Origin of the sequence: Pedobacter sp. (assembly GCF_040513095.1) — a bacterium.
In the GTDB taxonomy this organism is placed as follows: domain Bacteria; phylum Bacteroidota; class Bacteroidia; order Sphingobacteriales; family Sphingobacteriaceae; genus Pedobacter.
This window is the reverse complement of the sequence record NZ_JBEVDX010000094.1, coordinates 1-57,671: the sequence shown is the minus strand read 5'-3', so window position 1 is coordinate 57,671 and position 57,671 is coordinate 1. Positions and strand designations below refer to the sequence as shown.

The 57,671-nt window shown below is 43.5% G+C and carries 48 protein-coding genes (1 of these 48 running past the window's edge); 18 read left to right on the top strand and 30 right to left on the bottom strand.

Annotated elements, in window-relative coordinates; translation table 11 throughout:
• From ABWY16_RS11440 to ABWY16_RS11420, 5 genes are all read right to left on the bottom strand, one after another.
• Window positions 1-513, bottom strand: the 5' portion of a protein-coding gene (locus ABWY16_RS11440) for an ABC transporter ATP-binding protein (protein ID WP_353904778.1). Its footprint begins 183 nt before the window's first position; the window shows 513 of its 696 coding nt (coding positions 1-513); its start codon is at window positions 511-513; its stop codon lies beyond the left edge, outside the window.
• The gene (locus ABWY16_RS11435; protein WP_353904777.1) at window positions 510-1,985 is read right to left on the bottom strand and encodes a DUF5687 family protein; all 1,476 of its coding nucleotides are present in this window, start codon (window positions 1,983-1,985) and stop codon (window positions 510-512) included. The genes ABWY16_RS11440 and ABWY16_RS11435 overlap by 4 nt, the downstream gene beginning before the upstream one ends.
• A 2-nt stretch (window positions 1,986-1,987) precedes the next feature.
• On the bottom strand, window positions 1,988-3,268 hold the full coding sequence (locus ABWY16_RS11430; protein WP_353904776.1) for a replication-associated recombination protein A: 1,281 nt from the start codon (window positions 3,266-3,268) through the stop codon (window positions 1,988-1,990).
• 51 nt (window positions 3,269-3,319) lie between these two features.
• Entirely contained in the window at window positions 3,320-4,567 is a 1,248-nt protein-coding gene (locus tag ABWY16_RS11425; protein ID WP_353904775.1) for a DEAD/DEAH box helicase, read from the bottom strand.
• A 111-nt stretch (window positions 4,568-4,678) separates the two neighbouring features.
• The gene (locus ABWY16_RS11420; RefSeq protein WP_353904774.1) at window positions 4,679-5,467 is read right to left on the bottom strand and encodes a DUF4197 domain-containing protein; all 789 of its coding nucleotides are present in this window, start codon (window positions 5,465-5,467) and stop codon (window positions 4,679-4,681) included.
• A gap of 123 nt (window positions 5,468-5,590) precedes the next feature.
• Here ABWY16_RS11420 and ABWY16_RS11415 point away from each other — a divergent pair, with 123 nt between their 5' ends.
• Both ABWY16_RS11415 and ABWY16_RS11410 read left to right on the top strand, forming a co-directional pair.
• Window positions 5,591-6,169 carry an RNA polymerase sigma factor gene (locus ABWY16_RS11415; RefSeq protein WP_353904773.1) on the top strand — a complete coding sequence of 193 codons (579 nt, stop codon included), beginning with the start codon at window positions 5,591-5,593 and terminating at the stop codon, window positions 6,167-6,169.
• The gene (locus tag ABWY16_RS11410) at window positions 6,162-7,070 is read left to right on the top strand and encodes an energy transducer TonB (RefSeq protein WP_353904772.1); all 909 of its coding nucleotides are present in this window, start codon (window positions 6,162-6,164) and stop codon (window positions 7,068-7,070) included. The genes ABWY16_RS11415 and ABWY16_RS11410 overlap by 8 nt, the downstream gene beginning before the upstream one ends.
• A 91-nt stretch (window positions 7,071-7,161) precedes the next feature.
• On the opposite strand, the gene ABWY16_RS11405 is transcribed toward ABWY16_RS11410, so the two are convergent.
• The 7 genes from ABWY16_RS11405 to ABWY16_RS11375 form a co-directional block, all read right to left on the bottom strand.
• On the bottom strand, window positions 7,162-8,175 hold the full coding sequence (locus ABWY16_RS11405) for an inorganic phosphate transporter (RefSeq protein ID WP_353904771.1): 1,014 nt from the start codon (window positions 8,173-8,175) through the stop codon (window positions 7,162-7,164).
• Between the two features lie 11 nt (window positions 8,176-8,186).
• Window positions 8,187-8,828, bottom strand: a complete 642-nt coding sequence (locus tag ABWY16_RS11400; protein WP_090555533.1) for a DUF47 domain-containing protein — start codon at window positions 8,826-8,828, stop codon at window positions 8,187-8,189.
• An 86-nt stretch (window positions 8,829-8,914) separates the two neighbouring features.
• Window positions 8,915-9,940 (bottom strand): sensor histidine kinase, encoded by a 1,026-nt coding sequence (locus tag ABWY16_RS11395; protein WP_353904770.1) that lies wholly within the window; start codon window positions 9,938-9,940, stop codon window positions 8,915-8,917.
• Window positions 9,941-10,012: 72 nt separating this feature from the next.
• Complete coding sequence (locus ABWY16_RS11390; protein WP_353904769.1) at window positions 10,013-10,777, bottom strand: TIGR03915 family putative DNA repair protein; 765 nt, start codon at window positions 10,775-10,777, stop codon at window positions 10,013-10,015.
• A 1-nt stretch (window position 10,778) separates the two neighbouring features.
• Window positions 10,779-12,035 (bottom strand): putative DNA modification/repair radical SAM protein, encoded by a 1,257-nt coding sequence (locus ABWY16_RS11385; protein ID WP_353904768.1) that lies wholly within the window; start codon window positions 12,033-12,035, stop codon window positions 10,779-10,781.
• 74 nt (window positions 12,036-12,109) lie between these two features.
• A complete protein-coding gene (locus ABWY16_RS11380; protein WP_353904767.1) occupies window positions 12,110-12,766 on the bottom strand; it encodes an HD domain-containing protein in 657 nt (218 codons plus the stop codon).
• A gap of 14 nt (window positions 12,767-12,780) precedes the next feature.
• Window positions 12,781-13,065 (bottom strand): helix-turn-helix domain-containing protein, encoded by a 285-nt coding sequence (locus tag ABWY16_RS11375; protein ID WP_353904766.1) that lies wholly within the window; start codon window positions 13,063-13,065, stop codon window positions 12,781-12,783.
• Between the two features lie 359 nt (window positions 13,066-13,424).
• Here ABWY16_RS11375 and ABWY16_RS11370 point away from each other — a divergent pair, with 359 nt between their 5' ends.
• The 3 genes from ABWY16_RS11370 to ABWY16_RS11360 all read left to right on the top strand — a co-directional run bounded on the left by ABWY16_RS11370 (window position 13,425) and on the right by ABWY16_RS11360 (window position 17,164).
• The gene (locus tag ABWY16_RS11370; protein WP_353904765.1) at window positions 13,425-13,634 is read left to right on the top strand and encodes a hypothetical protein; all 210 of its coding nucleotides are present in this window, start codon (window positions 13,425-13,427) and stop codon (window positions 13,632-13,634) included.
• Window positions 13,635-13,753: 119 nt separating this feature from the next.
• Window positions 13,754-14,944 (top strand): HlyD family secretion protein, encoded by a 1,191-nt coding sequence (locus tag ABWY16_RS11365; RefSeq protein WP_353904764.1) that lies wholly within the window; start codon window positions 13,754-13,756, stop codon window positions 14,942-14,944.
• Window positions 14,945-14,947: 3 nt separating this feature from the next.
• A complete protein-coding gene (locus ABWY16_RS11360) occupies window positions 14,948-17,164 on the top strand; it encodes a peptidase domain-containing ABC transporter (RefSeq protein WP_353904763.1) in 2,217 nt (738 codons plus the stop codon).
• Here ABWY16_RS11360 and ABWY16_RS11355 read toward each other — a convergent pair.
• On the bottom strand, window positions 17,161-18,399 hold the full coding sequence (locus ABWY16_RS11355; RefSeq protein ID WP_353904762.1) for a THUMP domain-containing class I SAM-dependent RNA methyltransferase: 1,239 nt from the start codon (window positions 18,397-18,399) through the stop codon (window positions 17,161-17,163). The two genes, ABWY16_RS11360 and ABWY16_RS11355, sit on opposite strands and share 4 nt — an antisense overlap.
• 71 nt (window positions 18,400-18,470) lie before the next feature.
• Between ABWY16_RS11355 and ABWY16_RS11350 the strand changes: the two genes are divergently transcribed.
• The 4 genes from ABWY16_RS11350 (at window position 18,471) to ABWY16_RS11335 (ending at window position 24,038) form a co-directional block, all read left to right on the top strand.
• Complete coding sequence (locus ABWY16_RS11350; RefSeq protein ID WP_353904761.1) at window positions 18,471-18,842, top strand: DUF3127 domain-containing protein; 372 nt, start codon at window positions 18,471-18,473, stop codon at window positions 18,840-18,842.
• Window positions 18,843-19,144: 302 nt separating this feature from the next.
• Entirely contained in the window at window positions 19,145-20,971 is a 1,827-nt protein-coding gene (locus ABWY16_RS11345; RefSeq protein ID WP_353904760.1) for a sensor histidine kinase, read from the top strand.
• A 1-nt stretch (window position 20,972) separates the two neighbouring features.
• On the top strand, window positions 20,973-21,668 hold the full coding sequence (locus ABWY16_RS11340; RefSeq protein ID WP_353904759.1) for a response regulator transcription factor: 696 nt from the start codon (window positions 20,973-20,975) through the stop codon (window positions 21,666-21,668).
• Between the two features lie 102 nt (window positions 21,669-21,770).
• Window positions 21,771-24,038 carry a helix-turn-helix domain-containing protein gene (locus ABWY16_RS11335; protein WP_353904758.1) on the top strand — a complete coding sequence of 756 codons (2,268 nt, stop codon included), beginning with the start codon at window positions 21,771-21,773 and terminating at the stop codon, window positions 24,036-24,038.
• A gap of 30 nt (window positions 24,039-24,068) precedes the next feature.
• On the opposite strand, the gene dapF is transcribed toward ABWY16_RS11335, so the two are convergent.
• Window positions 24,069-24,881 (bottom strand): diaminopimelate epimerase, encoded by an 813-nt coding sequence (dapF, locus tag ABWY16_RS11330; protein WP_353904757.1) that lies wholly within the window; start codon window positions 24,879-24,881, stop codon window positions 24,069-24,071.
• A gap of 289 nt (window positions 24,882-25,170) precedes the next feature.
• On the opposite strand from dapF, the gene ABWY16_RS11325 reads away from it, so the two are divergent.
• The 4 genes from ABWY16_RS11325 (at window position 25,171) to ABWY16_RS11310 (ending at window position 30,398) form a co-directional block, all read left to right on the top strand.
• On the top strand, window positions 25,171-26,715 hold the full coding sequence (locus tag ABWY16_RS11325) for a S1C family serine protease (RefSeq protein WP_353904756.1): 1,545 nt from the start codon (window positions 25,171-25,173) through the stop codon (window positions 26,713-26,715).
• A 202-nt stretch (window positions 26,716-26,917) separates the two neighbouring features.
• The gene (locus ABWY16_RS11320) at window positions 26,918-27,598 is read left to right on the top strand and encodes a succinate dehydrogenase cytochrome b subunit (RefSeq protein ID WP_353904755.1); all 681 of its coding nucleotides are present in this window, start codon (window positions 26,918-26,920) and stop codon (window positions 27,596-27,598) included.
• A 26-nt stretch (window positions 27,599-27,624) separates the two neighbouring features.
• The gene (locus ABWY16_RS11315) at window positions 27,625-29,604 is read left to right on the top strand and encodes a fumarate reductase/succinate dehydrogenase flavoprotein subunit (protein WP_353904754.1); all 1,980 of its coding nucleotides are present in this window, start codon (window positions 27,625-27,627) and stop codon (window positions 29,602-29,604) included.
• 23 nt (window positions 29,605-29,627) lie between these two features.
• Window positions 29,628-30,398 carry a succinate dehydrogenase/fumarate reductase iron-sulfur subunit gene (locus ABWY16_RS11310; protein WP_353904753.1) on the top strand — a complete coding sequence of 257 codons (771 nt, stop codon included), beginning with the start codon at window positions 29,628-29,630 and terminating at the stop codon, window positions 30,396-30,398.
• 145 nt (window positions 30,399-30,543) lie between these two features.
• Here the strand turns inward: ABWY16_RS11310 and ABWY16_RS11305 are convergent, their stop codons facing one another.
• The 3 genes from ABWY16_RS11305 to ABWY16_RS11295 all read right to left on the bottom strand — a co-directional run bounded on the left by ABWY16_RS11305 (window position 30,544) and on the right by ABWY16_RS11295 (window position 33,324).
• The gene (locus ABWY16_RS11305; RefSeq protein ID WP_353904752.1) at window positions 30,544-32,340 is read right to left on the bottom strand and encodes a TonB family protein; all 1,797 of its coding nucleotides are present in this window, start codon (window positions 32,338-32,340) and stop codon (window positions 30,544-30,546) included.
• Window positions 32,337-32,714 (bottom strand): BlaI/MecI/CopY family transcriptional regulator, encoded by a 378-nt coding sequence (locus tag ABWY16_RS11300; RefSeq protein WP_353904751.1) that lies wholly within the window; start codon window positions 32,712-32,714, stop codon window positions 32,337-32,339. Before ABWY16_RS11300 ends, ABWY16_RS11305 begins: the two co-directional genes overlap by 4 nt.
• A 250-nt stretch (window positions 32,715-32,964) precedes the next feature.
• Window positions 32,965-33,324, bottom strand: coding sequence for a hypothetical protein (locus ABWY16_RS11295; protein WP_353904750.1), 360 nt, complete (start codon window positions 33,322-33,324; stop codon window positions 32,965-32,967).
• A 308-nt stretch (window positions 33,325-33,632) separates the two neighbouring features.
• On the opposite strand from ABWY16_RS11295, the gene ABWY16_RS11290 reads away from it, so the two are divergent.
• Window positions 33,633-34,658, top strand: coding sequence for a sensor histidine kinase (locus ABWY16_RS11290; RefSeq protein WP_353904749.1), 1,026 nt, complete (start codon window positions 33,633-33,635; stop codon window positions 34,656-34,658).
• A gap of 22 nt (window positions 34,659-34,680) precedes the next feature.
• The gene (locus ABWY16_RS11285; protein WP_353904748.1) at window positions 34,681-35,433 is read left to right on the top strand and encodes a LytR/AlgR family response regulator transcription factor; all 753 of its coding nucleotides are present in this window, start codon (window positions 34,681-34,683) and stop codon (window positions 35,431-35,433) included.
• Here the strand turns inward: ABWY16_RS11285 and ABWY16_RS11280 are convergent.
• The 8 genes from ABWY16_RS11280 to dcd form a co-directional block, all read right to left on the bottom strand.
• A complete protein-coding gene (locus tag ABWY16_RS11280) occupies window positions 35,430-36,176 on the bottom strand; it encodes a lysophospholipid acyltransferase family protein (RefSeq protein ID WP_353904747.1) in 747 nt (248 codons plus the stop codon). The two genes, ABWY16_RS11285 and ABWY16_RS11280, sit on opposite strands and share 4 nt — an antisense overlap.
• A 4-nt stretch (window positions 36,177-36,180) precedes the next feature.
• A complete protein-coding gene (locus tag ABWY16_RS11275) occupies window positions 36,181-36,735 on the bottom strand; it encodes an NUDIX domain-containing protein (protein WP_353904746.1) in 555 nt (184 codons plus the stop codon).
• Between the two features lie 19 nt (window positions 36,736-36,754).
• The gene (locus ABWY16_RS11270) at window positions 36,755-39,217 is read right to left on the bottom strand and encodes a TonB-dependent receptor (protein WP_353904745.1); all 2,463 of its coding nucleotides are present in this window, start codon (window positions 39,215-39,217) and stop codon (window positions 36,755-36,757) included.
• 168 nt (window positions 39,218-39,385) lie between these two features.
• The gene (locus tag ABWY16_RS11265) at window positions 39,386-39,667 is read right to left on the bottom strand and encodes an ATP-dependent Clp protease adaptor ClpS (protein WP_353904744.1); all 282 of its coding nucleotides are present in this window, start codon (window positions 39,665-39,667) and stop codon (window positions 39,386-39,388) included.
• 67 nt (window positions 39,668-39,734) lie between these two features.
• Window positions 39,735-40,610 (bottom strand): SDR family oxidoreductase, encoded by an 876-nt coding sequence (locus ABWY16_RS11260; protein ID WP_353904743.1) that lies wholly within the window; start codon window positions 40,608-40,610, stop codon window positions 39,735-39,737.
• A 4-nt stretch (window positions 40,611-40,614) separates the two neighbouring features.
• Window positions 40,615-41,376 (bottom strand): enoyl-CoA hydratase/isomerase family protein, encoded by a 762-nt coding sequence (locus ABWY16_RS11255; protein ID WP_353904742.1) that lies wholly within the window; start codon window positions 41,374-41,376, stop codon window positions 40,615-40,617.
• Window positions 41,377-41,381: 5 nt separating this feature from the next.
• Window positions 41,382-44,075 carry a TonB-dependent receptor plug domain-containing protein gene (locus ABWY16_RS11250; protein WP_353904741.1) on the bottom strand — a complete coding sequence of 898 codons (2,694 nt, stop codon included), beginning with the start codon at window positions 44,073-44,075 and terminating at the stop codon, window positions 41,382-41,384.
• Window positions 44,076-44,170: 95 nt separating this feature from the next.
• A complete protein-coding gene (gene dcd, locus ABWY16_RS11245; RefSeq protein ID WP_142529257.1) occupies window positions 44,171-44,707 on the bottom strand; it encodes a dCTP deaminase in 537 nt (178 codons plus the stop codon).
• Between the two features lie 65 nt (window positions 44,708-44,772).
• Between dcd and ABWY16_RS11240 the strand changes: the two genes are divergently transcribed.
• From ABWY16_RS11240 to ABWY16_RS11230, 3 genes are read left to right on the top strand one after another with little or no spacing between them, the layout of a single operon-like run.
• Window positions 44,773-45,414 carry a 4'-phosphopantetheinyl transferase family protein gene (locus ABWY16_RS11240; protein WP_353904740.1) on the top strand — a complete coding sequence of 214 codons (642 nt, stop codon included), beginning with the start codon at window positions 44,773-44,775 and terminating at the stop codon, window positions 45,412-45,414.
• A 5-nt stretch (window positions 45,415-45,419) separates the two neighbouring features.
• The gene (lipB, locus tag ABWY16_RS11235; protein ID WP_353904739.1) at window positions 45,420-46,118 is read left to right on the top strand and encodes a lipoyl(octanoyl) transferase LipB; all 699 of its coding nucleotides are present in this window, start codon (window positions 45,420-45,422) and stop codon (window positions 46,116-46,118) included.
• A gap of 38 nt (window positions 46,119-46,156) precedes the next feature.
• Complete coding sequence (locus tag ABWY16_RS11230) at window positions 46,157-46,876, top strand: SGNH/GDSL hydrolase family protein (protein ID WP_353904738.1); 720 nt, start codon at window positions 46,157-46,159, stop codon at window positions 46,874-46,876.
• A gap of 32 nt (window positions 46,877-46,908) precedes the next feature.
• Here the strand turns inward: ABWY16_RS11230 and ABWY16_RS11225 are convergent, their stop codons facing one another.
• The 5 genes from ABWY16_RS11225 to groES form a co-directional block, all read right to left on the bottom strand.
• Window positions 46,909-48,336, bottom strand: coding sequence for an L-serine ammonia-lyase (locus tag ABWY16_RS11225; RefSeq protein WP_353904737.1), 1,428 nt, complete (start codon window positions 48,334-48,336; stop codon window positions 46,909-46,911).
• Between the two features lie 93 nt (window positions 48,337-48,429).
• Window positions 48,430-49,461: a PorP/SprF family type IX secretion system membrane protein gene (locus tag ABWY16_RS11220; protein WP_353904736.1), complete on the bottom strand. Its 1,032-nt coding sequence runs from the start codon at window positions 49,459-49,461 to the stop codon at window positions 48,430-48,432.
• 8 nt (window positions 49,462-49,469) lie between these two features.
• Window positions 49,470-55,490, bottom strand: a complete 6,021-nt coding sequence (locus tag ABWY16_RS11215) for a PKD domain-containing protein (RefSeq protein ID WP_353904735.1) — start codon at window positions 55,488-55,490, stop codon at window positions 49,470-49,472.
• A gap of 143 nt (window positions 55,491-55,633) precedes the next feature.
• On the bottom strand, window positions 55,634-57,274 hold the full coding sequence (groL, locus tag ABWY16_RS11210; RefSeq protein WP_353904734.1) for a chaperonin GroEL: 1,641 nt from the start codon (window positions 57,272-57,274) through the stop codon (window positions 55,634-55,636).
• 51 nt (window positions 57,275-57,325) lie between these two features.
• Window positions 57,326-57,619 carry a co-chaperone GroES gene (groES, locus tag ABWY16_RS11205; RefSeq protein ID WP_142529249.1) on the bottom strand — a complete coding sequence of 98 codons (294 nt, stop codon included), beginning with the start codon at window positions 57,617-57,619 and terminating at the stop codon, window positions 57,326-57,328.
• Between the last annotated feature and the right edge of the window lie 52 nt (window positions 57,620-57,671).

Below are 57,671 nucleotides of genomic sequence, written 5' to 3'. Positions count from 1 at the left end.
GCGTATTTGTGTTGTAGGATCAAGATTGGCAAAAGGTTCGTCCAGGACCAGCAATTCGGGCTGCTGCATCAGTGACGCAGTTATACCTATCTTATTTTGATTTCCCTTTGAAAAATCTCTGATGTACTTGCCCCTTTCGAGGATTTCACCATTAAAAAACTCTTCATAACCATGCAGATAATCCATTACTTCCCGGGGACCCATATGATGCAGACCGCCGATAAATATGAAATACTCTTCGGGAGTGAGGTAGTCGATCAGAAAGCCTTCGTCCAGATACGAAGCTGTATACTGCTTCCACTGATCAGCTGCAGCTACATTTTTACCCTTAGATAATATCTCTCCCGAATCAGGGCGTATAAGATCAAGCAGCATCCTGAACAAGGTGGTTTTACCCGCGCCGTTGTTACCTACCACACCCACCGTTTCGCCGGTGTTGATCGTTAGCTGTTCAATGTCAGTAACCGTGCGGCCGGCATATATTTTTTTGAGTTTGTTTATTTCTATGATCATGATCTTTCTCTGAAGCCTGCGGCGATTTTGTGTTTCCTCTTATTGAATTCTCTGACCAGGAAGCTGATCCAGAAGCTGCGGCTGAGCAGCCCTGCAATACCCAGAACTGTGATGCCTAACAGTCCCCAGTATGGGCCAATCAGTGAGAGGGGAAGGTAAATCAGGTAGGGTGATAAAAGGATCGGCAGCGCAAGCAGCATCGTTGAGGCACTTACACCTTCCCAGTTGAACTGTGCTCCCTTGCTGATGTCGATATGCTTGTAATTTCTTGTAGCAAAATACAACACAATGATGGTACTTACCCCAATATTGTACAGGTAAGCTGCAAGATGTATAATCAGGATTTTCCAGCTGAGATAGGCATAAAATGTGCTGAGGATGGTCAGCACTGATGCTGAAATTGTCAGAAGAATCAGCTTTGCCCCGAAAAAATCTTTGATCTGGACCCGGTTAGCCAGCATGCCATCAAATTCAGCCGCCTGCCAGCCAAACATAAACTGTCCGTAAATCATGATCGTATTGCCCGTCATAAAAACTGCGGGAAAAAGCATTTTTCCGAATTGATTGGAAGCTATCAGATCCCCTTTATAAAACAGGAAACCGTAAAACAGCAGGAGCAACGCCTTTGTCACCGTCGCTTTAGGTCGTCTGTTTCTCAAAATGAGTTTGATTTCCAGTGCCGCAAGTGTACCTGCTGCGCCGAACGAGTCCAGGAAAGGATAATCTGTGCTGGATTTCTTTTCCTGACCAGAACTAAGGTTCTCCAGATAGAGATTATTCCTGAGGTACCTGTCGTTGATCAGAAAGATGATAATCGCAAGTAAAGGAAAGACAAGGCCCGCAAACGGATGAGCCACAATAAAGCTGAAAAGCTGATCTGAGAATGCTGCTATGGAAAAGATCTTGAGGTATTCAAGTCCGCCAACAATTGCTAAAAGCAGAATGGCAGGGATGACAATCTTTATGTTTTCTGCCGATACCCTTTTGAAATACAGCGCAGCGTAATTGTTAAATATAACCAGAGAAAATATCGCAGTCAGATAGATGGCGCAGGTAAAATTCCCATATTCCGGGCCGATATTCCGGATGCAGAACGGAAAAAAAATAATGAGTGGAAAAATATTGATCACCGACATTAACGATCTGAACTGCAGAAAATTCACCAGCTTCCTCTTCGGGATATTCAGGTGCAGGTAAGGCGTGATAGCCAGGGTAGGCAATTCCTGTATCTGGAGGCGCAGGATGAAATCGATGGCAAAATAATAAAGGATCATGCCATTGAATACGGTGAATACATCCCGGCCAGGCAGGAACTTATCAATAAGGTCTTCCATTACAAAGCCTAACAGAAAGCATACTCCGATAAGATATAGTGCAAAAAAAACCAGAATCACTTGTGCTGCGATAGTTCCGCCTTTATTTCTCGATCTCCAGAAACCAATCCACTGGTGGTGTAAAAACTTAGAGAACATAATTAGTAATTATATTTGTCTTTCCAGTTTTGTCTGAGCTTTTCGCGCAATTTTTCCTCCGCCGGATTTTTACCCGGATCATACAGCTTAGTGCCGCTGATCAGATCCGGCAGATACTCCTGGGCAGCAAAATTTCCCTCGTAACCATGTGAATATTTATAATCCTTACCATAGCCGATGTTCTTCATCAGTTTGGTAGGTGCGTTTCTGATATGCAACGGTACAGGAAGATTTCCTGTTTGTTTAACCAGCTGCTGCGCCTGGTTGATCGCTTCGTATGAGGCATTGCTCTTTGCAGATGATGCCAGATAGGTCACTGCCTGTGCCAGGATAATCCTGGCTTCAGGATAACCGATTACATTTACAGCCTGGAAACAATTATTTGCCAGTAAGAGCGCATTGGGATTGGCATTGCCGATATCTTCGGAGGCAAGGATCAGTAAGCGGCGTGCAATAAAGAGCGGGTCTTCGCCACCTTCAATCATCCTGGCCAGCCAGTAAACAGCTGCATTGGGATCACTGCCCCTGATCGATTTGATAAAGGCAGAGATGATATCATAATGTTGTTCACCGGCTTTATCATACAGGGCAAGATTTTGCTGGGCATGTTCCAGTACATTTTCATTCGTAAGCACGATAGTCTTGCCGCCGATCCCGTTCACAGCGATTTCCAGTACGTTCAGTAGTTTCCTGGCATCACCGCCGGACAAACGGATCAGCGCTTCGTGGTCTTTTATGGTGATCTTCTTTTCTTTCAGCAGCACATCTTCTTGGATTGCCGTATGCAGCAGTCCCGATAGTTCCGCCTCATCCAGCGACTTTAGGATGTAAACCTGGCAGCGGGATAACAATGCGGATATAACTTCGAAAGAAGGATTTTCTGTAGTAGCTCCGATCAGCGTAACCAGTCCGCGTTCCACAGCTCCCAGCAGGCTGTCCTGCTGCGATTTGCTGAAGCGGTGGATCTCATCGATAAACAGGATAGGCAAACCCAGCAAGCTGTCCTTCAGGAGTGCAGCTTTGTCAATCACCTCACGGATATCCTTTACACCGGAGTTAATGGCACTTAAGTTAAAGAATGGGCGGTCTAAGGCCTGTGAAATGATAAAGGCCAAAGTAGTTTTACCAACTCCAGGCGGGCCCCAGAAGATCATAGAGGGCAGCTGGCCGCTTTGGATGGCTTTTCGCAAAACTGCGTCAGGCCCTACCAGGTGTTTCTGGCCAACATACTCATCCAGATTGTGCGGACGCATGCGTTCTGCTAATGGAGGTAGGTTTTGCATAACAGTAAAGATAAAAAAAACAGGAGCAATTTTCGTTACTCCTGTTCAATGTTATTCAGACTTGGGCGCGCTGCCTGCTGTCTTGGGTTTCTTTTTCCAGAACTTGCGCTGTGGCTTTCTCTGTTCCGGTTTGCGGTCGCCTGATGCGGGGCTTTCGCCTTCTGCAGGTGCTTCTCCCAGATGTTCCGGTAAAGGCATTCTGGTAATCATTTTGTCGATGAGCTTTTCGATGTTGGCAAACTTGCGTTTGTCTTTGTCGTTTACCAGAGTAATTGCTGTTCCTGTAGTTGCGGCCCTGGCAGTACGTCCGATCCTGTGGATATAATCTTCAGGGTCATGAGGTACGTCGAAGTTGATCACCAGGGAGATACCTTCTACGTCGATACCCCTTGACAATACATCTGTTCCGATCAGCACAGGTACACGTTTATTTTTAAATTCAGATAAGATCGCTTCGCGTTCTTTCTGATCCAGGTCAGAGTGAAAAGCCTCGGCCTTAAAGCCCAGTCCGCGGAAAACCTTTCCAAGATTCTTCACTTTTTCCTTGGTAGAAGCAAATATCAGGATACTCGGGTATTCCACATTTTTCATCAGCTCTGTGAGCAGTTTTACTTTTTGGGCATCATGCACCAGATAAGCCTGCTGGTTTATACCGGCTGCCGGTTTCGAAATCGCAATGCTGATCTGTTCAGGCTCATGCAGCAGTGTGCTGGCCAGCTTCCTGATTTTTGGTGGCATCGTTGCCGAGAACAGTACCGTCTGGCGTTTCTCCGGAAGGAAACTTACGATGCGCATAATGTCATCGTAAAAGCCCATGTCCAGCATTCTGTCGGCCTCGTCCAGCACCAGGTGCTGCAGTTGGTCAAGTTTCAGCAACCCTGAAGAAAGATGGGAGATCAGCCTGCCTGGTGTAGCAATAATGATATCCACACCTTCGCGCATGCTGCGTTTCTGCTGTTCGTATGCGATGCCGTCTCCGCCACCATATACAGTTAATGAACTGATATTGGTGAAATAGGATAAAGCTTCTACCTGTAAATCTATTTGCTGTGCAAGTTCGCGGGTAGGGGCGAGGATCAGTGTATTATTATGGCGGTTCTCAGTCTGGCTGATCATATTCATGACCGGCAGCAGGTAGGCCCCTGTTTTACCAGTACCTGTTTGAGCACACGCTATTAAGTCTTTTTTCGCAAGGATGAGTGGAATTGCTTCCTGTTGTATTGGAGTTGCATTTCTGAAACCCATCGCTAATAAACCCTCTAAAAGATCGGGGTTAAAATTAAAATCTTTAAAATCCAATATACTTGTATGTTATTCGTAATTGTTCTGTATAAAAGTAGCTTTTTTTTATGAGTAATGCTATTTTTTAAAAAGCATGCAGGCTACTGTACATTTTAGGCCGCTGTACGGCTATTTTAACTGATCGGCGTAGCCAAACACCTTCTGCAGTAATGTAGAAGAACGTGCTCCAATGTTGTTCCTGATCGTCAGTTCCTCCTGCGCTACCTGTATGAACATTCCATCGATAGCCTTTTGAGTGGCATAATCAGACAAATCTGTATTTACGCGTGTAACCATAGGCAGTTTATTGTACTGGCCTGTGGCAGTGCTCCAGTATCTTGTTGCACCGACCTTATCAAGGCTGGTAGCAATTACAGGTTTAAATTTTTCCATCAGCTGTGCTGTAGTAGCTTTCTTGAAATATTCGGTAGCAGAATTCTGATTTCCAAGCAGGATATTTGTAGCATCGGTTACAGTCATTTGTTTAATGGCCGAAACAAAAATAGGTTTAGCTTCTTTTGCGGCATCTTCTGCTGCGCGGTTTAAGCTAGTGATTACATTATCTGCCAGCGATCCCAGGCCCAGGCTCCGGAGGGTTTTTTCAACTTTCTGAGCTTCAGGTGGAAATAAGATCTTCACGGCGATATTGCCTAAGTATCCATCTTTAGCAGAGAGAAGGTCGGCTCCTCTTGATATACCTGCTTCCAAAGCTTCCTTGATCCCTGATCCAATTTCCAGAGCTGTAGGTTTGGCGGCAGTAGTTGAAGTTGTAGTCGTTGTTGTGGTAGTAGTTCCGGCCGCTTTCTTTGTAGTGGTTACTTTTTTGAGCAGCGTGCCTAATTTAGACTGGCCCTGTGCATGATAACTAAATAATATGATGGCAGAAAAAGCAATGGCCAGAGATTTTATTTGATTCATTCTTTAGATATAAGATAGTCAATATTAAGCAAATCTCTGGCCATTTGTACGAACTTTCAGAATTTCAGTAAAGGTGTCAGAAAATATTTTTATACTTGAAAAGAATTTTCCTCCATCTATACTTTGAAATTTATAAAGAATACAGCCGGAATTAAGGACCAGGATGATGCAGTGCTTCTAGCCCAGTACAAAAGTACGGGAAGCCTGGAGGTTCTTGGTGTGCTGTATAATCGGTACATGCACCTGGTTTATGGCGTGTGCCTGTCTTATTTTAAAGACGAGGAAGCCAGTAAGGATGCAGTAATGCAGATCTTTGAGGAACTGGTAATGAAGCTGCGGCTGCATGAAGTACAGAATTTTAAAAGCTGGCTGCATGTGCTGACGAGGAACCATTGTTTGATGGCATTGCGGAAGATGGCCAAACACGATACCGTATCTATTGATGATGTATTTGTGGAAAATGCCGATTTTGTGCATCTTGATATCGAAGATGCCAAAGAAAGGCAGCTGACCATCATGGAGAAATGTTTGCAGACGCTTCCCGAAGAACAGAAGATCAGTGTAGACCTGTTTTACCTGCAGGAGAAATGTTATAAGGAAGTTGCCGAGATTACAGGTTATGAAATGCTCAAAGTAAAAAGCTATATTCAGAACGGAAAGCGGAACTTAAAAATTTGTATAGAGAAAAACAGCAGTGAATAACAATTGGTTAGATATAGAATTACTGGAAGATTACCTGGATGGTAAGCTTGACAGCAAAGCTATGCACCGGATTGAGAAGCAGGCGCTCGAAGATCCTTTTGTAGCGCAGGCCCTTGCCGGATTGAGCGAATCGCCTAAACGTGCTTCTCAAAATGTGTCCCTGCTGCAGAAACAGCTGTATGAGCGTATTGGCCAGCAACTGGTAACTAAAAAAGAAAGTGTATACACCTGGCAGCGCCTTAGCATTGCTGCCGCTGCTGCAGTGATGTTTATCTCAGTAAGCATCATTTTCTTTATGCGTGAGCAGGAACGCCGTACAGAGCTTACAAAAATTAAAAATCAGCCCAAAAATATAGAGGTAAATATAGCGCCGTCGCCTGCTGCAGTAGATTCTGCTAACAACGAAAGTTATGCTGCGAATGCGCCTTCAGGTAATTCTGCTTTGACAGATGCTTCAATTACAGCTGCTCAAAGAGATCCTGGTGTTGGGCAGATCAGTCCCAGAAGGAAAATGGAGAACCAGCCGATACAGGAAGGTGCGGCATTGTCAGCAGACATCGCGTCGGTCAAACAGGATACTGCAACTGCTGAAGCAGCAGCCAGTAAAGTAAATGCCAGGATAACATCAGTTATGCCTGTAGCGTCTGCTCCGATCGGGGGCTGGGCCAGCCTTGATAGTTATATCACTGACCATAATAAGTTAAGTAAAGACGGCAGCGCCGGTAAATTTGTGGAACTCAGTTTCCTGATTGATGCTGAAGGCAATCCTTCAGATATTAAGGTAGAGAAAGCTGTTGCAAAGGAATTTGATGAGGAAGCCATCCGGCTGATCAAAGAAGGCCCTAAATGGGAGCAGCCAAATACTGCTGGCGCCAGGATCAGTTATACTGTTGCTTTTTAAATTAACAACAGAAAACACTGAAATCAAACTGCAAAAAAATGCCGGAAATTAATTTCCGGCATCCATATTATAACTTGATTTAGTAAATATTCTATGTAAAGAACAAGTGTATGATACTGAAAATAACAGCGGCAAGCGTAGCGGAAACCGGTATCGTCAATACCCATGCCCATAAAAGATTGACTGTAACACCCCATCTCACTGCAGAAACCCTTTTCAGTAATCCAACACCTACAATAGATCCTGTAATCGTATGAGTAGTAGAAACAGGAATACCAAAATGTTCGGTTAATCCCAGAGTCACCGCACCGGCAGTCTCTGCCGCTACACCTTCAAAAGCATTCACTTTAGTAATCTTGGAACCCATTGTTTTAACGATCTTCCATCCACCACTCATGGTACCCAGCGAAATCGCTGCATAACATGAAATAGGAATCCATTCTGGCATCGCATCACCTGTTTTAAGGACATTTGAAGCAACCATGGCTACATAGATGATTCCCATTACTTTCTGAGCATCATTTCCACCATGCGTAAAGCTTAATGCTGCAGATGATACCAGCTGTAATTTTTTAAACCACCATTCCGCAACCGATGGACGGGCATTTTTAGCGAGATGCAGCAGGATGATAGAAATGATCACTGAAATAAACATACCAATTACCGGAGCAAGCACAATGAATGCAACGACTTTTAGGATTGGCGCGAAGTTTATCGCTGCCATGGCACTTGCGCCCACTGAAGCAGCCTTAGCCATACCTGCGCCAGCGAAGCCGCCCAGCAGTGTATGTGAGGAACTTGAAGGAATACCATACCACCAGGTAAAGAGGTTCCATAAGATAGCGGCTACAAGCCCCGCAAGGATTACCTCCAAGGTGATATATTCTTCCAGTACCGTTTTAGCGATCGTGTTGGCAACCTTATGGTCAGTAAAATAGAAATAAGCAGCAAAATTAAATAAGGCTGCCCATAGTACCGCCTGAAATGGCGTGAGAACTTTTGTAGATACGACGGTGGCGATAGAGTTGGCCGCATCATGAAAACCATTGATATAGTCAAAACCAATAGCCAGTATTATTACAACAACCAATAAGGTAGTTACCATTTTTATGATTTTTAAGCGTTCTTAACCAGGATAGATTCCAACACATTTGCGGCGTCTTCACATTTATCTGTTGCCATTTCAAGTGTTTGCAGAACTTCTTTTTGCTTAATCAGTTCAATCGCATTGGTTTCAAATTCAAATAATCTTGCAATAGCCAGATTACATACGTAATCAGCCTGGTTTTCACCGCTATTGATTCGTACGCAGGCATCAGCGATGACACGGATATTTTTAAAGCTTCTCAGTTCCCTGATCGCTTTGTCTAAATCTGTACACATCTCTACCAGCAGTTCTGCCAGTTTGATCATTGCATCACCAATGTTCTTGATATTGTACAATTCAATATTTGTAGCTGAGGCATGAATATAATCTGCAATATCATCAACGGCACTTGCCAGCGCGTGAATATCTTCCCTGTCAAACGGAGTGATGAAGTTTTTGCTGAGTTCTAAAAATATAGAGTGGGTGATATCATCTCCAACGTGTTCTAAACGCTCAATTTCTTTGATATATTCCTTTCTCTTTTCCCAGTCTTTCGTGCTCAATGCAAGAAAAAGCGCCTCAGAGATTTTTAAAACGTTATTTCCGGCTTGTTCAAAAAGGGGTTGGAACTTTTTGTCTTTGGGTGTAAAGAACTTAAAGATGTTATTCATGTTGACTGTAAAATATGGTACAAAAGTAGTAAGGCAATGTTAAGTTAATGTTAAGTGTTAACATATCCCTTATATTTCTCAAATATTTAACCCAGTTTCTGTAGCGTAAACGCAAATGTTGTACCGATTTGCAGGGTACTTCTTACCGAAATAATCTGTTCGTGGGCCTCAAGAATATGCTTCACTATGGCTAAGCCCAGTCCGGTTCCGCCTACCTCGCGCGAACGGTGAGAATCTACCCTGTAAAAGCGCTCGAATAATCTGGAAAGATGTTTCTCGTCGATTCCAATTCCGTCATCTGTTACTTCAATAAGGTACTGGTCATGCAATTCAAAAATCTTGATTGCCGTTGAACCACGTTCTTTACCATACTTTACAGAATTGGAAATCAGGTTGATCATTACCTGACGGATTTTTTCACGGTCTGCCCTTACAAATGCAGGGTGTGTATACTTTTCCTTAAAGGATAGTGAGATGTTTCTTTTTTTAGCTTTATCCTCCAGCCCTTCCATTACTTCTTTGGCCAGCAGCACAAAATCGAACTTCTGATAGTCGATAGGTATTTCACCAGATTCCAGTTTAGAAATGGAGTCGAGGTCGTTGATAAGGTAACTGAGGCGTTCAACGTTCTTTTCTGCCTTCTGCAGAAATTTCACAGCCATTTCCGGATCGTCCAGCAGGCAGTCCTGCAAGGTTTCGATATATCCCTGTATAGCGAATAGCGGAGTCTTAAATTCATGCGAAACATTAGACAGAAACTCTTTTCTGAACTGCTCCTGTTTTTTCAGTAAGTCGATTTCGTTTTTCTTGGCACCGGCCCATTCTTTTACTTCCTGTTCAACATCGTTGATCGGATCAGAACTTACATATTCTCCGAGTGCATCTTTCAGATCTTTACCCAGTTTGAGGTTATGGATCAGCTTATAGATCAGCTTGATTTTAGAATAGATATATTTTTCCAGCAGGTAATAAAACAGGATAAAACTGGTGGCAAAAGATATCCCAAATGAGACAAGCAGGTAATACCAGCTTTGCTGAAAATGAAAATTTACCAAGGCTATTGAAAGCGCGACCGCAAGGGCAGTAATGAGAACCAGTACACTTAACTTCATGAAGGCAATTTACGAGTAAATTTTACAATATTCCTACATTAGCCATGTGAATGCTAACTATAATATTTACAATTATTGCTGTTTCTCTGTCAGATATTTCCAATACCTTTTTGGTACATGCTGCACATGCAGTTTAGTGTTTTTTCTGGCTACTATATTTGCGCTTTTAAAATAATCTTTCCATAGTACAGCATATAAACCTTCTTTGTCGGATAAAGCAGCAGCGGAAGGTTTGAGGAGATTCTGCTGTCCGTTAAATTCCATTTTGATTTCTTCAACCTTCTCCAGGTCATAAAACAATCCGTATTTTCTGTTGATATCATAAATGATCCATTGCTGATCGGCATAGCGGTTTTTAAAATGGGTCATAATCAGCGGCAGGACGTTAAAATCAGGATCTATTCCGCAATAAAATATACCATCCGCAGTTTGCTGAAAGCGGATAAATGCTTCCATCCTGTGTTTTTCCCGCTCCACTTTTATTGCCGTCTGGCTGATGGCAAGGACATAGGGATTTCCATAATTGTTTTCCGCTCCCGGATCGGCAGAAAAAATATAACAGGCAAATTCAAATACTGCTGTATAGGCCTGTTCTGTTTCTGCAAGGTACGTACAATAAAGCCTTCGGATCCATCCTTTTGGTAATTTTGACTGCAGTCCTTTCCATACCCTGTCGGCCTTGCGCTCTTCAGAAAAAATATCCAGGTGCACAGAAAAAGCATCAGGCTGAAAGGCGGCTTTGCTTACCAGCCGAACAGGGCCCGGCTTACGCTCAAACCATTCGAACACCGCACAAAGCAATCCCTCCAGGCTACCGTCAAATACGTAGGTTTCCATATTAAAACAGGATAAGCTGACTGGTGTCGTTTTTAATATATTTACTCTGGCTTTCAGCGAGAATAAACGATTTGATTTGGGTACCCTGGTAATCCTTCAGCTCATAGGGGCTATCTGCACATTTGATAAAATGTTTGGCCCTGTTGTAGGCTACGCCGATTTTTTGCAACTGATCGATGCGGAGTTTTCCAAACTTCCTGGCCTGCACTATCTTTTTTGCTGATCCTACACCAATACCCGGGACACGCAGGATTACCTTATAAGCTGCTACATTGATATCTACAGGAAAGTGCTGGAGGTTACGCAGCGCCCAGCTTAATTTCGGATCAATATCAATATCCAGGTGGGGGTTTGCATCATTTAGCAATTCATTTACATGGAACCCATAAAAGCGCATGAGCCAGTCTGTCTGATATAACCTGTTTTCACGGATCAGTGGGGGCTGTGTACCCAACACTGGCATCCTGCTGTCGTTACTGATGGGGATATATCCGGAGTAGTAGACTCTTTTTAATGAAAAGTTCCTGTAAAAAGCATCTGCGGTATGCATAATATCTTTATCAGTTTCAGGAGTAGCACCGATCACCATTTGTGTGCTTTGCCCGGCAGGCACAAATTTAGGCACACTTCTGATTAGTTTGCGTTCTTCTTTAAACTGAATAATCTGGTTTTGTACAAACCCTAAAGGCTTGATCACATCCTGATGGCTCTTATCAGGTGCAAGTAGTTTCAGACCGCTTTCGGTTGGCATTTCCAGGTTAATACTCATCCTGTCAGCATACAAACCTGCTTCCCTGATCAGTTCGTCGCTTGCCCCCGGTATAGTTTTAAGATGGATATAACCATTGAACCGCTCTTCCAGTCTTAATTTTTTAACAACCCTTACCAGGCGTTCCATCGTAAAATCGGCATTCTTAAAAATCCCGGAACTAAGGAACAGTCCTTCGATATAATTTCTGCGGTAAAAATTCATTGTCAGCTCCACCACTTCTTCAACGGTGAAAGCTGCGCGCTCAATATCGTTGCTTTTGCGGGACACGCAATAGGCACAATCAAATATACAATGGTTAGTGAGCAGGATCTTTAAGAGCGAAACGCATCGTCCATCTTCAGTATAAGTATGGCATATGCCGGAAGCATGGCTGTCTCCCAAGCCCTTATTATTGTTTTTCCGGCTTCCGCCACTGGAAGAACAGGAAACATCGTACTTGGCTGCGTCAGCCAGGATATTGAGTTTTTCTCTAATGCGTTCAGACATAATACTATATTTGCTAACAAATATAGTATTTTATTGCTATTTAATTTAGCTTTTAAGCACTCCTGAGGAGAGTACTATCTCCCTTCCCATTCAGCATAAAACTGATCAAGGTAAAGCAGCATGAAATCATGCCTTTGCTGTGCGAGTCTTTTCCCTGCGCTGGTTTTCATCAGGTCTTTAAGGAGAAGCAGTTTTTCGTAAAAATGATTGATGGTAGGGGCGGTGGAATTCTTATATGCTTCTTTACTTTGATTAGGCATGCTGGGAATAGCCGGGTCATACATTGTCCTATTTTTAAAGCCCCCATAGGTAAAAGCTCTTGCGATACCAATCGCACCAATGGCATCCAGGCGGTCGGCATCCTGGACAATATCCAGTTCCGGAGATTGAAAACTTACGCCTGATAAACTGGATTTATAACTCAGGTTCCTGATGATCTGCTGCACATGCAGGATTACATCTGCCGAAATGCTCAGTCCACGCAGAAAATTTCCTGCCGTTAGCGGACCAATTTCTTCGTCTCCATTATTGAATTTACTGTCGGCTATATCATGCAGCAATGCAGCAAGAGTTACGGTGAGCAAATCTCCGTTTTCCTCTGCATTGATGTTTAAAGCCGTTTTATAAACTCTCTCAATATGGAACCAGTCATGGCCGGCTTCGGCCTGGGCAAGGGTTTCCTTTACGAAAGCAATCGTTTGTTCTACTACAGTATCAAAGTCCATCTGCATGGACCAAAGATAAGCTAACTGGACTTAAATTTCAACGTATCGGTTGCAGGCGGATCCAGTTTAACAGTTACCCTGTGATCTACACAGATCAGCTGCATCACTTCAATATCAAGTATGATGGCAATCTGAAATAACCTGTCTAGAGTAATCTTACTATATCCCAGTTCAATTTTGCTGTAGGCGTTCTGCGAAATCGACAGTTTGGCCGCAAGGTAATCCTGTGTATAATTTCTATACTCTCTAATCTTTCTGATGTTGCCTGCTACAACTTTTGGTTTTAAATCAATTGGGTCTTTCATAATCTAATTTTTTAAATCGGATTTGGTAATTAACGAAATATTTAAAGTGGCGGATTTCTATATTTTTATTTTATCATTAAATAGGGGCTGAGTATCAATTGATACGGGTGATTTGCTTACGTATTATAACGCCTAAAAGTTGATGTAACAGCCACAACCACAAGGGGTAATCTATTCCTGTAGGTTGTTCCATAACTTCTGAAAAAAAAATCCTGTCAAATCATCTTCTCGTTCTATTATTTGAGATAGCACCAGTATTTTAAGTTTATCCAGGAGTAGCCGAAAACCTGAAAGATAGTAGGCATGAACCAAAATTTATGAAAAAACGTATGAATTTTCAAGAGTTGAACCAAAATGAAATGACAGAAATTAACGGTGGCGCATTATTAGGTGGTACCAATCTGATCCAGGGTAATCTTGTTGGTCCGGTAACTATTGGTAATCTATTGTCGCTGAGTGTAAACTCACAGTCAGGAGTAACAGCTTTACTGGCTACAGGACCACTTACCAACCTGACTGGCGGGCTTAATTTAGGAAGCCTTTTGAAGGGTCTTAACCTGAGTATCTAAGCACCGACCGTTTGAACTAAACACCCGGTAAACAAAGGGAGAAACATTAGATTTCTCCCTTTTGCTTTTCATCTTCCCGGGTCAGGAAAAGCATCTGCGTCACATTTTAAAGAAACTATATGAATCAAGACCAATACATTTTTCCCCAGGAAATTGTTGAGAACACCGCAGAATTCCATTTTCAGACCCATCGCTCAGGAACCACTGTTATTTACCAGGCAATATTGGTGCTGCTGTTTGCTGCATTTCTTGGGTTGTTCTTCATAAAAGTAGATGTCAATGTAAAAAGTAACGGATTGTTTCGTCCCGTATCAGAACGCAATGAGATTAAATCTCTGGTGTCTGGCAGGATAGATTCAGTATTTATCACCGAAAATACCCGTGTAAAGGCTGGCCAGGTGCTCTTCACAATGAAGCGGGAATCCCTGGAAGGTAAAAATGATATGGCAGCCCTGCAGCAGCATGATATAAGGGCTCAGCTTAGTGATCTCAGCGCCTTGATTGCCGCCAGCAGAGGAGATGGATGGTCCCGTAAGCTGGTGCTCCAATCAGGTTTATACGGGCAGCAGTACAGCTATTTCATGCAGCGCATGGCAGAAGCACGATCCAGGTATCAGATGGCACAGAGAAATTTCGACCGCTATCTTTATCTCTATCAGCGCAGAGCCATCTCGTCACAGGAATATGAAGATGCGAAAATTAAGGCTGATAACATCTTTAATGAACTTTCACTGATTGGAGAAGATCAGGGGAGTAAGTGGCAGGCAGAATTTAATGCGCTTAAAATCCAAAACCGTGAACTCAACTCACAAAACAGACAATATTCGGAAGAAAAGGAATTCTACACTCTGAGAGCTGCCGTAACTGGCTCTGTGCAGCAGCTGAAGGGTATACAGCCCGGAAGTCTTGTGGCAGCGAATGAAATGCTGGGCGAAATATCCCCGGATTCCGGCATTATTGCCGAAACCTATGTCCTGCCAAGGGATATAGGATTACTCAAAAAAGGCACGAATGCGAAATTCCAGGTTGATGCCTATAACTATAACCAGTGGGGAATGGTAAAGGGCAAAGTGATTTCTGTTTCCAATGATATTTTTATCGACAATGGAAAGCAGCCCTATTTTAAGGTAAGGTGTTCCCTGGATCAGCATGAACTAACACTTAAGAATGGTTATGTAGGCAAGATCCGAAAAGGAATGACCTTACAGGCCAGGTTTTTTGTTACCCGGAGAACACTCTTTCAACTGCTGTACGATAAAGCAGACGACTGGCTGAACCCAAATGTTACTTCAAATCAAACGACAAATTAACGCATGAGCTCAAAAGAACCTATCTTCCGCAAACATTTCTTCCTGAAAAAAAATACCAAAAGGACAAATGTAAAGCAGCATGACGTGACCGATTGCGGTGCCGCATGCATAGCTTCTATAGCCGCCTACTACAACCTGGACCTGCCTATAGCCAGAATCCGCCAGATGGCATCTACAGATACAAAAGGCACCAATATCCTGGGACTGATAGAAGCCTCAGCCCGTATAGGTTTTACAGCCAAAGGCGTAAGGGCAACGTACGAAAATCTGCCAAACATCCCCCATCCGGTGATTGCGCATGTGAACCAAAATAATATGGCGCATTATGTGGTGATCTATAAAATCACTTCATCCCATCTCGAAATCATGGATCCCGCATACGGGGAAAGGCAAAAGATTAGACCGGATGAATTCAAAAAGAAATGGACAGGTATATTGGTCTTACTGCTGCCTGGAGATGATTTCTCTGCAGGAAACGAAAAGATTAGTATTGAGCAGCGGTTCTTTTATCTTTTAAAACCCCATCGTTCAGTATTGTTGCAGGTACTGGCAGGATCAGTATTTTATACAATACTGGGTTTATCATCTTCGATTTTCCTTCAAAAAATTGTAGATAATGTGCTGCCCGACGGTAACATCAACCTGCTCAACCTGATGGGTACGATAATGATCGGGATTATACTCCTGCAGATCTTCATCAATCATGCAAAGACAGTGCTCACCATTAAAACCGGACAGCAGATTGACGCACGCTTGATTCTGGGATATTATAAACACCTGTTGAAACTGCCCCAGCAGTTTTTTGATACGATGAGGGTTGGAGAGATCATTTCAAGGATGAATGATGCAGTAAAGATCAGGGCCTTCATCAATGATGTACTGGTAGGATTTGCGGTAAATGTGTTTATTATCTTTTTTTCATTTGCGCTAATGTTTACCTATTACTGGAAACTGGCGTTGATCATGCTGATCGTAGTGCCGCTGTATGCACTCGTCTATTATTTCTCCAACAGGCTGAACAAACATACCCAAAGGAAGCTGATGGAAAAAACTGCAGAACTGGAGAATCAGCTGGTAGAATCTGTTACTGCTGTAAGTACTATCAAACGGTTTGGACTGGAAGAATTTACCAATCTGAAGACCGAAATCAGATTTGTCAATTTACTGCGGACGATTTATACTTCGGGCATGAACTCTTTATGGCTGGGCAATGCCGGCGGATTTATCTCCAGTTTGTTCTCGGTAATCCTGCTGTGGACAGGGGCAACTTTCGTGGTAGCCAATATGATCACTGCGGGGGAACTGCTTTCATTTTATGCAATCATTGGCTATTTTACAGGACCGGTAGTTAGCCTCATTGGGATGAACAAGGTCTTACAGGATGCCCGCATTGCAGCCGACCGCCTATTTGAGATCATGGACCTGGAAAGGGAAACTACGGAAAACAAGACGGATCTAACGGTAGACATGCTGGGGGATATCCTCTTTAAAAACGTTGGTTTCAGGTATGGTACCAGGGTCACTGTTTTTGAGGATTTCAGTTTGCAGATCCCGCGTGGCAAGATCACCGCCATTGTTGGGGAAAGCGGATCGGGGAAAACCACGCTGCTGTCGCTGCTGCAGAACATTTATTCCTTGCAGTCGGGCAGTATACAGATTGGTGATTTCGACATAAAGTACATTACAAACAGCAGCCTCCGCAGGATTGTAGGTGTGGTGCCACAGGACGTGCATCTCTTTGCCGGAAATGTGATTGACAATATTGCCCTTGGCGATCTGGAGCCCGATATGAAAAAGATTATCCGCATTTGCGGGGAGATCAATATCCTGGAGTTTATTGAGAAACTGCCCAATGGATTTGAAACCTGGCTTGGCGAAAACGCAGGAAACCTTTCTGGCGGACAAAGGCAGCGTTTGGCAATAGCCAGAGCTTTATACCGTGAGCCTGAAATCCTTATACTGGATGAGGCTACTTCCTCACTTGATTCTACAGCAGAAGAATATATCTATAAAACGATTGCTTATCTGCGTGGGAAAGGCAAGACGATCATTCTCATTGCGCACCGTTTAAGCACAGTGGTAAATGCCGATCAGATCTGCGTACTGAATAACGGAAAGCTTATTGAAGAAGGCACGCATCCGGAGCTGCTCAGGCGCAATTCATCCTATGCGGCCATGTGGCAGAAGCAGTTTCCCCTGCCGGAGCAAGCCGGAGTTTAATCTTCCGGCTGTTGTTCTGCTGACCGGGCCTGTTCTTCTGCTTTGTAGGGTTTTGGCTGTGGCCTTTCTTCGTCTGCACGTTTGGAGCCATCGTACAATTCATATTCCATCATGCGGCAATCTAATTTACCGTTATAGAATTCAACTTTTCTGGATGCTTTTAAACCTATCTTTTTAGCAAGGTCAGGGTTGCCGGTAAAAATGTAACCGCTATATCCTTTACAATCTTTTTTCATGAAATCACCGATACGTTTGTAGGTAAGTTCCAATTGTGAGTGCACACCCAGACGTTCACCATATTCAGGGTTAAACACAACTACGCCTTTTCCGCCTTCAGGAACCGGAGTGTCTGCAAAATCACAAACTTCGAAGGTGATCAGCGTATCTACCCCTGCTGTTTTGGCATTTTTACGGCTGATATCTACGGCATCCTCAGATAAATCTGAAGCTACGATCTGCAGGTCAACATTTTTAATTACCTGGTCTTTCAGGATGCGGCGTTCAGCAAAGAACACTTCTTCTTCATACCCTATAATATGCATAAAGCCGTAGTTCATTCTGAATAATCCCGGGCGGCGGTTTGTAGCCAGTAAAGCAGCTTCAATAGCTAAGGTCCCTGAACCACACATCGGGTTGATGAAAGGTGATTTCTGATCCCATTTGGTGCTCATCACTACACTTGCAGCGAGAGCCTCGAGCATAGGGGCCTTTCCGGGTATTTTACGATATCCGTGTTTGGCAAGTGTTTCTCCTGAAGTATCCAGAAAAATATCTGCTTCATCATCTTTCCAGTAAAGATGGACTACAGTTTTATTGGCATCTGATCCGGAATTTGGACGGATACCTTTTTTATCCTTGATCCTGTCTACGATCGCATCCTTTACTTTCAGGTTGGTGAATAGCGGAGTGGTGATCGTTGGATTGTCAACATTTGAAGTAACGGAAAAATAACCTGCGAAATCGATCAGGTCTTCCCAGGCAATATCCACTACCTCGCGGTAAAGTTCTTCGGGATTGTTTACTTTAAAACTGCCGATACAATATAGGATCTGACTGGCACATCTAAGATTGAGGTTCAGTTTTATACATTCTGTCAGTGTGATATTAAGTTGAACCCCTGTCTGGAAATCTCTTACGATTTCATAGCCAAGCGCTTGAACTTCTTCCACCAGGTATGGTGAGAGCCTTTTGTTACAGGTGATGATCACCTTACTTTTGTTGTGGAAAACTTGCATAATTTATTGTGCGAAGTTATCAATAAAAATATAGAGATTTGGACTAGTAAGTAGAATAAAAGCGTATTGTTATGGAATTAAAAGGAAAAGTGCACGAAATCGGTGCATTACAACAGGTAAGCGAGACTTTTAAAAAACGTGATCTCATCATTGAGTACGCGGAAAACCCAACTTATCCTGAATATATAAGGTTTGAAGCTTTGCAAGACAAAACTGCTTTGTTCGACAGCTTAAAAACTGGTGATGATGTAGAAGTTTCCTTCAATCTGCGTGGCCGCCCATGGACTGATAAAACTGGAAAAACTTCTTATTTCAACAGTTTGGTAGTTTGGAGAATCAATGCACTGACTAACAGTGCGGCAGGTGCCCCTTCAACTCCGCAATATGCTCCACCGGCAGATTTGAACAACGCGCCGGGTGAAGAAGATGATCTGCCATTTTAAGAACTTTTTTATAGGAAACAAATTGTACCAGAATGCCGGAAATTAATTTCCGGCATTTTTTTGTGGGTTAAATCTTGTCAATTTGTTTACCTCAAATGACTGGACATTGTCCGGCCCCCAACCGGGTCACAACCGGTGCTGAACCGGTCGGAGGCAAATAAGCGCCGCTATTGCACCGGATCTCATTCCGTTCTGTTGCGCGCTTGCCCAAAGCCCTTTCAACCCTTTGAATATTACTGTGTTAAAAATTGTTAAAATAGTGCTTATCAGCTTACTCTTCCTTATTTTTGACCCTGTAGATAATGAAGAAAAAAAGCCTTTGGCTGATTACCGGACTCATGACCATAGCCTTGCTTGGTGTATTTGTAATGCAACTGTATTACATCAGGGAAGCATATCGGCTTAAATCACAGCTTTTTGAACAGGAAGTAAACCAGGCACTCAGTGCCGTGGCCGATAAGGTTCAACGTCTGAATGCCGTAAGCCGCATCACCAAAACGGACTACGAGTGGCGCATCAAAATGGAAAATCAACGCCGTGACAGAACACGCCGGCTGATTGATCTCGACCAGAAATTTAAAGAAGAAGAGCGGAAAAGAAAATACGATCAGCAGAAGCAGATGATTGACGAACTCAATTATCAGGATGGCATGATCAGAAAAATGTATCTGAGTCCCACGATTATTTCAGAAGCTGATTTCTTTGCCCTGGCTAACCAGGCTACTACGCCGCTGAATGTAGATGTGAATGTCGGTTTCGATGAAGACCTCAATATGATCGGCAGCAATGTACGCAAGGTATTCAGGATTGGCACTGCCAAAACATTTAATCTGGAACCGAAAAAACTTCCTGACAGCATCCGCTACCTTGTGTATAGCAGCAATGATGGCCGGCCCCTGCGGATCTCCCTGCCCAGCCTGAATGCTGACATGCGGGCAAAGTTCAGAATAGAAGATGAGATTGCCGCAAGAAGACGAAGCAATGCATTGAGCGAATTGCAGGCAGATACAGTAAAGCTGATCAACGACGGGGATTTCAACGTGCTCGAAGCTGCAGCAAAGGAAATGAGCCAGCTGGATATCCCGCTGAATGAGCGGGTAACAAAAGCCACGCTGGATACTCTTCTGCGCGCTGAACTGCTCAATAAAAATATCCAGCTGAATTACGATTTCTGGCTGAAAAGCGTAACGCGCGATTCTGTCCTCTTTAGTAAAGTCAATTTTATCAAAGGAGAAATCCTGCCGGCAAATACGTTTAAAACAACCTTGTTCAGCAATGATGTGATCCGCGATCCGGGTATGCTGTATATCAATTTCCCGGACCGGGAATCCCTGATCCTGAATAACCTTAAAGTAACCATGGCATCATCAGGAGCATTGTTGCTTGTTCTGATCTCTATTTTCTCCTACACACTGTATGCGATACTGAGACAGAAAAAGATCTCTGAAATGAAGACGGATTTCATCAATAACATGACCCACGAGTTTAAAACCCCGGTATCCACTATCATGATCGCCAGCGAGGCACTCAGAGATCCGGAGATCCTGGAAGATAAAGCCCGGATCGGACGGCTTGCCGGAATTATTTATGATGAAAATGTACGCCTTGGTAACCATATAGAGCGGGTGCTGAGTATTGCGCGACTGGAAAAAAAAGAACTGAAGCTCGAAGAAGAAGAGGTAGATATGAATGCGCTCATCGCCGCGGTGACTGACAGCATGAGTCTGCAGCTGCAGAAAAAGGATGCAGAGGTTACGCTAAATCTGAATGCAGCACATCCTGTAGTGAAAGGTGACGAACTGCATCTTTCAAATGTGCTGTACAACCTTATAGACAATGCTAATAAATACAGCATAAATGCACCAAAAATTACCATCAGTACCAGAAATTCCGGTAAAAATCTCGTAATAGAGATAGAGGACGAAGGGATTGGAATGACGAAAGAGCAAAGTAAGCGTGCATTTGACCAGTTTTACAGGGTGCCTACAGGCAACCTGCATGATGTAAAAGGATTTGGACTGGGCCTGAATTATGTGTTGGATATCGTTACACAAATGAATGGAACTATCAAAGTGCGCAGTGAGAAGGACAAAGGAACACAATTTGAAATAATTATACCCCTGAATTAACATGAAGAAAATTCTATTGGTCGAAGATGATCCTAATCTAGGGATGCTTTTGCAAGATTATTTACAGCTGAAGGGCAAATTTGATATCGTTTTATGCGTGGATGGCGAAGAAGGCCTGCGCGCTTTTAACAAACAGACTTTTGACCTCTGTATCCTGGATGTGATGATGCCGAAAAAAGATGGTTTTGCCCTGGGCAAAGAGATCCGTAAAATGAATGAAAGTGTGCCGATTATTTTCGCCACTGCAAAGGCAATGATGGAAGATAAAGCTTCGGCCTATGATCTTGGGGGCGATGATTACATCACAAAACCTTTCCGCATAGAAGAGCTGTTGCTACGGATCAATGCACTGCTCAAACGGGCCTCGGTAAAAGAGGTGAAGCCAGCAGAGCCGGTACAGTGCCAGTTCCAGATCGGAAGTTATTCGTTCGACTATACTACTCAGATGATACAGCACAACGGTCAACAGCAGAAGCTGTCGACTAAAGAAGCAGAACTCCTGCAACTGCTGTGTTTAAAACAAAATGCAGTGCTGACTAGAGAAGAAGCTTTGCTGAGTATCTGGCATGATGACAACTATTTCAACGGCCGAAGCATGGATGTTTTCCTTAGCAAGCTGCGCAAATACCTGAAAGAAGATCCAAAAGTGGAGATCCTGAATGTACATGGCAAAGGCTACAAGTTGCTGGTGAATTAATTAATTACACTCAGTGTTTTTATTTAATGACGAATAATTAATTGAATCTATAATTAGTTTGTTCCAATCTTTAGTACCTTTGCTTCAAAACTGTTGCAAAATATGTCTGAATACAACCCCGCTGAGATTGCTGCTAAATTCATCAATTATACCTCCCGGCATATTTTCCTGACCGGAAAGGCCGGAACAGGAAAAACTACCTTCCTGAGGAATCTGATTGAACTGACGCACAAAAAAGCCGTGATTGCCGCCCCTACAGGGATTGCCGCAATCAACGCCGCCGGGGTAACCATTCACTCACTTTTTCAGCTTCCCTTTGGCACTTACCTCCCTAAGCAGCCAACGGCAGAGCATCCCAATCAGCAGTACAATACGCCAAGATCTATTGTGCGCCATTTACAGATGACCAGCACCAAGAGAAGGATCTTCCAGGATCTGGAACTACTGATCATCGACGAGGTGAGCATGCTCCGTGCGGATCTTCTGGATGCCATTGATATGGTACTGCGTTATATTAGAAAGAACAATGCCAGCTTCGGAGGTGTACAGGTTCTGTTTATCGGCGACCTCCATCAGTTACCACCGGTAGTAAAATCCAATGAATGGCAGCTGCTGGGAGAATTCTACAACAGCGTATATTTCTTTGACGCCCATGCGCTGCAGCAAAGTCCGCCGGTTTATATTGAACTGGAGAAGATCTACCGTCAGGCAGATTCGGTATTTATCAACCTGCTGAATAACCTGCGCAATAACGAGATCACGCCAGGGGATGTGGAACTGCTGGAAAAATATTACAAAGCCGGTTTTGTGCCTGCAAAGGAAGATAAATATATTACGCTGACTACGCATAACCAGCGTGCAGATACATTAAACAAGAAAAGCCTGGATGAACTGGATGGTGTATCCTATCTTTTCCAGGCCAGCATAGAAGATGAATTTTCGGAAAGCTCTTTTCCGGCAGAACGTATCCTGGAACTGAAGCTGGGAGCCCAGATCATGTTCATCAAGAATGACCAGAGTGGCGACCGCAGGTTCTTCAACGGGAAAATCGCCACTGTGATTAATCTGAAGCCCGACATGATCGAGGTAGAAACTGAAGGTGAAAGAGAGCGTATCGTCCTTGAAAAGTATACCTGGAAGAATATCAAGTATACCAATCATAAAGTGACCAATGAGATTGAGGAAGAAGTGATCGGTAAGTTTATTCAATACCCGATTAAACTGGCCTGGGCGATTACTGTCCACAAAAGCCAGGGACTTACCTTTGACAAGGCGATCATCGATATCGGCAATGCCTTTGCTCCGGGACAGATCTATGTGGCTTTATCAAGATTGCGTTCGCTGGACGGGTTGGTACTGACATCCCAAATTTCCAAAACGGGAATCCGTCAGGACCAGAATGTCTCTCATTTTTCAAAGAATAAACAGCAGGAAGAAGAACTGAAGATCCAGATCAAAGCGGAGAGTGAAGCCTTTCTCAGAAGCTACCTGCTGCAGTGTTTTAACCTCACGCCGCTCGATAACTATGTATATGAGCATGTGCATTCTTACAGCAAGGATATCAATAAATCCGCCAAACAGAAACATGTGAAATGGGCACAGGCACTGTTAAAAGAATTGAGTGAGATCAGGGGGAATGCGAATAAGTTTCTTGCCCAGATACAGCGCCTTAGCCATGATCAGACACCAGAAGGGTTATCTGCAATGCTGCTCAGGACTACAGCTGCGGAGAACTATTTTAATCCTTTATTGCTCGATCTGTCCAAACGCATTTTTGAAAGGATGGAACTGGTGAAACAGGATAAACAGGTAACTGCTTTCCTGACAGAACTACTGGAAATGGAATCCCTGTTTTATGAACAGTTCAAGAAGATCAGGAAGGCAACAGCATTGCTGCAATCCACAATCAACGGGACAGAATTCACTAAAAATGATGTAGGCTTGCTGTTAAACCAGGCGGAACGCGAGGAACAGATGAAAAAGGTATTTGCTATGCCGAATAAAATGGACTTCAATGCAAAAAAGGAGAAGCCTAAAAAGACTGCAGCAGCTAAAGCTCCTAAAGAACCAAAAGAAGATACCAAAGAGGTTTCCCTGGAGTTGTTCCGTAAAGGCAAAAGCATCATGGAAATTGCTGATAAGCGGAAGATGGCTGTGGGTACAATTGAAGGGCATCTTGCCCATTACGTAGCCCGGCAGGAGCTTGATGCAAAAGATATCCTGGGCAGAAAAAAGCTGGAAAAGATTCTCGAAGCAATTAATGAACTCAAAACGGTGAACCTGAATCCACTGCGGGCCCAGCTAGGTAACAGTGCGACCTTTGGAGAAATCAAGATCGGTATTGCCGCGCATCTTGCTGGAGACAGTTAACGATTTGGCCCCGATCAGGATCTATAAAAACTAGAGTTTAACGTCTCCCTCAAAAACAAGCTCAGCAGGGCCGCATAAAAAGATATTGCTGAAATCCTGTCCGTTGTAATCAAATTCAATACGCAGTTTTCCGCCTAGCACTGTGATATCAGTTTTTAAACTGCCTGTCTGATCGTGTGCTTTGGCCATAGCAAGAGCAACGGCAGTAACACCTGTTCCGCAAGCATAAGTTTCATCCTCTACACCGCGTTCAAAGGTGCGGACAAAAAGATGATCACCTTTATCTTCTACAAAGTTCACGTTAATACCTTCAGCTTTATAGGTTGCGTTGTTACGGATTTCTTTCCCTAATGTGAATACATCCATATCTTCCAGATCTGCAACCTGATTCACATAATGAGGAGAACCTGTATTCAGCACATATGCTGAACCATCATTTGCAATATCCTTAACATCAATCATCTGTAGTTCAACCCAGTTACCCTCTGCTGAAATTTTGGCATAATGCGGCCCGTCAACTGCCAGAAAGTTAGTCTCTGTGTCAATAATTCCTAAGTGCTTTGCAAACGCTACAATACATCTTCCGCCGTTGCCGCACATGCTGCCGATGTTACCGTCAGCATTGAAATATAACATCTCAAAATCGTAGTCAGGGTGGTCCTGCAGCAACATCAAACCATCACTGCCAATTCCAAAACGCCTGTCACACAATTGCAGCACTATATTGTTATCTTTATATTGGAAATCAAGTGAACGGTTATCTACCAGAACGAAGTCGTTTCCAGCGCCCTGATATTTATAAAAATGTGTATGCTGCTGATTTGAAGGGGTATGATTTAACATTTTTTAACAATTTATGTGATGCTGTGCTGATACAAATATCGGTGTAATGGTATTAAATTTGAATATAATCCAACGAAATTAACAAATGATACCATTATATGACATATCCGGCCCATCATCGTTAAACCTAAACAGGGGATCCTCAGTCGAATAAAGCGTTCTTCATCTACTGAAAGACAGTAAAAACCCGAAAATGTAACAAGCATATGAAACATTAATACGCTTAACAAATCTAATAAACCAGGAAGCCCTTAAAGCTTCGTAACAAATTTTAAATAACAATACACACATGAAAAAAATAGCATTAATCGTTTTCGCTGCATTCATAGGAGGTGCAGCAGCAATCGGAGGTTATAAAATGCTGGAAAACAAAACCAGCGAGCTCACACTGGCTGAAAAGCAAAATGTTCTTTTTGCAAGTAACCCCTCAGCGGGTATTGCATCAACGGGTGCGCCCGACTTTGTACAGGCAGCAGCAGCAGTTTCTCCGGCTGTAGTACACATCAAAACTACATTCAGTTCCGGCGGTTCCAGTGAAAGCGGTTCACCAATGGATATGATGGAGGAATTCTTTGGTGGCGGCAGAAGTGGCAGAAGATCAAGAGTGCCAAGAGCAGCCTCTGGGTCTGGTGTGATCCTTACACCTGATGGTTATATCGTCACCAACAACCACGTCGTAGAAAATGCAGAGAAGATCCAGGTGATCCTGTCTGACAGACGTAAGGTAGAAGCCAAAGTAATCGGTAGAGATGCCAATACAGACCTTGCCCTGATTAAAGTAGATGCAAGCGATCTTCCTGTAGTAAAAATGGGTAACTCCGATAACGTACAGGTTGGTGAATGGGTACTTGCAGTGGGGTTCCCTCTGGATCTGCAAACTACAGTTACCGCAGGTATCGTAAGCGCTAAATCACGTCAGATTGGGATTTTAGGCAGGGAAAAACAACAGCCTACAGAAGAAGAATATGAGGAATATCAGCGTACAGGTAAAGTTCCTGTAAGAGCAGGTAACAGCGCAATTGAGTCATACATCCAGACTGATGCTGCCATCAATCCGGGAAACAGCGGAGGTGCCCTTGTAAACGCAAACGGTGAGCTTGTAGGTATCAACTCGGCAATTGCTTCTCAAACCGGTACAAACGAAGGTTACGGTTTTGCTATCCCTGTAAACCTGGCCAAAAAGATCCTTGAGGATTTCAAAAAATATGGCAGCGTGAAACGCGGATACGTAGGTGTTACTTTCCAGGAACTGAATGCTGATGTGGCAGAAGACCTGAAAATTGATGACATCAGCGGACTCTACGTAAGTGATGTCATGCCAAACGGTGGCGGTGCAGCAGCTGGTATCAGAAAAGGTGATATCATCAAAAAGGTAGAAGGTAAAGAAGTTTTCAACTCACCTGACCTTCAGGAAAAAATCGGACGTATGAGTCCTGGTGATAAAGTTATGCTTACAATTGCAAGAGAGGGTAAACTGCAGAATGTAAACGTAACGCTGAAAGGCGACGCCAGCATAGCCACTAAACCGAAAACTATCCTTGCGTCGAGAACAACAGGGACTACTCTTGATAAACTGGGGGCTACTTTTGCTCCGGCTTCAGCTGCAACAAAAGCAAAGTTTGGTGCCAAAAGCGGTGTGATCGTTACAGCGGTAGAAGAAGGTAAACTATTTGATTCCTTCGATATCAGCAAAGGACTGCTGGTAACTGCAGTAAATGGTAAGCCTGTAAACAGCGCTAAAGATGTTGAGGCAGCATTGCCAACTTCCAGAAATGGTAAAACTACGATCTCAGGTGTAGGCCCCAACGGCAACTATACTTTCAGTTTCAACTAAAATTTTAACGGCTGTATCTTCTTAAAGGGGGCAATGAAAATTGCTCCCTTTTTCTTTTTATATGCGTCATAATCAATTATTACACATTGCGACGTAGAACGTTTCTAAATAGCTTTTTTATTACTAATAGATGATATTCGTGTTTAAATTAAGTCATTTATTAAATACTTTTGCAGGAATAGAACTCAAATATAAAAATCTAATGGCTAGTTTCGGAAACGCTTTTTCCTCATCTATAGGAAAAAAACTAATAATGGGTATCACCGGCCTGTTCCTAATTTTATTTCTCATCGTACATTGTTTTATCAATTCGTTGATATTCCTGAATGACGGTGGTTTAGTATTTAACCTTGGTGCTAACTTTATGGCTACCAACTGGCTGATCAGGGGCTCAGAAGTAATTCTGATGCTTGGTCTGATTGTACACGCAGTACAAGGCCTTCGTCTCACATTCCAGAACCAGGCAGCACGCCCGGTAAAGTATGCTGTGAACAACGGAAGCGCAAACAGTAAATGGTATTCCCGCTCAATGGGCTTACTGGGAACTTTGTTGCTGATCTTCCTGATCGTCCATTTGTCTAACTTCTGGATCGTATCACGTTTTACAGGAATTCCAACTGAAGATATAAACGGTCGCGAAAATCTATATGCGGTGATGCAGCAGGCTTTCCAGAATATCTGGCTGGTAGTTTTATATGAATTGGCGATGGTTTCTCTTTGTTACCACTTACTGCACGGTTTTGCTTCGGCATTCCAGACATTGGGTTGGAACCACAGAAAGTACAGCCCGCTGATTAAAGGCTTTGGTGTATGGTACTCAATCATTATATCGTTGCTTTTTGCAGCTATGCCTGTGGCATTTTATACAGGTCTTATTAAATAATTTCGAACGTATAACGCTAATATAAAATGGCAGATTTTAATGCAAATATACCGGAAGGGGAACTAACCGTAAAGTGGACTAAACTGAGGTCTTCAATGCCTCTGGTCAATCCGGCTAATAAAAGAAGTATAGAAATAGTAGTAGTAGGTTCAGGACTGGCAGGTGCTTCGGCAGCAGCTACACTGGCCGAAATGGGATATAAAGTTAAATGTTTTTGTTTCCAGGATTCTCCGAGAAGAGCGCACTCTATCGCGGCTCAGGGAGGTATCAATGCTGCGAAAAACTACCAGAATGATGGTGACAGTGTTTACCGTTTATTCTATGATACAATTAAAGGTGGTGACTACCGTGCCCGCGAAGCTAACGTTCACCGTTTAGCTGAAGTAAGTACAAGTATCATCGACCAGTGTGTGGCACAGGGTGTGCCTTTGGCAAGGGAATATGGTGGATTACTGGATAACCGCTCATTTGGTGGTACTCAGGTTCAGCGTACGTTCTATGCAGCAGGACAAACCGGTCAGCAACTGCTATTAGGTGCTTACAGTGCATTGGAGCGTCAGATCGGTATGGGTAAAGTAGAAATGTTCACCCGTCATGAGATGCTTGATGTAGTAGTGATCGAAGGTAAAGCACGCGGTATTATTGCACGTAACCTGATCACTGGTGAACTGGAACGTCATTTTGGTCACGCTGTATTGCTTGGATCCGGTGGTTACGGAAACGTATTCTACCTTTCTACCAATGCAATGGGCAGTAACGTTACTGCAGCATGGAAAGCACACAAAAAAGGTGCATTCTTTGGCAACCCTTGTTTCACGCAGATTCACCCTACATGTATCCCTGTATCAGGAGATCACCAGTCTAAATTAACACTGATGTCTGAATCCCTTCGTAATGACGGACGGATCTGGGTACCTAAGAAAAAGGACGATACGAGGAAAGCATCTGAAATTCCTGAAGACGAAAGAGATTATTACCTGGAACGCCGTTACCCTGCTTTCGGTAACCTTGTACCACGTGATGTAGCTTCGAGAGCAGCTAAGGAGCGTTGTGATGCAGGGTATGGTGTAGGTAAATCCAAACTGGCAGTTTACCTGGATTTTGCTGCAAATACTGAGCGTTACGGTCGTATCGAAGCTACAAAACATAACATTCAAAATCCTGACAAAGCAACTTGCGTACGTCTCGGACTTGAGGTGATAAAAGAGAAATATGGTAACCTGTTTGATATGTATGCACAGATTACTGGTGAAAACCCGTATGAATTGCCAATGCGTATCTATCCGGCGGTTCACTATACCATGGGCGGTCTTTGGGTAGATTATAACCTGATGACTACTATCCCTGGTTTATATGCTTTGGGTGAAGCTAACTTCTCAGACCACGGCGCTAACCGCTTAGGTGCATCTGCATTGATGCAGGGATTGGCTGACGGTTATTTTGTAATCCCTTACACTATCGGTGCATATCTTTCAAAAGAACTGGCTACAAAACCAATTCCATTGGATCACCCTGCTTTTGTAGAAGCTGAAGCGAGTGTAAGAGGAATCTTAGAAAAATTTGTCTCGATCAAGGGAACTAAGTCTGTGGATTTCTTCCATAAGAAATTAGGTCTGATCATGTGGGAGAAATGCGGAATGGCACGTAATGAAAAGGGACTTACTGAAGCGATTGCAGAAATTCAGCAGTTGCGTAGAGATTTCTGGAGCGATGTACGTGTTCCGGGTGTGATCAATGAATTCAATCCTGAACTGGAAAAAGCTGGTCGTGTGGCCGACTTTATCGAGCTGGGAGAGCTGATGTGTATAGATGCACTAAACAGAAATGAATCCTGCGGTGGTCACTTCCGTGAAGAATACCAGACTGAAGAAGGTGAAGCTTTGAGAGATGATGAAAACTATGCTTACGTTGCTGCATGGGAATTCAAGGAAGGTGTGAAATTTGAACTCCATAAAGAGGAGCTTAAATTTGAAAACATCAAGATCGCACAAAGAAGTTATAAATAATCTAGTACTAAAATATCCATACCATGAGTACAGGAAATATGAATTTAACGCTGAAAGTTTGGCGTCAGAAAGATAACAAAGCCAAAGGTAGTTTGGTCGATTATAAATTATCAGAGATCTCTCCGGATATGTCCTTCCTGGAAATGTTTGATGTGCTGAACGAGCAGTTGATCACAAAGGGTGACGAACCGGTTGTATTTGACCATGATTGCAGGGAGGGTATCTGCGGTTCATGCTCAATGTTTATTAACGGCAGACCGCACGGGCCAAAGGATCTGGTAACAACTTGCCAGCTGCACATGCGTTCGTTCAAGGATGGGGATACTATCGTTGTTGAACCATGGAGAGCAGCAGCTTTTCCGGTAATTAAAGATTTAACGGTAGACCGTACTGCATTTGACAGAATTATCGCCGCAGGAGGCTTTATTTCAGTAAATACCGGGAATGCCCAGGATGCCAATGCACTTCCGATCCCAAAAATTCAGGCAGATGCTGCTTTCGAAGCTGCGGCTTGTATTGGTTGTGGTGCCTGCGTTGCAACTTGTAAAAATGCATCAGCTATGCTGTTTACTTCGGCTAAGATTTCCCAGCTGGCATTATTGCCACAGGGACAGCCGGAAAGGTACCGCCGTGCACAAAGCATGGTTGCCCAGATGGATGCTGAAGGTTTCGGAAACTGTACCAATACAGGTGCCTGCGAAGCAGAATGCCCTAAAGGAATCTCTCTGGAGAACATTGCAAGGATGAACAGAGATTTTTATGCTTCAAAATTTGTTTCTGAGGAAGAAGTTTAATAAATTTAGAGTCTACGAGACAAGGATTTAACACAAAAACCCCTGCTAAATTTTAGCAGGGGTTTCGTGTTTTCAGGAGCTTTGTTTTAGAGCGCGGCTTTTGAACTTATTTTGGCAGTGCAATGTCAATACTATGGTCACTTGATTACGGATGTCCCTGTATTGGAGATTCTGCAGTTGAAAATGTATTATCCTGCTTACTTTTTTTAGTAGTGATCATGACAGCTGCATTTGTCCATTCGGGAACATTTCCAGTCACTACGGTTTTATCCTTTTCGACCCTGATTGATTCGATAGTATTAACGTCGAGCTGGTTCATTAAAGTAAGAGAGCTTTTAACTCCATCAATATAAACAAGAGGATTATCTTGTTTACTAATGCGAATCCTCCTGCCGGCCAGCGAAACGTCAGATGCCTTCAGCTTTGCCGGACCGCCTGAGCTAATCGTCTTAGCACCGTCTTCAGGCTTCACCCCTGCGGGACTTCCTGAAGGGATTGTCTTCGCTCCATCTTCTGGTCTGGTACCTGTCGGATTTACAGAAGGAGCTTTATTCATATTTGGTTCAACTCCTTTATCTTTTGAAAGGCTAAAATTGATTGGGAGGTTTAATTGCACCCGAACAGGCTTATTATCAACAGTCCCCGGTATCCACTTTGGAGAATTTTCCAGTAACCTCACCGCTTCTTCATCGGTTCCGCTTCCCAGTCTTCTTACTACTTTAACATCGCTGATACTACCATTCTTTTCGACAATGTAAGATAGAAATACTTTTCCCTCGACATTTTTTTCTATCGCTTCTTTAGGGTATTTACATGCTGCAGCCAGGTATTTATAGAATTTCTCCATACCCCCCGGAAAAGATGGCGTTGTCGTCGTGGAATTGAAATCATATGGCTTTTCTTGCTGCGCCGGAGAAGTGGAGGAGGTATTTGCCTTATTGCCGGCTTTTGTACCTGCTGGCAATTTTCCTGTTGCTTTAACAGTTTTAATTTGAAGGCGTTTCTGTGGTGTATCAGCCTCATTAAAAGTATTAGCTGCGGCAGCATTACTTGCGCTATTGCTGACTGATGCAATAATGACCGGCGCCTTAATTTGTTCAGCGATATCTTTGATATTTTCATTCCTGCTGATCTTGGCAGATGACAACAGAAGCATTCCCGCAAATAGCGGAAGAAAGAGGCCATACTTTAGAATGGCGGTCCTGGTAGATCTTTGTTTATTCAGCATAATTATTCTTTTTTTGATAAGTGACTTTGAAAAAAAACTATTGGTGAGAACGCTCTGGTCTACCTTTAAAGCCTTACACAATAAAAGTATCGCATAGGATTCTTTATCTCCCTCCAGTTTGGCCGCATACTCATCAGCCAGGTATTCATGTATGTTTTTAATGGAGAGTTTATATTGGTATATTACCGGGTTACACCACAAAACTATGGCAAGCAATTCAAAAAAAATCACATCAGCAGTATGATACTGACGGATATGTATATCTTCATGCCCATGGATAGCTTTCTGCCCGGGCAGCTTTCTGTCAATCACTTTTGTACCGAAAAATGAAAAAGCCATACCTTCAGGGTTTGCGCGGATCAGCAGACTGACATGAAATAAGCGCCAGATTAAACGTGCTGCAAAAAAGACAATGCCACATATATAAATCGCTGAAATCAATCCTCCCCAGTTGAAGCCAGCGTCTGGTAAAATCTTTGCGTCTGCAACGAGTATGTCCAGCTGTCCTGCGCTGATAACGATACCAGCATTTGCCGACTCTGGCAGTATCCATTCCGGTTTAATAAAAGGGATGAGCATAGAAAGCGTTCCCGCTGACAGCAGATAAATCCTGTTGAGTACAAACCAGGTTTCCCGGTCCAGGAATATCCTGTAGAAGACGTAAAATATAACGATGTATATGTTTACTTGCAAAAGATAGTAGGCCCAGGTCATTTTGATTTTCCTTTAAGTTTGCTGATCATTTTGAGAATTTCATCCACATCATTTACATCCATCTTTTCTTCCTTTACGAAGAAGGAGAACATGCTTTCTACGGAGTTTTCAAAATAGTTGCCCAGTAGCTTTTCTGTAGCATGTCGCTTGTAATCTTCCTTAGAAATCAGTGGATGATATTGATGGGCTTTGCCAAAAGCAGTATGGCCGATAAAACCTTTTACTTCAAGTATTCTGATGATAGTGGATACAGTATTGTATGCTGCCTTAGGTTCAGGCAGGAATTCCATCACTTCTTTGACGAATCCCTTTTCTATCTGCCAGATGACCTGCATGATTTGTTCTTCAGCCTTAGTAAGATCTTTAATTTCCATAGTATTGTGAGTGTTAGCTATATAATGAACTAAGATTATAGTTAAATGTATGAACTATAATCTTAGTTTCAAAATATTTTGCTATTTTTTTTCAAAAACCTCTATAAAAGCAATGGCGGCCATCCAGCCGCCATTTACTACTATTAACTATAACTAAAACTAAATTTTTTGAGCTATTATGCCCATGATGTCTATGAGACGTAATTTTTTTTATAACGTTGCATTATTTTAAATCAACTTGCGCCGATTTTTATTTTAACAGGCTAGCAGGCAACTTTGCAACGCTGGTTTGATTTGTTGATTTTGCACTTACCATGCTTTCTTCCGGAGTACCGCCGTTGCTGGTTAGTGTAAGGATCATCATCATAAAAACAGGTACCAACAGTAATAAAAATGGAGAGACATTTGTTAATTTTTTCATGATATAAGTATATATATTGGTCAGCTTGCTGAAATCAATTTCGTAAGAGGTATAAATCCTGTTTTGTGCTAAAGTGTCTATGTGTTGAACAGATGCAGTTTTCATAGGTTGTCTATTTTTATTAATCGGTAATGAAGCTATCACGAGCATTTCAGAGTTTTGAGAGCTGTATACTGGTGATGGTTTCATAATCGTATCGTTTTGTTGAAACAAATAGAATCATAAAATTCATGCTGCTAAAATGTTTTATACCAAGTGGAAATAATTATAGATCAACAGGTGATTTTGAGAAAAAACGCAAAATGTTGGTATTTTAGCCGTTGGTAGAAAAAAATTGCCCGTTCGTCGAAAGCTATGACCAAAAAGTATTACTTTCAGTACTTTGGTTCCATTGCAGAAAGGTCCTGAATGGATCAATTACAGGCTCCTGCAGGCACAAAGCTGGTAAACACAAATAATTTTAACGCTTTATAATAATTTAAATCAATACAAAACAAATGAGAGGCAGGAGAGAGTTGATAGCACATTTGGTTTATTGGCTGTTCTTTATCGGAATGGTATCGGTAAGCCTGTTTTTCAACCAGAGCAAGCATAGCCATACCTATTACATCGTCAATATCGGCTATTTCTCCATCATCAATATCTCCATCTTTTATATCAACTATACACTGCTTATTCCGCAGCTGCTAAAAAAATACTGGTATTATATCGTCTCGCTCATTGCGCTGATTGCAGTGATGTCTTTTGCGAAAACAATCATAGCGGTGCTTTACCGCGATCAGGTACTGCAACATATCGATGCCAAAACCGGCGCAATTGAGGAAACCTCCGTGATCACTTATGTAGTTTCTACTGTATTTTCATCTGGCTTTTTTATCATCTCGGGCTGCCTCATTAAATTCGCACTGGACTGGTTTGGCAATATCCGTATCCAGCGCAGCCTGGAAACGGAGAAAAAAGACATGGAGCTGCAGTTCCTGAAATCTCAGCTCAACCCGCATTTCCTCTTCAATTCCTTAAATAATATTTATTCCCTCGCCTATCAGAAGTCGGACAAGACTGCAGATGCGATTCTGAAGTTATCCGAGATCATGCGGTATATGATCTATGAGAGTAACGACAGCTGGGTAGCGCTGAGCAAAGAGATAGAGTACGTACAAAGTTATATAGAACTGCAAAAGCTGCGGTTTAAGGACGGCGCAGCAGTGGTGATGACCCTTAATGGCGAGATTGATAACCAGCAGATCCTGCCGCTTGTACTGATCTCATTTGTGGAGAACGCCTTTAAACATGGAGTGGCCAATGACCCTTCAGATCCCATCAGGATCAATATCATTGCCAATCAAAAGATACTGCATTTCAGTATTACCAACAAAAAAAATAATGCCAATAAAGACCATGTTGGCGGAGTGGGTTTAAATAACGTGGAACGCCGGCTGCAGCTGCTTTACCCGGAAAGGTATAAGCTAAATATCGTAAATTCGGCTACGCATTATACGAGTGAACTCATGCTGGATATATAATTTCTGATTTAAAAAGAAAACAATGACGCTAAAATGTATTGCCGTGGATGATGAGCCATTAGCGCTCGATATTATTGAAGACTATGTTTCCAAAGTGCCGTTTCTGGAATTGGTGAAAAGGACAGAAAATGCGATTGAGGCCCTGCAGCTGGTACAGGCAGGAGGGATTGATCTTGTTTTTCTGGATATCCAGATGCCAGACCTGACGGGCATCCAGTTCCTTAAGATTGCAAACAATAAAGCCAGCTATATTTTAACTACGGCTTATTCTCAATATGCACTGGAAAGTTACGACTTAAACGTTTCAGATTACCTGCTCAAGCCGATTGCATTTGACAGGTTTTATAAAGCAGTGGAGAAGGTGCATAACAGGCATAAGAATGACGCTGAACCAGCTATTGCTGTTGCTCCGGTAATACCTGTTGCTGCGGCTATAATGCCAGAGCCTCAAACCGTGCAGGACTTTATCTTCGTGAAAACGGAACATAAAATTCAGAAGATCGAGCTGGATAATATTCTTTATATCGAAGGATTGAAGGACTACATCTCGATTTTTACAAAAGCGGAAAGGGTGATCACCTTGCAAAATATGAAAAGGATGGAGGAAACACTACCGAAATCACAGTTCATCAGGGTGCACAAATCTTATATCATCGCGCTGGATAAAATCGAAAGTATTGAACGTAGCAGGATCACTATCTGCGGCAAGATCATTCCTATAGGAGATACTTACCGCGATGAGTTCTTTAAAAAGATCGAGAACAAGAATATTTAGGCGTTTTTTTCCTGTTTCAGTTCTTTCCTGATTGCAGTTTCTGCCATCAGGGTAAGTTCTTCGGCATTTCTGCCCGCCGGCTCGATTGGTTCCAGCACCGTCCAGCGAATCTTCTCACCAAAGCTAAGGGGGTACATTCCATACTGAACTGTTTTCCAGGAGTTCTCTATCGCAACTGGTACAATCAGGGCATTCGGTACAGCTTTCAGGAGCGTGGCAATCCCACCTACCTGGAAGGGCTTCATTTGCCCGTCCTTTGCACGGGTGCCTTCTGCGAAGATCATAGCCGACCAGTTATTTTCTTTCATCCTGCGGCCCAGTTTAATGATCTCGGAAATGGCCTGCTTACTGTCTTTCCTGTTTATGTTTGCCCCTCCGCCGTATTTGAGGTTAAAGGAGATGGAAGGTATCCCCTTGGTAAGCTCAATTTTTGAGATAAACTTTACATGGTATTTCCGCAGAAACCAGATCAGCCCGGGAATGTCGTACATGCTCTGGTGATTCGCAACGAAGATAATCGGATGGTTAACCGGAAGTTCCTGCTCATTGATAAAGGTAGAAGAGGAGCCCAGGAAAATATGACTGTAGGTGAGGAAGAAATTAAGGTAATCTACTGAGGTTTTATGTGCCTTATAACCAAAGAAACGGTAGCTGATCCATTGAACAGGATGGAAAACCAATAAGGTGAGTAAAAAGAAAAAGTAAAATACAGGAGAAAAGATATACCCCAAAAATTTGTTCATATGGTTATAATTTGCCTTCCAATAATAATAGTTTGGTTTTCAGTAATGCGGCTACACTCATGCTGTCGGTAATTCTTCCGTCGAGCGCCATTTGATAAGCCTCTTCAAAAGGAAGTTTACGCAATACAAGTTCCTCAGTTTCTTCAGGGGCAGCAGGGCCCATAGTTAAGTCCCTTGCGATAAAAATCACGGCGGCTTCATCACTTACGGAATTGGAAAGGTGCATTTTGAGTAATTCTGTCCATCTGCCAGCAAGGAGTCCTGTTTCTTCCTGGAGTTCACGCATGGCGCTGTCGAGCACCGGCTGATCCAGCGGTCCACCCCCTTCGGGGATCTCCCAGCTGTAGGCCTTTAGCGGAAACCGGTATTGCCCCACCAGCCAGGTATTCATTTCTTCATCCAGGGGCAGAATTCCTATAGCATGGTTCCTGAAATGGACTTCCCCATAGATTCCACTGCCCCCGGAAGGATTGATCACCTGATGTTCAGTCAGTCTGATCCAGTTATTCTCATAAATTTTGCGGCTCTCTACAGTGGTCCAGGGATTGATCTCTTCCATGCTGCAAGATACAAATTTCTTAAAATGTTCCTTCGTCAGGTTTCTGCTCCTGCTGCTCCTGTTTTTTCGGTTTCTTCTGGAATGTAGTCTGACCGAAACGGTAAGCGAAAGTCAGGTTGCCCATTTGTCCTTTCTGGTAGCGCTGGAAATCAGTAATAGTATTGGCATCCTGGATTATAGCGCCAAATTTCCTGGTGTTAAAAACGTCTCTCATGTTGAAACTAAGGGATGCTTTTTTATTCGGGAAATCGTACTTGGCACCAGCATCAACTCCATACATGGCTTTACGTTTTCCCTGTGCCTGTAATTCTGTGGAGTTGTAGTCGCCCCTAACCTGCAGTGAAATATTGTATGGAAGGGTAAAATTATTGGTCAGGTTGGCATTCCAGCTATAACCGGATGTTTGTCTGATGTTGTAAGCAGGTACTGCATCAATATTACTGTGGTATCCGTTTACGTTGGCCGTAAAACTCCATGCTTTTATCGGATCTACCTTTGCTATGATCTCCACTCCGCTGTTTGTACTCTGAGTTAAGTTATAAGGAGTCATGATAATTACACCTGCAGAATCCGGAGCTGAACGTACACGCTGAATCAAATCGTTGGTATGGCGTGAATATAAACTGGTAATCAATGTCACTTTCGGCCAAAATCTGCTGTAGCTTAACTCATAAGAGTGCACATCCTCAGGCAGCAGGTTTGGATTTCCCTGGCGCCAGCTCAGAGGGTCTGAGTAGTCAATGAAAGGATTGGTATCCCATGGTCTTGGTCTGTTTACCCTTCTGGTATAGCTCAGTTGTAATTGCTGTTCACCTGTGAATTTCTGTGTTAGAAAGATACTTGGATAAAGCCTGTCATATGCAATGCGCCCAGCAGCATTGGTCACGGTACCATTCTGGTCGTATCCGCCCGAGTTGGTATTTAAGCGTGCCATCTCACCACGCAAACCGATCTGGTATCCAAAGTTTTTAATTTGGTTTGAATAGTTCGCATACAGTGCATGTACCTGGTCTTTACTGTTAAACAGATTTGATAACCGGTAGTTATTATCAAAAGCACCTGTGGCATCATTGTATGTTTGTGCGATGGTGTTGTTATCCGAGTATTTGATCTGGCTGCGGTAGCCGCTTTCCAGTTTACCAAGCTTGCCTAAAGGCATGGTATAATCTGCCTGGATATTGTAATTTTTATTTGTACCGTCATTATCATTTGTCAGAATTTCTGATGGGTCGGCTGACGGAAGGCCGTTTAAACTGAGAACAGTAGTATTGTACTGCTGGAAGTTATCATTATTTCCATGAGAGTACCCAAAATTAAATGTCAGTTCGTGGTTGGCCTTAAATTTATGGCTGTAATCCAGGTTCAGGTCGTAACTGTTACCACTTCCGTCAGTAGTGTTGATCCTGTCACTCAACAGGATTGGAGAGCCATCAATGTTATTGTATGTATTTACATTCAGCAGATCCCTTTTATCCTGATCCCTTCTGTTATAGGCTGCCGAGAAGCTAAGGATATCCTTTGTAGTAAGGTAGTAATCTATTCCTGCTTTTGCATTATGGCTTTTTTCAATCTGATTAGAGGTTGTCAGCTGTTCGGCTGATCCGAGTGAGTCAGCTCTGTTCAGGTATTTGATATTGTTGAAGCCACCACCAATACGTTTACCATATCTGTAGCCGTAATTTCCATAGATATTGATGTTTTTATTCTGGAAGCTCAGGCTGGCGTTACCATTATAGTTATCTCTGTTACCGGCAGTCAGGGCGACATTCCCGTTAAATCCAAGTTTTGAATTTCTTTTCAATACAATGTTGATTATACCGGAGTTACCTTCTGCATCATATTTTGAAGAGGGGTTAGTGATTACTTCCACGGTTTCGATAGAACTGGCCGGGATAGATGCCAGAATAGAAGCAACATCACCTCCGCCAATTACTGAAGGTTTACCATCTATCAGCACTTTTACGCCGGTAGATCCTCTCAGGCTTACATTTCCATCCACATCGATCTGGATCGATGGTACATTGGTGAGCAGGTCTGATGCAGATCCGCCCTGGCTTACCAGACTCTGGTCTACCGCGAATACTTTTTTATCGATACCTAATTGTATCGGTGCTTTTTTTGCCGTTACATTAACTTCATTGAGTACAGTTCCTTTGGCAGCCTTCATTTTAATAGTACCCAGGCTAAGCATTTGTTTTGAAGCGCTAACTGTTACGGAATCCCGGATTAATGTCTGGTAGCCTACATAACTGATCTTGATAGTGAAGGTTCCATTAGGGATGCCGTTGATTACCAGATTACCGTTAACATCGGTCTGTCCAGTTGCCACATTCACTTTAGTTTGTCTGTTCATGATCACCGCAGAGGCGAAAGGAACGGTTTCATTGGTTTGCGCATCTACAATTTTTCCTGTAAGTTTACCCGAGCCCGGGCTCTGTGCATAAAGTTGATAGGAAGCGGTTGTAATACAAATAGCGAGCAATATAAATATAAATTTACAGCGAAAATTGTTCATTACTGATATATCTTTTTAGGTGTGTTTTGATAGAGGGACAAAGTAACGGCGGGATAGTTTAAAAAACAGGCCGTAACTATTTTATTACAACGCTTTTAGAGCTGTTTATAGTAATATTTTCGTGAGGGAGAAGAATTAATCTACGGTTACAGTGAGACCTTCCTGCTGCAGGATTTTGCGGTAAACTTCCATTTCAGTAAAGGAACCTTCCAGAACGGCACATTTTCCTTTATTGTGTACTTCCCAGGCGATTTTCTCTGCCTGGCTTTCGGTATAATCAAGATATTTAGTCATACAGTAGATCACATGATCAAAAGTGTTCACGTCATCGTTCCATAAAATCAAACGGTGCGTGGTTTTGAGGGAGGTCAGGATCTCCTCAAGTGTGAAGGTTTCTTCTTTTGTTTCTGTTGACATGGTACAAAAATAAGCTAATTTCAAAATAAAGAATACTTTAAAATCATATTTGCTTAAAAGATTGGACTCAGCTGCCTTTGGCTGACCTGGTCATTTGCGCAAAACTCTCCCAGAGGTCGTCCGGTATGGCTTCGAGGCCGTTGAACTGGCCCGCTCCCTGCAGCCATTCACCGCCGTCAATCGTGATTACTTCCCCGTTGATATATGAAGAGAAGTCACTTACCAGGAAGGCCGCAAGGTTGGCCAGCTCCTGATGGTCGCCCACCCGTTTCAGCGGTACCCTGTTTTTAAAATCGAACTTTTCTGCCAGATCTCCCGGGAGCAGCCGGTCCCAGGCCCCTTTGGTAGGGAAGGGTCCCGGAGCAATGGCATTGGTACGGATGCCATACTTGCCCCATTCCACTGCCAGTGAGCGGGTCATGGCAAGTACGCCTCCTTTTGCACAGGCGGAGGGCACAACGTACGCTGAGCCTGTAAATGCATATGTAGTAACGATGTTCAAGATGCTCGCTGCCTGTTTTTCTTTGATCCAGTGTTTGCCAAAGGCAAGCGTACAGTTTACCGATCCTTTGAGCACGATATCAATTATTGCAGAGAACGCATTTGCGGATAAACGCTCCGTAGGAGAGATGAAGTTGCCCGCAGCGTTATTGATCAGGCTGTCCACAGCACCAAAAGCTTTCACTGTTTCTGCCAGTACATTTTCTACCTGTTCATAGTCGCGTACATCACAGCTCACTGCAAGTACCCTGCCACCGGTCTCTTTTTCCATCTCCTCTGCGGTTTTTTGCAGTACATCAGCCTTACGGCTGGTGATGACCAGGTTTGCGCCAAGCTTTAACAGATAGGTGCCCATCGCTTTACCCAGCCCGGTACCTCCACCGGTAACGACAATGGTTTTACCTTTTAAAGCATCATCTCTTAACATCGGTTGATTGTGCATATGCTTATTTTTTTTGCAGGTTATCAATAATCATTTTCAGCAGGTTTCTGCTGGCGGGCGACCACCATTGGGCAAGCAGAATTTCAAGTGTATCAGATTGGTCTGCTGAAGTAGCAGCGATGAGTTCTTTCCTGATATTGAGTTTGCTCTGCTGCCAGGTATTGGGCTCCATAGCCATGTATTTCCTGATCCTGCGTTCTGCCGCTGTCATGATGCTTGCGGGGTTAACCAATTCATCTACGAGGCCAATGCTTAAAGCTTCCTCCGGACTGAATAATTTGCCTTCGAGCAGGTTCCTGCTCGCATTGGCTTTACCGAGCCAGAAGGAATACAGCTGGAATATACTGTCAGGAACGATGATGCCAACTGGCACCTCGTTCAGCCCGATGATATATTTTCCCTCGGCCATTACCCTGGCATCACAGGCCAGTGCGATGACACAGCCTCCGGCGGGGGCATGCCCGTTGATCGCAGCCACCATAGGTTTTTTAAAGGAAACCAGCTTTGCAGTGAAATCCAGGAATAGTTTCCAGAAGGACTTGATCTCCTCATCATTATATCCGTAGAGCGCTATCAGGTCCAGTCCTGCCGAAAAGAAATGCTCCCTGCCGGTAATGATCACTCCACCGATATTGTCATCGTTGTTGATATTGTGAAGCATGTCTGTCAGTTCAGTGAGCATTTCCCTGTCCAGTGCATTTGATTTGCCACGGTTAAGGGTAATCAGTGCCAAACGGTCTTTTATAGTTACATTGATAGTGTTCATATTTTTTATTTTACCTGGTAGGTATATACTTTTCTGGCCAGATGCCCTTCTTCGTTGATGCCTTCGATTACAATTCTGTAAGTGCCGGGTTCATCTGTATTGTAAAAATTAAATTTGCCGGTACCGTCTGGTGTAGGTACGTGCGGGTTCCAGTATACTGTTGAGCGTTTGTCTTCGCTCTTATCTGTGTTTTCTGGTGTGTACTGCGGAGAGTAAAATTGTCTTACTGCGTAATAACCTTTAGGCCCGAATGTGATGATGCCTGGGGAGTATCTTGAATAACCCAAATCCCCGCCGCCGCGCTTAGTAGTGATGATCATTACTCCGCCACCGCCCATAGAACCGTAAATGGCAGTGTTGCTCACGTTTTTCAGGATTTCAATTGTTTCCACATCAAACGGTGTGATCTGGTCAAGTATATTCGCATCTACGTACATCCCATCAAGAATGATCTGCATTAGTTTTCCGTTATTTCTTACCAAATAAAATCCTTGTGGATTGGGAGAGTATAACATTCCTGCCACGCGCCCTTGTAAACACTGCCACAAATAAGTACAGGTGCCGAGATCCTTTGCAGTGATTACCTGATCAGCATGTCCCGCACCATTCAGATTCGCTGAGTATTGTGCCGGATTCTTCTTCTGCACAATATTCACCTGATCGAGCAGGAGCGTGCGTTCCAGTAATCCGCGCTTATTCAACCCGTCGAAATAGGCATTGCTCTTAGTGATGTATCCTGCGATTGACTCATTGACATTGATTTCAACATCGCCTGTATTTTTATTCTTTGTTACTATCTGGCCTGGCAAAACGTCTACGTTGATCTCCACGTATTTTTTGTTCTTCGCGTTTCTTGCCTGCACCACAAACTTAGTGCTGTCACCAAACACCAGATTATCAAAGTTGAAATGTCCCCTGGCGTCCGTCAGGGTGTCAGCCATGAAGACCCCACCACCCGTTGCCAGTAAAGATACCTTACCGTTAGGCACAGGCTTGCCGCCTGTAGTTGTAATCGTACCGCTAACCTTCAGTGATTTTTCGGGCGGAAAAGCCAGTGGTTTAACGGCGTCACCCATCAGGTCAGACCATAAGAACCTGCTCCAGCCCTGGCTTAGCATAAGATTATCCAGATGTTCGCGGGTTTCTTTTGTATTGTTCCTCAGGTAATAGTTCGGTTTTTCCACGTATCCTTTTAAGTCGGACGTAAGTAGTAAACCAGTCAGGATATTACTTTCATTATCAGGATCCGGTGTAACTACATTAGTATTTGTAACGGCAACCGAAAAACTGCCTACCGTTGCTTTATCACCATCCTTTGCAGAAAGTGTAAGCTCTGTATTCTCGCGCGTATTATAAGTATTCTTTAAGCCTGTTAAACTGGCGACAATTTGGTCTGCGGGGTTATTGATAAAAATCAGGCGTTCTGCAACCGGCAGATTTGTGGCACTGAACAGTGTAAAATGGATAATTCCGGAAGGCAGGTCTTTTTTTGGTAACGACAATGTGCTGACCTGTTTTGCTGAGGGTATCTTTTGTACGGTAAGGACGGCATTATTCTGTTGTATTACCAGTTTGAGTTCTCCCTGGTTGAGCATTGCCTGGCTGGTCAGTAATTTTACCCCCACCTTAGTACTGTCGGCATTATTTATACTGAGCACATATCCTGACGGTGCTGCTTTAGGCAAGGGTACGTCAAGCGTACTCCCATCTTTCAGTTTTACTTTTGCCGTATAGGTTTTTCCCGGCTGCGGGTTTACAATAAAATTGCCCATCCCGAGATGAGTGGTGTTAAAAGTCAGCACTTCGATACCATCATTATCCGTTAACGTTCCTGCAACATCTACACCCAATCCTGCCGCGTTAATAGCTTTGATCGCCACTTTAGAGGGCAGGTTTTCCACCAGGCTTCCGCCTTCAGGGAATAGCTGTACAGAAAGTGCATTTGTAGTTGTTTTTACCGGGATCGTTTTCACGATCTGTTGTTTATTGGGCAAGGTGATAGTTGCGGTAATCATTCCTGACGCCGGGCTTCCCGTTGAGTTTTGGAAAGAGAAGTTAACCTCACCCTGTGCATTGGTCATTCCCTTGCCCCGCCCCGAAGGTTTATCCCTGAGCCGTACTTCGTAACTTACGTTTTGTCCGCCATAAGGTTTACCGTCTTTATCAGTAAAGGTAATAACCGCATCAACAAGCTCTGCGTTGCTTTTCTTGCCGAAAGTATATGTAGTACTGGTGAAAACCTTGTTTGCCCAGGCATTGCCTATCCTGATCGTTTTATCAAAAAAGAAATCCGGACCGGCATTTCTCATCCACTGCGTGTAAGCCCTGATCCTGTAATTTCCTTCTTTCAGCGTGTCCGTTAATTTGAAATCTCCCCAGCTGAGCCCGCTGACAAGCGGCAGTTTAATCTGTTTTTTTACAGAGTCTCTTTCACTGATCAGTTCTACATACAGGGCAGAGCTGATCTTCGATAGCTGACCACTGCGGCTGTCTGTGACATAAGCCTTAAACCATATATTATCCCCAACAGCATAGTAGGGTTTATCAAAATGCAGGTATACTTTTTCCTGGGGATGCTCTTCATTGTATGCAGCAAGTTTTTTCAACAGGTTTTCAAAAGGATCATCTGCGAGCCTGAAAGCACAGAATAGAGCAGATACAAGCAGGAAAATTAAGACTTTCGGATATTTGGTTTTCATAGATGTCTATTGCTTTTCATAGGTAAGGTGCTGAAAATAATAAAGCCTCAATATAAGAATATTGAGGCTCAAAAGCTATAGTGATTAATCCAGCGTTAAAAGTTATTCTTCCACATCATACTTTCTACCGGTTTGGTAGTTTTGTTGCTGTATTTGGCGTCGTTTTTAGCGTTGTACATTGTTTCAATATTTCCCTCTACCATGAAATAGATCAGCTGTCCGATTGGCATACCTGCGTAAATTTTTACTGGTTGTGCACAGGAAATTTCCAGTGTCCAGGTGTTGCAGAAGCCTACATCGCCTTTTCCGGCAGTGGCATGGATATCAATGCCCAGGCGGCCTGTGCTCGACTTCCCTTCCAGGAAAGGCACATGGGCATGTGTTTCTGTATATTCAAGCGTTACACCCAGGTATAAAGTGCCCGGCTGCAATACAAATCCGTCCTTTGGGATTTCAAAATGGATGATTTTGTTGTGTGCTTTGGCATCAAGCACCCTGTCTGCATATGTTGCGAGGTACTTGCCCAAATGAACATCATAAGAATTGGTGCCTAAACACTCTGGTTTGAAGGGCTCAATTATTATTGTTCCTTTGTCAATCTCCTCTAAAATACGCTTGTCCGAAAGTATCATTTGTTAAGTCTTTGGGCGAAATTATGATTAATTTAAGATACTTTTGCATTGATTTTTTAAATAGGATGCCTGTAATCTATAATCAAGATATTGACGATCATACCATACTTGCCGTATGGAAAATCCAGGAGGGGGAAGAAGAGCTGCTCTCCGGCCTCCAGCTAAAGCAGCATGAACTGGATTTCCTGACTACATTAAGTCAGGGTAAACGTCTGCTTCAGTGGTTAAGTACGCGCTTTTTATTACGCACCATGCTCAATACTTCGGAATACATTGATTGCCGGATGGATGAACATGGCAAGCCTTACCTGGCCAATTCCCCCTACAGCATTTCACTCAGTCACTCTTATGATTATGCCGCAGTGATGATTGGAAAGGAAAAGGGGGTGGGCGTGGATATCGAACTGATCAAACCCAAGATACAGCGGGTGCAGCAGAAATTCCTGAATCCGGCCGAACTGGCGCAGCCGAATGTGAAAAACAATACCGAAGCCCTGTATGCCTGCTGGTGTATAAAGGAGGCTGTTTATAAATGGTACGGTAAAAAGGGACTGGAATTCAGGAAACATATTCATATACAGCCTTTCGATCTTAAAGATAAGGGCTCTGCCACAGTACTTGTAGATTTACCAACCGGCATGCAAAAAGTAAGTGTGTGTTATTTTAATACCATAGCAGGCTATATGCTTGGTTATGTAGTCGCTTAAACAGGATGAACAAGAACGTGAAATTTGTGGATTGGGGACTGGTGGATTACCAGGAGGCATGGGACCGTCAGGAACTGCTGCTGAATGAAACTGTAGCCATTAAAACCAATAACAGGAACAATGGAACAGCAGAACAGACACCCAATTTCCTGGTTTTTTGTGAACACCCCCATGTATATACTTTAGGGAAGAGCGGCCATCCCGAAAATTTACTGCTTGATGAAGAAGGCCTGAAGGAAAAACAGGCTACTTATTATAAGATTAACCGCGGAGGCGATATCACTTATCATGGTCCCGGTCAGCTCGTAGGCTATCCTATCCTTGACCTGGACAACTTCTTTACAGATATCCATTTGTACCTGAGAACGCTCGAAGAAGCCGTTATCCTGACCCTTGCGGATTTTGGTATCCCGGCAGGCAGGTATCCTGGTTTTACGGGTGTATGGCTGGATGCCGATAATGAAAAGGCGAGGAAGATCTGTGCGATGGGCGTAAGGTGCAGCCGCTGGGTGACCATGCATGGTTTTGCACTAAACGTAAATTCCAATCTTGACTACTTTAAAAGTATCGTCCCTTGCGGGATTGATGATAAAGCAGTTGCTTCCATGGAGCAGGAACTGGGTCATGAACTCAATATGAGCGCTGTGAAAGAAGTGCTCCGGAGGCACATCGCCGCTCTTTTTGAAATGGAGATTTCTCTTTAAGCTGCATCTGTTTATTTAGTTCTTTCGTAGATTTACCAATGAAACTAACCGCATTAATCCTGCTGCTATCCACTATAGCATGCGGGAAAAGTTCAACGAACGGAATGAGCAAAACAGACACAACAATAATTACAGTACCTACCGGCGAGCAGAGTTACCTTGCGCTTGGCGATTCTTATACCATCGGTGAGTCAGTTGCACAAAGCTCATCTTTTCCCTATCAGCTTGCAGCAAGCCTGAATAGTCAGGGAATAAAAGCACGAAGCCCAAAGATTATTGCTAAAACCGGATGGACAACCAACGAACTGCAGGATGCCATCAGGGCTGAGGCGCTTAGCACTAAATTTGATATCGTCACTCTCCTGATCGGTGTAAACAATCAGTACAGGGGCAATTCTATTGCTACTTACCGTACTGAGTTTAAAGAATTACTGCAAACAGCGATCAGCTTTGCCGGGGGTAATAAAGCGCATGTATTCGTGGTATCCATTCCTGATTGGGGAGCTACACCTTTTGGCAAACAAAGCGGTAAGGGCGTGCAGGAAATAGCAGAAGAAATTGATGCCTTTAACGCGGTAAATAAGGAAGAAACACTTAAAGAGGGAATCAGCTATACCGATATCACTCCAGGTTCAAGAAATGCTGCAACTAATAATGCTTTAGTGGCTGCAGATGGTCTTCATCCCTCTGGTTTGATGTATAAAGATTGGGTTACGCTGCTGGCACCTTCGGTATACAAAGCGCTGTCACTAAAATAGCTGTTGCGATGCCATCCTCGGAAGAGCCAATGCTAACACTCAGGCAAGCTGATTGGGATATTGGTTGCGAGTCCGCCGTCAGATGTTTCCTTGTATTTTGAATTCATATCGAGCGCGGTTTCCCACATCGTATTAACCACTGCCCCAAGACTTACTTTGGCTTTGTCTGGATTGCTTTGCAAAGCGAGTTGACTAGCAGTAATCGCTTTAATCGCACCCATGGTATTCCTTTCAATACACGGGATCTGTACCAGTCCGCCAATAGGGTCACAAGTTAAACCCAGGTGATGCTCCATGGCTATTTCAGCTGCCATCATTACTTGTCGCTGTGAGCCGCCCATACATTCTGTTAATGCAGCGGCTGCCATCGCAGAGGATACGCCTATTTCGGCCTGGCATCCGCCCATGGCGGCAGAGATCGTTGCTCCTTTTTTAAATATACTGCCGATTTCGGAGGCACAAAGTATAAACTGTATAATCTTTTCTTCAGTAAAGCAGTCGCAGAAGGCAATGGCATATTGCAGTACCGCAGGGATCACTCCCGCTGCTCCGTTGGTAGGAGCCGTTACCACACGCCCAAAAGAGGCATTCTCCTCATTGACAGCCAGAGCAAAGCAGCTTACCCAGTCCAGCGTATAGTTAAAGCTGTTTCCGCCTGCTCTGATTGCTTCAATCCAGCTGTTGTAATCTGTGTATGGCCTGCCTGCTATCAGCCTGGTGTTTAGTGCAGCGGCCCTTCTTCCAACGTTTAATCCTCCGGGCAGAAATCCAGCGGAATGACAACCACGGAAAGTACATTCCTGCATGATCTTAAAATGCTGCATCACACCTTTTACAGTTTCAGCTTCAGGCCTCCAGGCAAGTTCATTCTCCATTACCACTTCCGAAACTTTGAGTCCTGTGGTGAGGCACCAGTGCAGCAGATCACCTGCCTGCTCTACCGGGAAGGGGAGTTCTACCATTTCTTTATCATTGTTCAGCTCTCCATCTTTAACCACAAAACCTCCGCCTACAGAATAATAGGTTTCAGAATATGCTTTTCCGGTATTCAGAAAGGCCTGGAAGGTTACCGCATTGGGATGGAAAGGCAGGCTTTCCATATACAGGAAGACGAGATCGTCAGTATAGCAGAAACTTATAGGATGTGTTCCTGCCAGCGGCAAGCTGTTATCGGTTTTGATTGCTTTTATTGTAGGGTCTATCGCATCTACATCAAAAGTCACCGGATCGGCCGCCATGAGACCCAGTAAGATTGCGATATCTGTACCGTGGCCCACGCCTGTTTTTGCGAGAGAACCATACAACAGTATTTTCACCTGTGCCACATCACTCAGCAGTTCCTTTTCAAGCAACGAAGCTGTAAACTGCTGGGCAGCCCTCCAGGGGCCTAAAGTGTGCGAACTGGAAGGACCGATACCGATCTTGAAAATATCAAATACGGAGATTTGCTCTCTAAACATGTGATAAAGCTAAAAAGATTAAAGTAGATTCAGGAAAACAAAAGATGAAAATTTCCTCTTGTTTTGCATCCGGTTACGAAACCATGAAAAGGGTTAATAGAAATCGTAGCAGCGGAGGCCATTGAATTTATTATAGCTGGAGCTGTTATTGAAATATTTCTGGTAGCCGATACTGCCTTCTGTAGTTCCGTTGGTGTTGGTATAGTTGATTTTGGAAGTAGTTGCATCATGACTGATCCCGACCCTTAGTTTTTCACCATTCCTGCGGTCGCTTGAGAAGATGTCAAAGATGAGTGAGATCACAATTGCATCCGGGCCACCTTCTCCGGCTGTACGGTACCAAAGTCCGGTGTTTACGCCCTTATACTTAAACTGTGCTCCGGCACTCATGGAAGAAACGTTGCCCTGTTTATAGTAAACCACAGAGGGGATGAGGTACGATCCATCATCAGATCCGTAATTGTAGCTCCTTGTTAAAGGGAGGCGGTAACTTGCATTTACTGCAAATCTCCTGGGTAGTTTTGCCTGTGCACCGCTAAAGGATTCGTCAGGCTGATTGATGTGATAGACCGCTGCACCGGCCATAAAGTTGCCATATACCAGGTTTGCTCCGGCTCCCGGATCAAAGAAAAACCTTTGTGCCATATCTGGTAATTGTGCAGAACTTACGCTGCCGGGAATATAGCCCAGCCGGTTATCGATCTGGTCTGAAAACACCAGTTTATCCCAGTTGATGCGCCTGTTTGTGAAACCTGCCTGTATACCGAAAGAGAGCACAAAATCATCACTCCCCACGCTATAGGCATAGGTTGCGGCAACATTGTTCTTTACCAGAAACGCTGTTCCTTCTGTGCTGCGGTTAAACTGAAGTCCGACACCCCCTCCAAAGTGAGGGATGTTGAGGTCGGCCGATGCATTCACATAAGATAAAGTACCATTCAGGCCTGTCCACTGATTCCGGTAGATCATGTTCAGTCGTACATCCCCTTCAAATTGTCCTGTTAATGCTGGGTTGAGATAAAGAGGGGCATTATAAAATTGCGAATAGATATGGTCCTGGCCCGATGCACAAAACGACCAGCCGGATAAAAACACCAGCACTATATAGCTTAAAAATAATTTCATTCTTCTCATTATCTTATCAGGTGGATTACTCCTGTTTTTTTCGGAGCCGACGAATCGTAGGTCATCCCTTTCCAAGCTGTTCCATTTACAAACTCAACATCAATCTTCCAGAAGAATACCCCCTGAGGCTGTAATATGCCGTTAAATGTTCCGTCCCATCCTTCAACCGGCCTTCCCTCGTTCAATTGGGTAGTTTCCCACAGTGTCTGGCCCCATTTGTTGAAAACGCTCATCCTCCAGGATTTCATACCTGATCCTTTTGCAATAAAGGTTCTCAGTTCGGGCGTCTGACTTCCCGGCATAAATGAGTTAGGTACATACAGATAACCCGGAACTCCTACAATTGTTACGGTTTTAAATGTCGTAGTGAAACATCCCTGCTGGTTGCTCACTCTTAAGGTCACCACGTACCTGCCTGTATCAGGATAGGTATGTGAAGGATTCTGCAGGGTGGAGTTTGTGCCGTCTCCAAAATCCCATGCCCATATTGTTGGGTTATTTGTACTTTCATCTTCAAATCTGAAGGTGTAATCCGGGATGCTGATCAGTGTTGAAGGGGCCACATTAAACAGTGCAATTGGCGGTTGTACAACGTGGATGTACTGGTTCATCGTTGTGGTTGCTGTACAGCCTAGACTGTTAGTTGCAGTAAGGCTGACGGTGTAATACTCCTGCGTTCCGGCAAACACATGTTTTGGTTGGAACTCATTGGAAGTGGTACCGTCCCCAAAATCCCAAAGGTAACTTACTCCGTCTGCACTGGTGTTTGTGAACTGAACAGCAAGTCCCGGGCAACCCAGGGTAATATCCGCAGTGAAGCCTGTTACCGGCGCTGGCAAGACAGTAACCGATTCTGTTGTGGTAGTATCAGAACATCCGTTGGATGCTGTAAGTGTAATTGTGTATGTGCCGGCTGCTGTAAAAGTATGTCTCACTACTTCAGGAGCGCTTCTGGTGATGACAGTACTGCCATCGCCAAAGTCGTACTTAAACACATTGGCACCCCTGCTGTTGTTATAAAAATTAACTGTCAGCGGTGCACATCCTGTCTGTTCGTTTGCATTTACCACCAGTTCCGGCAGAACCGTATTTGGAGATACGCGGATGGTGTAGGAGCTTTCATCCCTGCCACATTCGTTCTCCGCAACCATCTTCACTACAAAGTCCCGGACCACATTTGTGGTGAAGGTATGTGTTACCGGCAGTTTATCGGTTTTCGTCAGTAAGGTTCCGTCCCCAAAGTCATAGTAGAATGTATTAGTTGCCCCAGGAGAACTGTTTGAGAAGGTGACTGTCAGAGGGGCGCAGCCTACCGTTTTGCTCGGAGAGAATATCGATATAGGTTTTGCCTTTACCAATACCGTGGAGGTAACGGAGCTTACTCCGCAAGTAGTTGTAGCAGTAAGTGTCACGGTATATGTAGTGTCTTTTCCTGTTGGCTCCGGCTGGTAGGTTACTGCCGCTGGCATAGTTTGCGAAGAGGTTACCCCATTTCCAAAATCCCATCTGAAGGTAACGCCTTCCAGAGATGTAGAAGTGTTGACAAAGTTTACTACTAATGGTCCGCATCCCGAAGCAGTACTCTGGGTAAATGCAGGAGCAACGGCCTGACTGGTACTGAAATCATGGGACATCTCATCCGGCTGACAGCCTGTGCTTGGAGCGGTTACCAGTTTAATGTTTACTGTAGCATTACTTGTGGTAATGGTATAACCCGGGAAAGTGATGCCCGTGCCGATCTGTACATTATCTGCGTACCAGGTGTATGTTGCATTGCGATCAGGATAGGCAACTGCTTTTACGTTGTTCGCATCGATTACGAATGGTGAGCAGGATCTATCCAGGGTAAAAGTGAATTCTGCTTTAGCATTTGGTTTTACAGTGATGGTAACGGTGTTACTTATATTTCTGAGGTCGCCATTACATGTGATGGTACTTACTATACGTCTGTAAAGTGTAGTAGCTGTTAGTATTGGAGGCGTGTAACCTATGAATACTGCACCGCTTATATCTGTCCATGTAGTGCCGTTCAGACTTGACTGCCATTGATAATTAAAGTTTCCGTCAGATCCTGCAGGTAGTGTTCCTGTCAGTGCTACCGGAACCACCCCTGTACAGATGGTTTGATCTGCCGCGATGGTGTTGTTTGCTATCGGGGGCTGGGCAATAATTCTGATGACATTTCCGCTAGAAGTACAGCTACTGCTTATTACAATTCTTCTGAAACTCAGTGTAGCCTGTAACTGATAGCTCAGGTCTTTTCCCGTTTGCCCGGTCAGTGGAGTCCAGGTTGTTCCGTCTGTGCTTGCTTCCCATTGGTAAGTGTATGTTCCGTTTCCGCCGGTAGGGGTATTGCCTGTAATTGTTATTGTCTGGTTGTAGCAGACCTCGGTGCTTGTACTGGTGATTGTATTGGTTATTGGAAGCAGGTCATTGACAATAACGTCATCCCTTGTTGGTCCGCATGGCGATGGGCCGGTGATTGTCCACGTGAAGGTATAAATTGTTCCGGCAGCAAGATTTTGTACTTCTGTTGTAGGATTGGTTGGGTTTACAATTACTGTATTTGGTAATGTTGGGCTAACAGTCCATAATCCACTTTCACCTGCTTTTAAGGCAGAAAGTGCTGATAGTTGAACGGTCGGTTGATTACATAAAGTTTGATCTGCCCCTGCATTAGCGATCGTTGTTGCCGGGCTAACGTTTATTGTGGTTGCTGTAGAGTTTGCTGCCGCACATTGTCCGTTTTGAACAACTGCCCTGTACTGTGTGGAAACCAGGAGATTTGTATATGTTTGGGTTGCAGTTGTATTTGTGATAGCCTGCCATGTAGCCCCATTATCTATTGAACTTTCCCATCTGAGCACTATACCTGTCTGTCCTGATAATGTGATCGTACCTGAGTTAGTACCTTCACAAACTGGATTGGGGTCAGCTGTTGCAGTGGTACCAGGAACTGTTGGAATATTTACTGTGATGACTACGTCACTTGATGTAGGGCCGCATGCTCCGGTGCCGGAGATGGTCCATCTGAAAGTATAGTCCTGTCCCGAGGTAAGGCCTGAAACAACAGCATTTTCTGAAGTAGGGTTGGTGATCACTACCCCAGACTGACCAGCAGATGGTACAAATGTCCAGAGGCCGTTACCAACTCTTACAGGATTACCCTTTAAGGTATACGTTTGCTGATCACAAATACTTTCAGACGTTCCTGCATCTGCAACTGTCAGTGCAGGATCAATCTGTACTGAAACAGTTACTGGTGTTCCCGGACACCCATCGGGATTATCCGCCGTAACATAATAGGGAATAATTGTATAGGTTACTGTAGCCTGAGTAGTTCCTGTGTTTGACACACGGTTATTGATAACTGTTGTAGCCAAGGGAGTCGGCTGAGCATCGTTTCCAGTAACGGCACCATCCGTAACGCCGCTTACGGTTGATGTCCATGTGTAACGTGTACTACTCGTAGTATTACCAGGAATGTTTGATGTTAGCGTTATTCCCAGTTGATTACCACTGCAGATCGGTGAAGCTCCCTGAGATGCTGTAAGAACAGGCCGGGGATTTACCCGTACTGTAAAGGTAAATGGAACACCGTCACAGCCATTACTTTCCGGAATAATTGTATAAATAATTTCAGCAGTGGCTGTAGGGTTCGTGTTAACTATAGCATTAGCGGTAATATTTCCTGTTCCGGATGCTGGATAGCTGCCAGTCTGTGCATTTCCATCAGCATTTGCCGCTGTCCATCTGAATGTACTACCGGTAACACTTGAGGTAGGGGTATATGATATCCCATTGGTTGTACAGATTGTTTGAGTGGTATTTGTTCCTGTATTGTTAGGGAGTATTCTTATAGTTTTGATTGCACTCACCAGTTCACATTCTCCCGGAATTCCTGTGTTAACCACTAAGGTTATAGTAGTGCTCAATGCATTAAGATCGGCAGCAGATGGTGTATAAACCGGAGTGAGGCTGGCTGGATCAGAGAATGTACCGCTGCCGCTGCTTCTCCAGGAATATGTTGTTGCAGGATTAGTATTGTTTATCGTCGCACTTAGATTAATGTTTGCGCCGTAACACACTGTAGGAGCAACTGTAACTATTGGTGATGGAGAAGGTAAGAATGTCAGTGTCTGACTGGTTGTTACACCGGTAGGATTGCAATTGTTTTTATGGAGAAGTGTTATTGTATACGTACCATAATCTGTAAAAGTAATTTTGGGATACTGACTATTGGGAGGTGTTGTAGGATCGAACGTATAGGTCGTTCCTCCCGTTACTGTCCATGTATAAGTATCTGCCAAAGGTTTCGCCGTTCCTGTTGTGGTCGTTTGAGTTACACCACCATTTGGCCCAAAGCTAAATTCACCTCCCTGGGAACAAAGTCGGGCATCGGCAGACATGGTACTTTGTGGCGTAGTGTTTACCACTACTTCCTGTGGGGCCGTAGTTCTATTACAGGTAGCTGATTGAATATTGAGGGTAATACTATAAACTCCGATCTGTGTAAAAGTGAAGGTGGGAGTTATGCTGTTCACATTGTAAGCAACACCTGACGGAGGAGTCACAGCCCATGTATAGACTGGCGGAGCAACATTTGGGCAAGTATTATCTATTACTGAAGTATTTGTAGGAGTAAGGGCTGCAGCACTCAGGCACAAAGTAGTTGCCGGTAAGGTAAAGCTTGGAGCGGGAGGGTCTTGTATGCAGATCGGAAATTCTATATCATCCGCCTGACAACCACCATCGCTTGAAGAGCTTAGACGGACAGTATGCTGGCCTTTTACTGTAAATACATGTTCAAGGCTATAACTCAATGGTTGGTCCTGAGCTACCATCGTCCCGTCCACATACCACGTGTAAAATACAGTGTTGTCTGCACATCCTACAGAATTGGTATTAGACCGTTGTCCTGGCAGGGAGTTGTTTACAAAAATAACATTGTCATTTAGACAGGCTACCGGGGGGAAACTAAATCTGTTTTCCGGTCTGGAAACTACTCTTGCCGGTGTTGATAATGGCGCCCCGATATTTCCACAAAATGGGCTTACTACATTTACATTGACTCCAAAAGCATTGTATACGGTTTGTGTTCCAGAGGTGTAGGATAATCCACATGAGGATCTAACAAAGGTATGTGATACCCTGTTGCTGTTTGAAGTGATATCACAAATTGTGTAATCACTTGCTGAACCATCTCCCCAATCAATCCGGTATATATTTCCCGGAAAGTTTCGTCCGATTCCGTCAGCCGGACTTACATTCACCAAATATTCAAAAGAACCTGTTGGAAAACAGACTGTATTACCCGTAGTTGTGGTAAACGCTGTTCTGGAAACATTGTTAATCAGGAAATATGCTCTTGTACCTACAGAACCGTCTGGCATCACTGCTTTGACATACATGGTAAAATGAGCTAACGTAGCTGTGTAAAGGAGAGCCTGACCAATTGAAGTAAATGTTAAAAGTGCAGGGGCGCCACCATCAATCTGGTTCACAATGGTTACAGTAACAGCAGCAGCAGTAGAAGCATTGGTAAAGCTATAACGTGTAGTCAGTACATTTTCGTCGGTATTGCAATTACCGAACGTAACCGGGTTATTACTGATGGTAGTATTTTGTGCGGAGGTTAACCTAGCTTCGACAGGGGTAGTGCCGGCAGTAATAATTATAGGCCCGGATGCTGCGGAAGTTGTTGCCGGATTTGTGGATTTGACTCTTACCCGGTAGCCAATACCCGCGGGTGTTCCGGTAGGTATAGTTCCATTGACAAAAGCTGAATAAAAAGTAGCGTAAGTTCCTATTCTTACTTCGTTAGTAAAGTCGCCATTTGAATCTGAAAGATACAACTCAAATGTGTTTGCAGATGCAATGCAATTAGTTCCCAGGCTAAAGGTTGCTGCAATTGAAGATCCGGGCGTATAAGGCCCTGCATCCACCGCACCGATCGTAATCTGCCCCTTGGATTCAAAGAATACAAAGACAAGCAAGAGGGTAAAGAGAGCGTGTAAAATTTTCCTCATAGTGTAGCGTAATCTAAAAATATCAAAATATTATGATACCTTCCAAATAACTGCCTTACAAAGAGTTGAAATTTCTACATAATAAAAAATCCCGCGAGTAATCGCAGGATTTTTTATTATTAAATAAATGGTTGAACGTCGAATTACATCATGCCGCCCATGCCGCCGCCACCCATAGGAGGCATGCCAGCACCAGCTGCACCTTCTTCAGGATCATCAGCTAAAACAACTTCTGTTGTTAACAGCATAGCTGCGATAGAAGCTGCGTTCTCTAGTGCTACACGACTTACTTTAGTCGGGTCAATAACACCAGCACCGATTAAGTTTTCATACACATCTGTACGTGCATTGTAACCAAAATCTGCAGTTCCTTCTTTAACTTTCTGAACTACGATAGAACCTTCAATACCTGCGTTTTCACAGATCTGACGTAATGGCTCTTCAACCGCACGTTTCACGATTGCGATACCTGTAGTTTCATCTTCGTTATCACCTTTAAGATTAGCCAGAGCTTCGATAGCGCGAATGAAAGCAACACCACCACCTGCAACGATACCTTCTTCAACCGCAGCGCGGGTTGCATGTAAAGCATCATCAACACGGTCTTTTTTCTCTTTCATTTCAACTTCAGAAGCTGCACCTACATAAAGAACAGCAACACCACCAGATAATTTGGCTAAACGTTCCTGTAATTTTTCTTTATCGTAATCAGATGTAGTAGTTTCAATCTGAGCTTTGATCTGGTTAACACGACCTTTAATATCTTCAGACTGACCTGCGCCGTTGATAATTGTTGTATTGTCTTTGTCTACAACGATTTTTTCAGCAGTACCTAAATAAGTAAGGTCAGCATTTTCTAATTTATAACCTCTTTCCTCAGAAATAACAGTACCACCAGTTAAGATCGCAAGATCTTCCAGCATAGCTTTTCTGCGGTCACCAAAACCTGGAGCTTTAACAGCAACAACTTTCAGGGAACCACGGATTTTGTTCACTACTAAAGTAGCTAAAGCTTCACCGTCTAAATCCTCAGCGATAATCAATAATGGTTTACCAGTCTGAACTTGTTTCTCTAAAATCGGCAACAGTTCTTTCATGTTGCTGATCTTTTTGTCATAGATCAAAATGTAAGGGTTTTCTAATTCCGCTTCCATTTTATCAGCATTGGTCACAAAGTATGGAGATAAGTAACCACGGTCAAATTGCATACCTTCAACTGTTTTTACTTCAGTTTCAGTACCTTTTGCTTCTTCAACAGTGATAACCCCATCTTTACCTACTTTACCCATTGCTTCAGCAATCAGTGAACCGATTACTTCGTCATTGTTTGCCGAGATAGATGCTACTTGTTTGATTTTGTTGTTGTCTTCGCCAACTGTTTGTGATTGTTGCTTTAAGTTAGCAACGATTGCAGTAACTGCTTTGTCGATACCACGTTTCAAATCCATTGGATTTGCACCGGCAGCTACGTTTTTAATACCAGCAGTAACAATTGCCTGTGCAAGTACAGTTGCAGTAGTTGTTCCGTCACCTGCGATATCTGCAGTTTTAGAAGCAACTTCTTTCACCATTTGTGCACCCATATTTTCAATCGGGTCTTTCAACTCAATTTCTTTTGCTACAGTTACACCATCTTTAGTGATTGCTGGTGAACCGAATTTTTTATCGATAATTACGTTACGTCCTTTTGGACCTAAAGTTACTTTAACTGCATTGGCCAAAGTATCAACACCTCTTTTCAGGGCGTCGCGGGCTTCTACGTTATATTTTACTTGTTTTGCCATTTTAAAATGTTGTTTAAATATTTGGTGGGTTTTGCTGGGTTATACCAACGATTAAAGAACTGCGTAAAGATCAGTTTCACGCATTATAAGATACTCTTTACCTTCATAAGTAATTTCAGTACCGCCATATTTTCCATATAAAACTACATCTCCAACTTTAACGCTCAATGGTACTAAGTTCCCTGTTTGTTCGGCAAATTTACCTGGTCCGACTGCTACAACTGTTCCTTGCTGAGGTTTTTCTTTTGCTGTATCCGGGATGTAAATACCCGAAGCAGTTTTTTCTTCGGCAGGAGCAGCTTCAACAACTACTCTATCTGCAATGGGTTTAATGTTTAAAGCCATAACTTAATTATTGTTTTAATTTAAAGGTTAATGTATAAATTTTATTAAACAC

Coding starts and splice junctions, on each gene's coding strand:
- ABWY16_RS11435 (WP_353904777.1), bottom strand. CDS start 1,985: ATGTTCTCTAAGTTTTTACACCACCAGTGGATTGGTTTCTGGAGATCG.
- ABWY16_RS11430 (WP_353904776.1), bottom strand. CDS start 3,268: ATGCAAAACCTACCTCCATTAGCAGAACGCATGCGTCCGCACAATCTG.
- ABWY16_RS11420 (WP_353904774.1), bottom strand. CDS start 5,467: ATGAATCAAATAAAATCTCTGGCCATTGCTTTTTCTGCCATCATATTA.
- ABWY16_RS11405 (WP_353904771.1), bottom strand. CDS start 8,175: ATGGTAACTACCTTATTGGTTGTTGTAATAATACTGGCTATTGGTTTT.
- ABWY16_RS11400 (WP_090555533.1), bottom strand. CDS start 8,828: ATGAATAACATCTTTAAGTTCTTTACACCCAAAGACAAAAAGTTCCAA.
- ABWY16_RS11395 (WP_353904770.1), bottom strand. CDS start 9,940: ATGAAGTTAAGTGTACTGGTTCTCATTACTGCCCTTGCGGTCGCGCTT.
- ABWY16_RS11390 (WP_353904769.1), bottom strand. CDS start 10,777: ATGGAAACCTACGTATTTGACGGTAGCCTGGAGGGATTGCTTTGTGCG.
- ABWY16_RS11385 (WP_353904768.1), bottom strand. CDS start 12,035: ATGTCTGAACGCATTAGAGAAAAACTCAATATCCTGGCTGACGCAGCC.
- ABWY16_RS11380 (WP_353904767.1), bottom strand. CDS start 12,766: ATGCAGATGGACTTTGATACTGTAGTAGAACAAACGATTGCTTTCGTA.
- ABWY16_RS11375 (WP_353904766.1), bottom strand. CDS start 13,065: ATGAAAGACCCAATTGATTTAAAACCAAAAGTTGTAGCAGGCAACATC.
- ABWY16_RS11370 (WP_353904765.1), top strand. CDS start 13,425: ATGACAGAAATTAACGGTGGCGCATTATTAGGTGGTACCAATCTGATC.
- ABWY16_RS11365 (WP_353904764.1), top strand. CDS start 13,754: ATGAATCAAGACCAATACATTTTTCCCCAGGAAATTGTTGAGAACACC.
- ABWY16_RS11360 (WP_353904763.1), top strand. CDS start 14,948: ATGAGCTCAAAAGAACCTATCTTCCGCAAACATTTCTTCCTGAAAAAA.
- ABWY16_RS11355 (WP_353904762.1), bottom strand. CDS start 18,399: ATGCAAGTTTTCCACAACAAAAGTAAGGTGATCATCACCTGTAACAAA.
- ABWY16_RS11350 (WP_353904761.1), top strand. CDS start 18,471: ATGGAATTAAAAGGAAAAGTGCACGAAATCGGTGCATTACAACAGGTA.
- ABWY16_RS11345 (WP_353904760.1), top strand. CDS start 19,145: ATGAAGAAAAAAAGCCTTTGGCTGATTACCGGACTCATGACCATAGCC.
- ABWY16_RS11340 (WP_353904759.1), top strand. CDS start 20,973: ATGAAGAAAATTCTATTGGTCGAAGATGATCCTAATCTAGGGATGCTT.
- ABWY16_RS11335 (WP_353904758.1), top strand. CDS start 21,771: ATGTCTGAATACAACCCCGCTGAGATTGCTGCTAAATTCATCAATTAT.
- dapF (WP_353904757.1), bottom strand. CDS start 24,881: ATGTTAAATCATACCCCTTCAAATCAGCAGCATACACATTTTTATAAA.
- ABWY16_RS11325 (WP_353904756.1), top strand. CDS start 25,171: ATGAAAAAAATAGCATTAATCGTTTTCGCTGCATTCATAGGAGGTGCA.
- ABWY16_RS11320 (WP_353904755.1), top strand. CDS start 26,918: ATGGCTAGTTTCGGAAACGCTTTTTCCTCATCTATAGGAAAAAAACTA.
- ABWY16_RS11315 (WP_353904754.1), top strand. CDS start 27,625: ATGGCAGATTTTAATGCAAATATACCGGAAGGGGAACTAACCGTAAAG.
- ABWY16_RS11310 (WP_353904753.1), top strand. CDS start 29,628: ATGAGTACAGGAAATATGAATTTAACGCTGAAAGTTTGGCGTCAGAAA.
- ABWY16_RS11305 (WP_353904752.1), bottom strand. CDS start 32,340: ATGACCTGGGCCTACTATCTTTTGCAAGTAAACATATACATCGTTATA.
- ABWY16_RS11300 (WP_353904751.1), bottom strand. CDS start 32,714: ATGGAAATTAAAGATCTTACTAAGGCTGAAGAACAAATCATGCAGGTC.
- ABWY16_RS11295 (WP_353904750.1), bottom strand. CDS start 33,324: ATGAAACCATCACCAGTATACAGCTCTCAAAACTCTGAAATGCTCGTG.
- ABWY16_RS11290 (WP_353904749.1), top strand. CDS start 33,633: ATGAGAGGCAGGAGAGAGTTGATAGCACATTTGGTTTATTGGCTGTTC.
- ABWY16_RS11285 (WP_353904748.1), top strand. CDS start 34,681: ATGACGCTAAAATGTATTGCCGTGGATGATGAGCCATTAGCGCTCGAT.
- ABWY16_RS11280 (WP_353904747.1), bottom strand. CDS start 36,176: ATGAACAAATTTTTGGGGTATATCTTTTCTCCTGTATTTTACTTTTTC.
- ABWY16_RS11275 (WP_353904746.1), bottom strand. CDS start 36,735: ATGGAAGAGATCAATCCCTGGACCACTGTAGAGAGCCGCAAAATTTAT.
- ABWY16_RS11265 (WP_353904744.1), bottom strand. CDS start 39,667: ATGTCAACAGAAACAAAAGAAGAAACCTTCACACTTGAGGAGATCCTG.
- ABWY16_RS11260 (WP_353904743.1), bottom strand. CDS start 40,610: ATGCACAATCAACCGATGTTAAGAGATGATGCTTTAAAAGGTAAAACC.
- ABWY16_RS11255 (WP_353904742.1), bottom strand. CDS start 41,376: ATGAACACTATCAATGTAACTATAAAAGACCGTTTGGCACTGATTACC.
- ABWY16_RS11250 (WP_353904741.1), bottom strand. CDS start 44,075: ATGAAAACCAAATATCCGAAAGTCTTAATTTTCCTGCTTGTATCTGCT.
- dcd (WP_142529257.1), bottom strand. CDS start 44,707: ATGATACTTTCGGACAAGCGTATTTTAGAGGAGATTGACAAAGGAACA.
- ABWY16_RS11240 (WP_353904740.1), top strand. CDS start 44,773: ATGCCTGTAATCTATAATCAAGATATTGACGATCATACCATACTTGCC.
- lipB (WP_353904739.1), top strand. CDS start 45,420: ATGAACAAGAACGTGAAATTTGTGGATTGGGGACTGGTGGATTACCAG.
- ABWY16_RS11230 (WP_353904738.1), top strand. CDS start 46,157: ATGAAACTAACCGCATTAATCCTGCTGCTATCCACTATAGCATGCGGG.
- ABWY16_RS11225 (WP_353904737.1), bottom strand. CDS start 48,336: ATGTTTAGAGAGCAAATCTCCGTATTTGATATTTTCAAGATCGGTATC.
- ABWY16_RS11220 (WP_353904736.1), bottom strand. CDS start 49,461: ATGAAATTATTTTTAAGCTATATAGTGCTGGTGTTTTTATCCGGCTGG.
- ABWY16_RS11215 (WP_353904735.1), bottom strand. CDS start 55,490: ATGAGGAAAATTTTACACGCTCTCTTTACCCTCTTGCTTGTCTTTGTA.
- groL (WP_353904734.1), bottom strand. CDS start 57,274: ATGGCAAAACAAGTAAAATATAACGTAGAAGCCCGCGACGCCCTGAAA.
- groES (WP_142529249.1), bottom strand. CDS start 57,619: ATGGCTTTAAACATTAAACCCATTGCAGATAGAGTAGTTGTTGAAGCT.